Origin of the sequence: Microbacterium yannicii PS01 (assembly GCF_000304335.1) — a bacterium.
Taxonomy (GTDB): Bacteria; Actinomycetota; Actinomycetes; order Actinomycetales; family Microbacteriaceae; genus Microbacterium; species Microbacterium yannicii_A.
Genome location: NZ_CAJF01000001.1, coordinates 1 through 56,233, shown reverse-complemented (window position 1 = coordinate 56,233; position 56,233 = coordinate 1). Strand labels below are relative to the sequence as shown.

Below are 56,233 nucleotides of genomic sequence, written 5' to 3'. Positions count from 1 at the left end.
AGGTTGCACCGTCTGGCGCCGCAACGACCGCACAGCTCTCCCCCGCCGAGGCGCGGGCCGCGCACGCTGCGGGCGCGGTGTTCGTCGACGTCCGCGAGACGTGGGAGACCGCGCAAGGGGTGATCCCCGAGTCGGTGCTCGTGCCGCTGGGCGACCTCCTCGCCGAACCCACGCGAGCCGGCGCCGGTCCGGTCGTCGTGGTGTGCCAGGTGGGCATGCGTGCACAGCGTGCGGCGACAGCGCTGCGCGCGGCAGGGATCGAGGCATCCGTCCTCGCCGGCGGCATCGAGGCGTGGACCCGCGCCGGCGCACCGGTGACGGTTCCCGCGTGAGCGGGCTGCGCAGCGTCGAGGAGCACCTCGGCGAGATCCTCGCGGCCGCTTTGGCGCTGCCCACCGAGACGGTGGCACTCGACGACGCCTACGGCCGCACCCTGCGCGCTCCGGTGCGCGCCGCGGTCGACATCCCGGTGTTCGACAATTCGGCCATGGACGGCTTCGCCGTGCGCTTCGCGGATGTGAAGGATGCCGCGGCCACGGCTCCGGCCCTGCTCCGGGTCGTCGCGGACCTGCCCGCCGGCACCACCGACGACCCGGCGCTGCGTTCCGGCGAGGCGGCCCGCATCATGACCGGGTCACCCGTTCCCGCCGACGCCGACGCGATCGTGCCGTTCGAAGACACCGCGGGCGGGCTCGCAGACTCGCGCGACGAGATCCGTGTCGTGGCTGCACCTCGCGGGCCCGGCGTGCACGTGCGCCGGGCGGGTGAGGACGCCCGTCGCGGCGACGAGGTGCTGCCCGCGGGCGCGCTTCTCGGGCCCCTCCAGGTCGCCGCCGCCGCCGCGTGCGGGGTCGCCGAGCTCGTCGTCTCGCGGCAGCCGCGGGTCGCGGTCATCTCGACCGGCAGCGAGCTCGCCGAGCCCGGTGCGCCGTTGCGTCGCGGGCAGATCCCCGAGTCGAACAGCCGCCTGCTCAGCGGACTGGTCGCTGAGACCGGCGCCCTCATCGTCCGCCGCGCGAGTGTCAGCGACGAGGGCGACCAGCTGCAGACGCTGGTGGCCGAGCTGACCGATCCCGGCTCCCCCGAGCGCGTCGATCTCGTGGTGTTCTCCGGCGGGGTCAGCGCGGGAGCGTACGAGGTCGTCAAGACCACCCTCGCCGACGCGATGACCTTCTCGAAAGTCGCGATGCAGCCCGGCAAGCCGCAGGGGTTCGGACGCCTGAACTCGGGCACGCTGCTGTTCGGGCTGCCCGGCAACCCGGTCAGCGCGGCGGTGTCGTTCGAGGTCTTCGTGCGCCCGGCGCTGCTGCGCCTTCAGGGCCGGTCGGAGGTCCAGCGCCCGACGCTCGCGCTCGCCGCGAAGGCCGCGTGGCGTACCCCGCCGGGGCGGCGCCAGTATCTTCCCGTGACTATCGACCGCTCCGACTCGCACGCGTGGCGTGCGGTGCCGGCCACGACGGGCGGATCGCACCTCGCGGGCGGACTGGGGCGGGCTGAGGCCTACGCGGTGGTGCCCGCAGATGTGGAGGCGGTGGCTGCGGGCGACGTCGTCGATGTCATGCTGATCTCATGAGCTTCACGCACCTCGACGAGGCCGGCCACGCCCGTATGGTCGACGTCACACAGAAGCAGCCGACGGTCCGCTCCGCCACCGCCCGCGGGTTCGTGCGGTGCACGCCCGAAGTGGTCGCCGCCCTCCGCGAGGGGACGGTGCCGAAGGGCGACGTCCTGGCGGTGGCCCGGATCTCCGGCATCCAGGCGGCCAAGCGGACTCCCGAGCTGCTTCCCCTCGCCCACGTCATCGGGGTGCACGGCGCGGCCGTCGATCTCGCCGTCGAGGACGACGGGGTCAGCGTCGAGGCCACCGTCCGCACCGCCGACCGCACCGGCGTCGAAATGGAGGCCCTCACCGCCGTCTCCGTCGCCGCCCTCGCCGTCGTCGACATGGTGAAGGGCCTCGACAAGTCCACGTCGATCGAGAACGTGCGGATCGTGACGAAGACCGGCGGCAAGAGCGGCGACTGGCACCGTCCCGGCGAGAGCTGATGCCCGAAGCCGCAGCGACTCCCCGCCCCGCGGCCGTGCCGGGCGGTCTCGGCGCGATCCTGCTCGCGGGCGGACGCGCCACACGCGTCGACGGAGCGACCAAGGCCCTGTTCGAGGTCGGCGGCCGCACCCTGCTGGCCGCGGCCGTCGGTGCGGCGAGGGATGCCGGGGCCCGGCCTCTCACCGTCGCGGCCCCCGTGCTCGATGAATCGCTCCCGGTGACCTGGGTTCGCGAGGAGCCTCCGTTCGGCGGGCCGGCGGCTGCGGTCGTCGCGGCATTGGAGTCTTGGAGGCAGGAGAGCAGCCCTGAGTGGACACTCCTGCTCGCGTGCGACCTCCCCGGCGTCGGTGCGGCGGTGGCGCGCTTGCTGGCAGACATCGTGCTGCTTCCTGTCGATACCGACGGCGTGTGCCTCGGCGACGCCGCGAGCCGGCCGCAGTGGCTCACCGGCGTCTACCGCACGGAGGCGCTGCGGGACGCGGCATCCGCTCTCCCGGATCGCGGCCGGAATGCTCCGGTCCGAGCCCTCCTCGACGACCTGGCCATCACCGTGATCACCGCCTCCGGCGATCCGAGCCAAGACGATCTCATCGACGACATCGACACGTGGGAGGATCTGGAGAAGGCCCGGCTGCGCGCCGGGAACGCGTCCTCCGATCGAGCCTTCGACCGCGGCGCGCCCCATCCTCCGGAGGAGCCCTCATGAGCGATCAGTCCCGCACCCTTCCGCCCGAGGCGCTCGACGCGTGGGCCGCGGCCCTGCGCGAGCGATTCGGTCTCGCCGAGGACGACGTGCCCGTCGCAGCGGTGCTCGACCTCACGCGCGACGTCGCGAACGGGGTCGCGCGTCCCGCAGCGCCCCTCGGCGCCTTCGTCGCCGGCCTGATCGCCGGGCGCGCCGGCACCGACCCGGCCGAGATCCGCGCCGCGCTCGACGCCGTCGCGGCACTCGCCGCCGACTGGAACCAGTAGTGGCGGTCGTCCGGTACTTCGCCGCCGCGCAGGACGCAGCGGGACGCGACAGCGAGCGGCGCGCGGAGGCGACCCTCGGCGACCTGCGCCACGCCGTCGCGGCCGCCTACCCCGAGCTCGGCGGCATCCTCCCCCGATGCGCCGTCCTGGTCGGCGGCGCCCGCGTCGACGACGACACCCCGCTCGCGGCCGACGATCTCGTGGACGTCCTGCCGCCTTTCGCCGGCGGCTGACCGCCTGCTCAGCCGCCGAGGCCGAGCCAGGTGGCCGTGCCGTCGGACTCGACCTGGCGCTTCCACACCGGAAGGTCGTGCTTGATCGTCTCGATGATCGCGCGGCAGACCTCGAACGCCTCGGCGCGGTGCGCCGCGGCGACCGCGATCACAACGGCGGCATCGCCGACCTCCAGCCGCCCGATCCGGTGCGACACCGCGACCACGGCGCCCGACGAGCCGACGGACTCCTCGGCGATGCGCTGGAGTGCGGTCTGAGCGTCGGGGTGAGCGGAGTACTCCAGCGCGACGACAGGGGCGGCGGCATCCGGATCGTGATCGCGCACGCGACCCACGAACGTCGTCACCGCGCCGGCGTGCGCATCGTCGACCGCGCGCAGATGAGCGTCGAGGTCGAGCGGCTCGGCGCTGATCGCGGCGACGCGGACGCCCGGCATCAGTGGTCGCTCCCGCCGAGCTGATCGATCACATGGCGCGCGACCGACAGCACCACCGGCATGCCGGAAGCGACCCCGCCCGGCGAGCCGGGCAGGTTCACCACGAGCACGCCATGGGGGTCCACGACGCCGGCGACGCCACGAGTCAGCATGCCCGCGGGCTTCTCGGTCGCGCCCCGGCGGCGCAGCTCCTCGGCGATGCCGGGGACCGTGCGCGTGATGACCCGCGCGGTGCCCTCGGGCGTCTGGTCCCGCGGCGCGACCCCCGTGCCGCCCGTGGTGACGACGAGCTTCACTCCCGCGACCACCTCGGCGGTCACCGCGCGCTCGACGCTGTCGGCACCGTCGGGCACCACGACGGCGTCGGCGCAGTCGAAGCCCGCCTCACGCAGGGCCGCGACGGCGATCGGGCCGCTGACGTCCTCGCGCTGGCCGGCGGCGGAACGGTCCGAGACGGTGATCACGGCGGCGCGGGTCATGGCTCCAGCCTAAGACGACGCGCGGTTCGACCAGGCGGCGTGCGTCACGCCCGGCGCTCGAGCCGCACGATCACCGACTTCGAGGTGGGTGTGCCCGAGACGTCGGCGACCGAGTCCAGCGGCACGAGCACATTGGTCTCGGGGTAGTACGCGGCGGCGTTGCCGCGGGGCGTGCGGTAGGCGACGATGCGGAACTCCTCGGCACGGCGATTCTCGATCGTGCCGTCGGGACGCGTCCACTCCGAGACGAGGTCGACGATGTCGTCCTCGGCGAAGCCGAGCGCGGTGATGTCGGCGGCGTTGACCAGCACGACCCGCCGGCCGCCGTGGATGCCGCGGTAGCGGTCGTCCTTGCCGTAGATCGTGGTGTTGTACTGGTCGTGCGAGCGCAGCGTCTGCAGCAGCAGGCGGCCGCGCGGGATCACCGGGTATTCGAGCGGGTTCACCGTGAACCGCGCCTTGCCGTCGGCCGTGGCGAACTGGCGCCCGTCGCGCGGACCGTTGGGGAGGAAGAAGGTGCGACCCTTCTGGATGCGCTCGTCGTAGTCCTCGAAACCGGGGATGACGCGCTCGATGTGAGCGCGGATCCGGGCGTAGTCCGACTCGAGGGAGGCCCAGTCCGCCTGCGGGACGTTGGACGGATGCCGCAGTCCCACCGGATCCGGACCGTCCGCCTCTTCGGGGATCGAGCGCTCGGGATAGTTCCAGTCGTGGCGCGTCGCGTCGGCCGTGTCTTCTCGTGCCCCTGCCGGGCCCGCGAGTGCCGCAGCGTGCGGCGCTCCCCCGCCGAACAGCAGCCCGCACAGCCGCGCGACGATCGCGACCTCGCTCAGCAGATCCTCCGCCGGAGGCGCGAGCCGCCCGCGCGAGGCGTGCACCGCACCCATGGAGTCCTCCACGGTCACCCGCTGCTCACGGCCACCGCGGCGGTCCCGGTCGGTCCGCCCGAGGGTGGGCAGGATGATCGCGCGACGGCCGGTCACGACGTGGGAGCGATTGAGCTTGGTCGACACCTGCACCGTCAGGCCGACGCGGGCCATCCCCGCCTCGACGACCGCGGTGTCGGGGGTCGCCGAGACGAAGTTGCCGCCCATCCCCATGAAGAACCGCACGTCGCCGTCGCGCATCGCGCGGATGGCCTGCACCGTGTCGAACCCGTGCTCGCGGGGCGCGGCGAACCCGAACTCGGCGTCGAGCGCGTCCAGGAACGTCGCCGACGGCTTCTCGTAGATGCCCACGGTGCGGTCGCCCTGCACGTTCGAGTGCCCGCGGACCGGGCACACGCCGGCGCCCGGCCGGCCGATGTTGCCCTGCAGCAGCAGCACATTGACGACCTCGCGCAGGGTCGGCACCGAGTGCTTGTGCTGCGTCAGGCCCATCGCCCAGCACACGATCGTCGCCTTCGAGGTGCGCACCGCCTCACCCACCCGGCGCAGCGCCTTCTCGGGCAGACCGGTGGCCACGACGAGCTCGCGCCACGAGGCATCGGCCATCGCCTGACGGTAGGCCTCGAAGCCGCTGGTGTGCTTTTCGATGAACTCGTGGTCGAGCACCGCAGAGCCTGTGCCGGAGCCTGTCGAGGGGTCCGCCTCGAGCAGGTGCTTGCCGATCGCCTGGAACAGGGCCTGATCCCCGCCGAGACGGATCTGCACGAAGGCGTCGGCCAGCTTCGTGCCGCCGAACGCGACCCCGCGGACCGTCTGCGGGTTCTCGAACCGCAGCAGCCCGGCCTCGGGCAGCGGATTCACCGCGATGATCGTCGCTCCCCGCTGCTTGGCCTTCTCGAGCGCCGACAGCATGCGCGGATGATTCGTGCCCGGGTTCTGCCCCGCCACGATGAGGAGGTCGGCCTCGTGGATGTCTTCGATCGAGACCGTGCCCTTGCCGATCCCGATGGTCTCGGTCAGCGCCGAGCCGCTGGACTCGTGGCACATGTTCGAGCAGTCGGGCAGGTTGTTCGTGCCGATTCCGCGGACCAGCAGCTGGTAGAGGAACGCCGCCTCGTTGGAGGTGCGCCCCGACGTGTAGAAGACGGCCTCGTCGGGGTCGTCCAGGGCCGCGATCTCGTCGGCGATGGTCCGCAGGGCGTCGTCCCACGAGATCGGACGGTAGTGCGTCGCGCCCTCCTCGAGGATCACCGGCTGCGTCAGCCGCCCCTGCTGCCCGAGCCACCAGTCGTCATGGCCGCGGAGCTCGTCGATCGAGTGCGCCGCGAAGAACTCGGGCCCCACACGCCGCAGCGTCGCCTCCTCGGCGACGGCCTTCGCGCCGTTCTCGCAGAATTCCGCGAGGTGGCGCTTGTTCTCTTCCGGCCACGCGCAGCCGGGGCAGTCGAAGCCGTCCTTCTGGTTCACTCGCATCAGGGTCTCGACCGAGCGCTTCACGCCCATCTGCTCCTGCGCGATCTGCAGAGCGTGGAGCACGGCGGGGACGCCGACGGCCACCTTCTTGGGGTGGCTGACGCGCACGCGCGTCTCGTCGATGTCTGCTTTCGGGGGCTTCGTCGCCATGCTTCCAGGCTAAGCCTGCCGGGGCTCGACGGCGCGGCCCGCTCTCGCTGGATGGAAGTTCAGCATTGATGACGGATGCCGCGACCGCGGTGCACGTGCGGGATCAGTCGCCCCACCAGGCGCGCGCGGTCCCCCGCAGATCGCCTCTCGCCACGGCGCCATGCCCGGGCGCCGCGACCGACAGGCGCGAGTCCGCGGATTCGGCGCGGTTGTCGCCCATGACCCAGACGGCGTCCTCAGGCACGGTGACGCGGAACGGGATGTCGCCGCCCGGCCGCGCGTCGCCCGCGAAGTGCTCGTCCACCGGCTCGCCGTTGAGGAGGAGGCGCCCGGTCCCGGCTTCGCAGCAGACGATCACGTCGCCGGTCACGCCGACGATGCGCTTGACCAGCAGCGCGTCCGGCTCGCCCGACCAGCCTTCGCGATCGACGAAGAGCACGATGTCACCGCGCCCCGGCGCGCTCCAGCGGTCGTACACGACGAGATCCCCGCCGTGCAGGGTCGGGGACATCGAGTCGTTGTGCACGCCGGCGACACCGAAGGCGGCGAAGATCAGCGCCGCGGCGGCGACGGGCGCAGCGACAGCGGCGAGCACCCGCGCGGCGCGGTGAGCGGCCGGCGTCACGGGCTCTCCGCGAGCAGCGCGGTCATGGCGGCGATCTCGCGCTCCTGCTCGACGAGGACGTGCTTGCCCGATCTGCGGACGAAGTCGTTCGAGCCATCGGTGACGGCCACGGTCGCCATCTCGAGGGCTCCTTCGTGATGCGCGATCATGAGCTCGAGGAACAGGCGGTCGGCTGCGGCGCCATCGGCGGCGTCGAGAGCGGCGAGCTGTTCGGGCGTCGCCATGCCGGCCATGGCGGCATGGGCGTGCCCGCCGCATCCGGTCGGCACAGCAGCGGTCGAGGGAGCGCCGTGGTGGCCCGCCTGGGCGGCGCCACCGGTGACCTCGCCGGCAGGGATCGCCTTGCGCCATGCGTCCTGCCACGCCCGCATCGTCTGGATCTCGGCCGCCTGATCGGCGACGATGTACTCGGCCAGCGCACGCGTCCGGTCCCGGACGTCGCTCGCGCCGAGCACGAGCGTGCTCAGCTCGAGCGCCTGCTCGTGATGCGGGATCATGCCCTCGATGTAGCAGTGGTCCTCGAGGGTCGGATACTCGGAGGTCACGGCATCCGTCACCGCCGTGCCGGTGGCCGCGGCCACCGGGGCCGACGAGGGCGAGGTCGTCAGCCCCAGCGTCACCGCGGCGGCACCGAGCAGGCCGGTCGAGACGGCGAGCACGACTCCGATGCCGGCCAGGCGGTGGCGCATGAGGGCGTCCTTTCGTGAGGGGGAAGGGGATGCCGCGGGGCGGCGCGTCGGGTCGCGCCGCCCCGCGGTCGGATCAGGCGACTGCCTTGACGTCCCGGCGCCGCAGGTGCCACGCGGTGCCGGCCAGTCCCCCGCCGGCCACGAGGAGCACCAGGCCCGAGAGTGCCCAGCGGTTCGCGTCCGTGCCGGTGCTGGCGAGGGCGCCGAGGATCGCCGACGGCGACGCCGAGGCCACCGTGAACGACCCTTCGGCCACCAGCGACGAGGTCTGCCCCGTGAGCACGAGCGTGTGCTCTCCGGCCGGCGTGTTCGACGGCACGATGAACTGCGCGGTCACCGAGCCTTCGTCGTCCGCGATGAACGTTCCGACGTCGACAGGGTCGGAGTGCAGCACGGCGCTGACGGTCTCACCCGGGGTGAATCCGGCGGCGGTCGCCGTCTGGGTGGCTCCCGGCGCGACCTCGGCGCTGCCGAACGTCACCGACGCCGGCGGGGTGGCGGTGCTTCCCCCGTTGCCGTTGCCGTTGCCGTTGCCGTTCCCGTTGCCGTTGCCGTTGCCGTTCCCGTTGCCGTTGCCGTTGCCCGGAGCGGTCGGCGACGCGGTCGGCGTCGGCTCCGTGGTGGGCGTGGGCTCTGTGGTCGGTTCGACCGTCGGGCTGGGAGTGGGCGACGCGGTCGGCGTCGGCGTGATGTTCGGGTTCGGAACACCGCGCATGTCGCCGTTGACCCACTTGCGGCCCTCGGGGATGTTCGGAGCCTGCGCCGCGAAGTCACGCGGGTAGAGGGTGAAGCCCTGCCAGTGGATCGGCATGGGGCTCTGGTCCTCGTCCCGGTTGATGTGATGGAAGCCGACGTTGACCCAGGCGACCGGGTCTTCGAGCGTCTCGCCGTCGGCGATGTAGTCCGTCACCATCTGCCCGGCCTTCGACGGGATCAGGTTGTGGCTGGCGTGGATCTCGTCCGACTTGGCCGAGGTGAACGCGATGTCGTAGTCGGTCTCGGGGTTGAGGTTGTACGCCTGGTCGCGCGGGACGATGATCTCGTACGAGCGGGCGTGGCCGTCCGCGTTGAGGCTCTCGGGGTTCACCACGCGGTACGCCTCGCGGTTCGCACCCATGGTCTTGGTCTCGTTGGTGACCTGAGTGACCTGGGTGTCGAGGATCGCGGTGTGACCGGTGTCGCCGGTCGTGCCGTGCTCGCCCGTCGGGGTGGTGGCGAACTTCTCGACGAGCTGGCTCTCACCTGCGTCGATGCCGAAGTCCACGCGCCAGAAGGCCGAGTGGTAGTGGTTGACCGCGAAGTCCTCCTGCCCGGGGGCGAGCGGCCAGCCCTGGTTGACCACGTTCACGTAGTCGTTCGGCGACAGGTCGCCGGTGGCGCCCAGCTCGACCGAGATCTCGCCGTCGTCGTGGAAGCGGTACTGCGTCTGGTACTCGTACCAGCCGATGCGCGAGACCGTGTGCAGCACCAGATCCGTCCCCTGAGCGGCGTAGAGCGCATCGCGGGCGATGTTCGAGCGATAGGCGATGCCCGAGTCCTCCTCGCCGATGCAGATCGCGGGGATCTCACCACGAGCGGCGTCGACCCATGAGGTGCGCACTTCGCCGACGGGGCAGTCCACGGCCTCGATGGCCTGCAGCCGGCGCCCGCCGACCTGGTAGGTCGTGACGTCGTTGTACTCCGTCGCGCCGGTGTCGTACGGCACGTTCAGCTGCGCGAGCGCGATGGAGTCCAGCACGAGCATCGGCGCCTCGTCGTCGCGCGGCTGATACGCGACCTTGTCGAGCACGAGCCCGCGATACGAGTCGATGCGCCAGCACATCTGCCAGCTCGACCCCGATTCCAGCGTCTCCGACACGAGGGAGTCGCCGGAGCAGGATGCCTCGGTGATCGTCTGCGCGGAGGCAGCCGTCGGTGCCGACAGGACGACGAGGCCCCCTGCCAGCAGGGCGACCGCGGTGGCCGCACTGAGTGTTCGCTTCATTCGGTTTCTCTCTCTGATCATGAGACGGTCAGGACGCTGGCTGTGGACAGGTTGACCACGTAGGTGCTGGTGGTGAGGAACGCGCCGCCGTCGACCTGGGCGAGCAGCTGCACGCACCGGTCGACACCGCACGATTCGGCGCCGAACGAGCCGGCGTCCGTGACGAAGGAGTGCGCGGTCAGGATGACCTCGGCGGAGGCCGGAGTCAGCGCCGAGCCGCCCGTGAGCGCGGCGAACTCGTCGACGACGGGCTGCGCGGCCTCGGAGTCGAGGAGCATCTCCCACGCGCGGGCCGTCTCGGCGTCGGTCGGAGCCGGCTGCGTGCCGGAAGCCCGGTCGACCGCTTCGACGGTGCCCGTGGTGACATTGACGATCATGCTGACCGTCTCGTTGGTGCCGTAGTCGTAGTACAGCGACAGCAGCCGGCGCTGCCCGTCGGCGTAGGCCTGCGGGTCGGCGACGTCCGTCGAGAGGAACTGCAGCCCCGGCTCGCCGAACAGGTCGACACCCGCGGCGAACGCCGGGTCCTGCGCGCCGACGAAGCGCACGTACTCGACCTCCGCCCCGGAGAGCTGGTCATACGCCGCGGCGACGGATGTCGGCTTCGCGACCTCCTCCGCCTTCTCGGGGGCGCCCTCGTCCGTGCTGTCGGCGGCGATGGGCGTCGACTCCGGCGCGTCGGGCGAGGAGGTGGCCTGCACCGCGGTCTGCGTCGCGAACACGAGAGCGACGGCCGCTGCACCGGCGGCGACGGCCGATCCGATGCCGAGAGTGCGAGGGGTGACGAGTCGCCGGGTCTTCGAGGGGCGCCGGGATCCCGGTGGGGGTGGCGAGTCCCCCTCGGGAGAGAGCTGTGTTTCGGTCACAGGATTCCTTTCGATGGCGAAGACGCGGCTCGCGTCGCGTCGGGCCGATTCTGTTCCTGCGCCGTTTCGGCGCGATGTGCCGGTGCGAACGCGGATCGAAATCTCCGTGAGACAGCGCCCCGACATCCGCCCCTCGCCGTCTCAGCCGTCGTCACGCACACGAAACACGGCCGCCGGTCGCCCGCAACGCGGACTGGATAGCCTCGCGTCAGCTAGGACCACGGTGGCGAGGAGGACGCGTGAGCGCACTCGCGGATGCGATCATGCACGCACGGACGAGGACCGACCTCGGCGCGCGCTCGCCGTTCGCGGGGCTGCGCCGACGGCACGCCCGCACGGTGGACGTCGTGGCGCAGTCGGTCGCGGCGACGGCCCCAGCCGGCGTGCTGCTCATCCATCCCGCGGCCGCGTATGCGCGCAGCGGTTCGTTCGCGTTCGTCGACATCGCCATCACCATCACACTGGTGGCAGGCGTGGCTCTGGTGATCGGGATCTTCGCCCGGCGCGTGGCCAGCACCGGGTCGCTGTACACCTTCGCCGCGCGCGGACTCGGCCGGCACGTCGGCCTGCTCACCGGAGTGGCGCTCGGCGTCGGCTACGTGGCCGTGGCGATGAACACCCTCGCATCGGGTTCGTCGCGGGTCGCCCAGCTCGTCGCGGGAAGCGACGCGCCGCCTCCCTGGCTCGTCGCCGTCCTGGTCGCGGCGTTCGGCACCGTCATCGCGTTCGTCGTCGCCCGTGGACTGCGCATCTCGACCCGCCTGCTGCTGGTGCTCGAGGCGGTAGCGGTGGTGACGGTCCTCGGGCTGTCGCTCGCGGCCCTCAGCGTCACCCGGTGGGATCTCGGGCTTCTGGTGCCCGCGCCGGCCGACTTCTCACTCGATGCGATCATCACCGGGGTGGCGTTCGCCCTCATCGGCTTCGTCGGCTTCGAGAGCGGCGCGGCCCTCGGTCCCGAGACGAAGCGGCCGTTCGCGGCCGTTCCGCGCGGGATCCTCGTGAGCGTCGGTGCGACCGGGCTCGTGATGCTCGTCGGCACCGCGGCGCAGCTGTCGATCGTGGCGGAGCGGCCGGGCACCGCCTCTCTCGCATCGGTCACGGGCCTCGCCTCGCTGATCGATGTGATCATCGCGATCTCGTTCCTCGCGTGCGCCCTCGCGATGACCACCGCGGCGGCCCGGCTCGCCTTCGCGATGAGTCGCGAAGGGCTGCTGCCGACCCTGTTCGGCCGGACCTCGCGGCGCGGGGTCCCCGCGGCGGGCGGCGCGCTCCTGGCGGCGATGGTCGCACTCGTGCCGGTCGTGCTGCTGGCCTTCGGCGGCAGCCGGCAGGATCTGCGCATCGTCACGTCGCCCGCCTCGATCGTCGGGTTCGTGCTGGCCTATGCGCTGGTCTGCGCTGCGGCGCCCGTCTTCCTGGCACGCATCGGCGAGCTCACGGTGAGATCGGCGGTGCTCTGCGGCGTCCCGCTCGTCGGGCTCGGCGCGGCCCTCGCCTTCTACCTGTCGGCCACGCTGCGCGACAATCCCCTGGGGCTGCTGTGCGTGGTCACCGGCCTCGGGGCGCTGTACGCGGTCGGGGCGACGAGACTCGCGCGGCACCCGGGGATCGCGGCGCGCATCGGCGTGCACGACTGGCCCGTCGACGCCGACTGCCTCGACGGGCCGGTGCGCGGATGAATGGATCCCCTCTCGCGCGCGAGGCTGTGCCGGTAGAAGCGCCGGCGCAGGAGCGCGAGGAATCGGGGCGGGGCCTGCCCGAGAAAGGCCTCGGTCTCGCGCTCGAGATCCTCGAACAGGTCGCGCGCGACACCGGAGGCGCCACGGCCGCCGACATCGCTCGTGCCGTCGGCGCGCCCCGCGCGACGGTCTACCGCGTGGTGAACTCCCTGGTCCGCGACGAGTACCTGGTGCGCCGGCCCGACTTCTCCGGGTTTCTGCTGGGCACGCGCGTGCTCGAACTGGCAGCGGTGGTGGGGGCGCGCAGGAGGCCGGATCATGCCCTCGTCGTCGAGCGCCTGCGCGCGCAGACCGGAGAGGCCGTCCACCTGTTCGCGTTTCATCGCGCGGGCGTCGCGATCCTCGACGAGGATCCCGCTCAGCCGTTGACCGCGCCCGCCGTCCTCCTCGCCGACCCGACGCGCTCGGCGATCGGTCAGCTGTGGCTCATCGCCCGGCCCGAGCGAGAGCTCTCGACCGCTCCTCGCTTCACCGTCCGGGTCAGTGCCGACGACCTGCGCGGGTTCCACGAGGCCTACGCGGTGCGCGGGTATGCCGAACAGGCCGCTCTGCTCGCATCCGACCGCGGATGCCTGGCCGTGCCCATTCGTGACGGCAGCTCCCGCCCCGTCGGCGCCGTCACGCTCGCGACCTCGATCTCGCGGCTCTCGGTCGCCGCCCGGCATGTGAACGTGCTCCGCGATGCGGCGGTCACCCTCGGCGGTCTGGGCGCGCTGAGCGGCTGGTGAGCTGCCCGGCCATCCCACCGGGTGGACGACTCAGCGCCGGCCGGTGCCGAACATCCCGCGAATCACGCCGCCCAGTATGGTCTGCGTCGTCTTGGACCCCAGAATCTGCTCGAGCGGGGACTTCTCGGCCGCCCGCGACCGAGTCGACGTGCGCGTGGTGCCGGAGGTCTTCTTCAGCAGCCGCTCGTACTCCTGCCGCGCCTTCTTCTCGGCGGCCGCGTGTGCCTTGTCGATCGCCGCCTGCTGCTTGGCGAGCTCGGCCTCGACCTTCGCCTTCTCCAGCGCCGCCTGCTCGGCGGCGGCCGCTTCGTCGGCGGCCGCCATCTTCGCCGTCAGGATCTCGCGCGCCGACTCGCGGTCGATCGCCGTGCCGTACTTGGCGAGCAGCGGAGATGCCTTCACCGTCGCCTCGATGGCGGGGTCGGGCGTCGGCGACATCAGGCCGAGCGGCGCGCGCAGCCGTGTCCACGCCACCGGCGTCGGTGCGCCCCGCTCGCTCATGACCGTGACGATCGCCTCGCCCGTCCCGAGCTCCTGCAGCACCCTGTCCAGGTCGTAGCCGGACGTCGGGTACGTCCCCACCGTCGCCTTCAGCGCCTTGGCGTCGTCGGGCGTGAAGGCGCGCAGCGCGTGCTGGACGCGCGACCCCAGCTGGGCGAGCACGTCCGACGGCACGTCCTTCGGAGTCTGCGTCACGAAGAACACGCCCACGCCCTTCGAGCGGATGAGGCGCACCGTCTGCACGATCGCCGCGAGGAAGTCCTTCGAGGCGTCCGTGAACAGCAGGTGCGCCTCGTCGAAGAAGAAGACCAGCTTCGGCTTGTCGGGGTCGCCGACCTCGGGAAGCAGCTCGAAGAGCTCGGCGAGCAGGTACATCAGGAAGGTCGAGAACAGCGCCGGCTTGTCGATGACTCCGGGCACCTCGAGCAGGCTGATGATGCCGCGGCCGTCCGGCGCCGTGCGAAGGAAGTCGCTGACCTCGAACTCGGGCTCGCCGAAGAAGACGTCGGCGCCCTGGTCGGCGAACGTGATGAGCTCGCGCAGGATGACGCCGGCCGTCGCCGCTGACAGCCCGCCCAGGTCTTTCAACTCGGCCTTGCCCTCGTCGCTCGTGAGATGAGTGAGCACAGCGCGCAGGTCCGACAGGTCGACGAGGGCCAGGCCCTGAGCGTCGGCGTAGTGGAACACGAGCCCGAGGCTCGACTCCTGCGTGTCGTTCAAGCCCAGCACCTTGCTCAGCAGCAGCGGCCCGAATCCCGACACCGTGGCCCGCACCGGCACGCCCTTGCCGATGCCGCCGAGCGCGAAGTACTCCGTGACCGACGCCGCAGGCTTCCAGTCCTGCCCGATGCCTTTCGTGCGCGCGAGCAGCTTGTCGTTCGGCTCGCCGGGCGTCGCGACGCCCGACAGGTCGCCCTTGATGTCGGCGGCGAACACCGGAACGCCCTGCGCGGCGAGCTGCTCGGCCAGCCCCTGCAGGGTGCGGGTCTTGCCCGTGCCTGTCGCGCCGGCGACCAGCCCATGCCGGTTCATCATGCCGAGCGGAATCCGGATCTGCGCAGACGGCACCGGATCGCCGTTGACGAGGGCGCCGAGATCGAGCGTGGCGGAATCGAACGAGTAGCCCTGGACGATCCTCTCCACCTCGGAAGGCGGGAGAGGGCCGGACTGCTCGGTTTCGTAGGGGGTGCGATGCGGGTCTGGTTCCCGGGTCGGCGCGACATCGGCCGGCGCTCCCGCGGGCCCCCCGGTTGCAGCTCCCGGGGTGTGCGTTCGGCTGGCCGCGTGGGGTGACTCCCCCGGCTCCGCGGTCCCGGCGCCGGTTGCATCGTCGACAGTCGTGCGAAGAGGGCCAGCGGCACGGGCTTTCGCGGCCTCGGCCTCGGCGGCGGCGAGCGCAGCTCTGGCCTGTGCCGCCTTCAGCTGAGCCTCGGCGGCCTCGGCCTCCGCGCGGAGCCGAACCAGCTCCGCCTCGGCGGCCGCGACAGCAGCGTCAGGATCGGCGGCGTCAGAAGCGGCGCGGTCGGGCGAGGCAGACGACTCTGGCGAGGTCATGCGGTCAGCCTAGCCAGCGACCTTCTCCCGCGGCATCCGTTCCCTCGCCATCGGCACGGCGAAGACACCGGCGACGAGCACCGCCGCGCCGGCGCCGAGGAGCGCACCGCCGATCGTGTCGCTCAGCCAGTGGGCGTGGACGTACGTGCGGCTGAACGCCATGAGAAGCACCCAGCCGGCGCCGACGACGGCGACCCAGACGCGCGGGAAGATGATGAACGCGGCCACCGCGAGGGTGGCGGCGTTGGCGACGTGGCCGGACGGGAACGAGCCGTAGTCCGCGATCACCAGGATCTCGTCGGGCCGCACGCGGCCGAACAGGTGCTTGAGCGCCTGCACGCCGGCGGCCGAGACCGCCTCGGCTGCGAGGAAGTACGCCGCGGCCCACGGTCTGCGTATCAGGATCAGCGCGACGGCCCCGCCGATCGGCACGACGAGAACCCCGAACCAGCCGCCGCCGAGCCAGTCCATCGCGTGAGAGATCCACAGCAGGGGCGGCACGCGCAACTCGACGAGCGCCGAGTTCCACCACAGGTCCAGGTCGAAGGCCTCCTCGCCACGCGAGAGGATCCACCATCCCAGCAGGCACGAGAGCAGGACGAGCGCGCCGCCTACGAGAAGAACGGCGGTGACGGATGCCGCGATCCTGCGGTCGGTTTCGGCCATCCGTTCATTGTGCACGTCGAGGCTTCGGCGTCCACCCCCTGGCGCGCCCGCTCCCCGATCCTCTATTGCGCCGAGCACTCGTGTTCTCGCCGACGGCGCAGGTCGTCGACGCGCCGGAATGTACCTCCTCGAGGGTGGGCGGTGCGGCGGACCCACGGAGGGAGCAGGATGGCAGCCATGGGCCGCGTGCGAGACGTCGTGAGGAGAGCGGTCGCGCCGCTCACACGGACACGGCTGTTCCGGCGCGTGCTCGGGCCGGTGCTGCTTCCGCCGCTGGAGCGGTTCGTCGCGTGGATCTCGCGTGGGAGCGTGCAGATCAGCGGACTGCTCGTGCCGTCGCTGGTTCTCCACACCCGGGGTGCGAAGTCCGGCGAGCCTCGCGACGCGCCGCTGATGTACACCCCCGACAGTCAGGGGTGCGCGATCGTCGCCGGTACGAACTTCGCCGGGCAGCGGCATCCGGCGTGGACGGCGAACCTGCTCGCCTACCCCGACGCCGAGATCACGGTGCGCGGTCGGCGCATGCCGGTGCGGGCGAGCCTGGTCCCCGACGACGAACGCGACGGGGTGTGGGCGCGCATCGAGCGCCAGTGGCCGGGGTATCGCAACTATGAACGATCGTCGGGGCGTCAGGTCCGGCTGTTCCGGCTGCAGCCGGTGCGGCGGCCGGCGCCCTGAGCGCGGGCTCCCCGTCCGGGCTGTCGATCGTCCTCAGGGCGTGAGACGCTCCACGGTGCGGGGGCGGACGACCAGCCAGAGCGAGAGAACGCCGACGACGGCGCAGCCGACCATGACGGTGGCCATCGTGGTCGCCGTGATGCCGGCATCCCTCGCGATCCAGCCCACCAGCGGCGAGATGACGCCCGCCACGCCGAAGTTCGTCGCGCCGACGATCGACTGCGCCGTGCCGGCGGCCTTGCCGTGCCGGTCGAGCGCCAGCACCTGCACACAGGGGAACGAGAATCCGCAGGCCGTCATGAAGACGAACAGCGGCACGACGGTCCCCCACAGCCCCAGGCCCAGCTGGTCGGCGAGGATGATCACCGATGCCGCGACGAACAGCACCGCGGTCGACCAGGCGAGCACCCACTGCGGCCCGAACCGCGCCGCGAGCCGCGACGCGGCCTGCACACCGAGCACGACGCCGAGCGAGTTGACCGCGAACAGCACGCCGTACTGCTGAGGATCGAACGCATACGTCACCTGGAACAGGAACGGCGAGGCCGAGAGGTACGAGAACAAGCCCGAGAAGGTCATGCCGCCGATGATGAGCACCCCGATGAAGACCCGGTCGCTGAAGACGCTCCGGTAGCGCTGCCAGACCGTCGTCGCGCCCCTCTCGTGCCGACGCGCTCGCGGCAGGGTCTCGGGGATGAAGATGATCGCCGAGACGAGCATGACGGCGCCGTAGATCGCGAGCACGACGAAGATGCCGCGCCACGACACCACCAGCAGAAGCGCCGATCCGACCAGCGGCGCGAGCACGGGCGCGACGCCCGAGACGAGCGCGAGGCGGGAGAGCATCACGACGAGGCGTCGGCCGCCGAACAGATCGCGCACGATCGCGGCGGCCACCACGCCGCCGGCAGCCGCGCCGGCGCCCATGAAGACCCGGGCGATCGAGAGCAGTTCAAGGGTCGGCGCGAGAGCGGCCGCCACACTCGCGATGACGTGCAGGGCGGTCACGACGAGAAGCGGCACGCGCCGGCCGACCTTGTCGCTCAGCGGGCCGACCACGAGCTGCCCGAGCGCGAAGCCGATCATCGTCCCGGTGAGGGTCAGCTGGATCGCGGCGGCCGTGGTCTGGAAGTCCTCCTCCAGCACGGGAAAGGCCGGGAGGTACAGGTCGATCGTGAAGGGGCCGAGAGCCGTGAGCGCGCCGAGCAGCACGATGTAGAGGATCCGACGGCGGTTCGAGATCGAGTCGCCCGGGTGCAGCATGATCGGCGCGGTGGCCGGATTGCTCCCAAGAGTGCGGATGGCGCCGGTCGACGTCGAGTGGGGACGCGGCTCGACGGGCGGGCGATCTTCGGGGCGCTGAACAGGGACGGAGGCGGTGTCGAGCAACGTAGGACTTCGTTTCGTGGCGTGTGGGCGGCGATGCGAGGGGCGTCGACTCCGAGGTCAGGCGCGCGGTCGATCGATCCAGATGCTCGAATCGATTCGAGGACCCATGATACCGGATGCCTCCACCCGGCCGAAGCGCGTGACACCCGGCATCCCGCGCTCTCCAGCGGTCCCCTGTCGGCTGCTTCTCAGACGTCGCCCGCATGCGCTCGCATAGGATGAGAGAAGTTCTGCCATCTGACCGCAGACCGCCCGCCGGGCCCTCGCGCCCCCGTCATCACCGGTAGAGATCACGCATATGAGCCCGACCCCCGCCGACAAGCGCACAAGCGGCAACCCCGCGACGCAGGCGAACATCAACCTGACGGTCAAGCAGCAGCGTGAGCAGAAGCGCCAGGAGAAGCTCGCCGAATACCAGAAGCAGCTCGCCAAGCGGCGACGCAGCAAGCTGGTGTGGTGGATCGTCGGCTCGACCGCCGCCGTGGTCATCGTCGGCCTCATCGTCGCCTCGATCGTCTTCGCTCCGGCACCGCCGAAGCAGTACGAGGCGGGCAGCGACGGCGTCGAGATCGAAGGCGTCGAGACCTTCGAGAACGAGACCGATCACGTCGAGGGCACCGTCGAGTACGAGCAGAACCCGCCCGCCGGAGGGCCTCACAACCAGGTCTGGCTCAACTGCGGCATCTACGACCAGCCCGTCCCGAACGAGAACGCCGTCCACGCCCTCGAGCACGGCGCGGTGTGGGTCACCTACGACCCCGCATCCGTCACGGGGGACGAGCTGACGACGCTCAAGGCGCAGCTGCCCTCGAGCTACGTCGTCCTCTCGCCGTACGAAGGGCTCGACACCCCCATCGCGCTGTCGAACTGGAATCACCAGCTGAAGCTCGACTCGGCCGACGACGAGCGCATCGGACAGTTCTTCGAGGAGTACTGGCGTAGCCAGAACGTGCCCGAGCCCGGCGCCCTGTGCACCGGGGGGCTCGACGCCCCGGGCAAGCAGTAGGTCACGCGTTGACAGACCGCCCGGAGAACGCGGACATCGTCACCGACGACGTCGGTCACCGCGCTGAGTCACCGGGACGCCCGTGGAGCGGGCGGTGGTGGGCGATCGCGCTCGTACTTCTCGCGATCGCCGCGCTGGCCTTCGCGATCGGACGGTTCTCGACCTTCGGCTCCCAGGGCGTGGGTCTGCCCGGCACGGATTCCGCCGAGGCGGGCTTCTCGCGCGACATGCAGGTGCACCACACCCAGGCCATCGAGATGGCGATGGAGATCTACCGCAAGACCGACGACGACGACGTGCGCATCATGGCCTACGACATCGCCACCGGGCAGGCGGGTCAACGCGGTGAGATGTACGACTGGCTGGTGCAGTGGGGCCTCTCGCAGGCCGGTTCTGCACCGATGATGGCGTGGATGAGCGACTCCGACGCCGGCCACGGGCACGGCGGCGGCTCGGGCGGCGAGACGATGACCGCCGACGAGGCCCGCGCTGCCATGGGCATGGCGTCGGCCGACGAGCTCGCCGACCTCGCGACGGCGACCGGCCAGGAGGCCGACTGCCTCTTCCTGGAGCTCATGATCCGCCACCACGAGGGCGCCATCCCGATGGCCGAGGCGCTGCAGGAGCTGGGCACCGACGCTCGCGCACTCGAGGTCGCGGGCAGCATCGAAGCCGGCCAGACCGCCGAGATCGATGCCATGCGCTCCATCCAGAGCCGCCTCGGATGCGCGGGCTGACGCGCCGGCGGGTGCGCTCCCCGATAGGGTGAGCCCGTGACCGACGCACCCCGCACTCGACGCCCGGTCGTCGTGACGATCGCGGTGGTGCTGGTGTACATCGCGGGGATCGCCGACGTGACTCTCGGCATCTTCGTCCTGCTCAGCAGGTATCAGGCCACCGGACCGGACGTTCTGGTGGTGTCACTGCTGGGCGCGGGGATCATCCTGTTCGGCCTGCTGCTCGTCGCGATCGCGTCTGGTCTGGCGCGCGGCAGCCGTCTGTCGCGCGTGCTCGCGACGGTGTTCCTCGGAATCTTGATCGTGCTGCACGTCGCGACGATCGCCTCGACCGACACCTGGGACATCGGCGCGACCGTGCAGAGCGCTCTCGCGGTCTTCGCCCTGGTCGTGCTGTGGACGCCGCCGGGCGCACGCCACTTCGCTCGCGAGCTCCCCTGATCAGACGCCGGCGGCGGCGAGCGCCCGGGCGACGAAGCGGCGGTGGATGAAGCGCACGACCTCGATCGCCGCGATCGTCAGCACCGTCACGACCGCCACCAGGTACGCAGCCTCCTCGCCGGGATCGACGAGCTGGAAGAACTCGGTCAGCAGCGGGAGAGTGAACACGCCCACGAGCCCCAGGAACATCGCGCCGATCACCAGTGCCTTGAACCGCGTGATCGGGCGCGAGAGCACGGTCAGCACCCAGATGCCGACGACGGCGAGGATGATCGTCGAGCCGGTGCGCAGCTCGGGCTCGTCCACGCCGAGCGACTTCGCGCCGAGCGTGTAAAGGGTCAGTGCGACGGCGATGATGGCCCCGGTCGGGATCGCGAACGTCAGCGACCGCTTCAGGAAGCCCGGAACGTACCGCTGCGTGTTGGGCAGCAGAGCGAGGAAGAACGCGGGGATGCCGATGGTCAGGCCGTCGGTGATCGAGAGCTGTCGTGGCAGGAACGGGAACTCCAGCAGCAGCACGCCGAACAGGAGCGCAAGTCCCGTGGCGTAGGCGGTCTTGGTGAGGAACAGCATCGACACGCGCTCGATGTTCGCGATGACCTGGCGCCCCTCGGCCACCACATCCGGCAGGTGCGAGAACCGTCCGTCGAGCAGCACCAGCCGCGCGACGGCCTTGGTGGCTGCCGCGCCCGAGTTCATCGCGATGCCGATGTCGGCGGTCTTGATCGCCAGCGCGTCGTTCACGCCGTCGCCGGTCATGGCCACGACGTGGCCACGAGCCTGCAGCGCCACCACCATGCGCTTCTTCTGCTCGGGCGTGACCCGGCCGAACACGGTGTGCTGCTCGAGCACCTCGCCGAGCTCGGCGTCGTCGTCGGGGAGCTTGCGCGCGTCGTATCCTTCGGGCACGTCCAGGCCCACCTCACGCGCGATGGCCGCGACCGTGCGGGGATTGTCGCCGGAGATGACGCGGATGCTGACGCCCTGCTCGCCGAAGTAGGCCAAAGTCTGCGCGGCATCGGGCCGCACCTGCTCGCGGAACGTGACGACGGCGACCGCCGCGACGGCCTCCGGCAGTCGCTCGGCCACGACGTCCGCGTCGCTCAGCGCCGTGTTCGAGTACCCGAGCACCAGGGTCCGGCGGCCGCTCGACGCGAGACCGGTCACCACCCGGCCGAGCTCTGTGGCGGGGTCGGCTGCGGCGTCGCCGAACACCATCTCGGGCGCCCCCAGCACCCAGGTGCCCGGTTGCGCCGTCCCGAAGGAGGCGGCGCTCCACTTCCGGGCCGACGAGAACGGGATGTAGGCCGCGGGCTGCAGCTCGGTCACGACGGGGAACGGCTCGCGCAGGCAGCGGGCGGTCGCGTTGGCGTCGGGAGCCGCCCCGTACCACGCGAGCACCGCGTCGATCCCGGAGGCGGCCGGGTCCGCGCGTCCGGAGCCGTCCCGCGCCGCCATCTCATGCAGGGCGTCGAAGGTGATCTCACCGGCGGTCAGTGTGCCGGTCTTGTCGAGGCAGATCACGTCGACCCGTGCCAGGCCCTCGACGGCCGGAAGCTCATTGACGAGCACCTGCTTGCCGGCGAGCTTCGCGGCGCCGACGGCGAACGCGATCGAGGTCATGAGCACGAGACCCAGCGGGATCATCGCAGTCAACGAGGCGATCGTGTTCACGACGGCCTGCACCCATCCGCCGTTCTCCCACGCCTGGGCCCAGCCTCCGGCGACCACCATCTGCGCGTTCAGGACGAGCAGTCCCACCGGTCCGATGATCCAGCTCATGAACTTCAGCACCCGGTTCACCGAGCCGCGGACCTCGGACGCCACGAGCGAGAAGCGCTTGGCCTCGCCGGCGAACTTGTTCGCGTAGGAGTCCGCTCCCACGCGGGTGACTCGGGCGGCCCCCTCGCCCGAGACGACGATCGAGCCCGACAGCGCGTCATCGCCCGGCCGCTTGTCGATCGCATCCGACTCGCCCGTGAGCATGGACTCGTCGATCTGCAGCGCACGCGTATCGACCACCACGGCATCGGCGGGCACCTGATCGCCGGCGCGCAGGACGAGGATGTCGTCGAGCACGATGTCGGCGGGCACGAGTTCGAGCTCTGCTCCGTCCCGCCGCACCCGAGCCTTCGGCGCGTTCAGCAGCGCGAGGCGGTCCAGCGCGGCTTTCGCGCGGAACTCCTGCACGCATCCGATGATCGAGTTCGCGAAGGCGGCAAGACCGAACAGGGCGTCCTGCCACCGCCCCAGCACGAACAGCACGAAGAAGCACGCGAACACGATGCCGTTGAACAGCGTGAACACGTTCGCCCGGACGATGTTCCACACACTGCGGCTGGTGTCGGCGGTGAAGGCGTTCGTGCGTCCCCCCGCCACCCGCTCGGCGACATCAGATGCCGTGAGTCCCACCGCCGGATCGACGTCGACGGCATCGGCAGTGGCGAGCGCGTCGGCAGAGGCATCCATGCGATCAGAGTAACGACACCGGTGAGACGGCTGATGGGGCACGCGAGTATTCGCGTGCCCCATCTCCCCCGGCCGTCATGGTCGCCTGCCGATCTCAGCCCTTGGTCGCACCCGCCATCAGGCCCCGCACGAAGTACCGCTGCAGGGCGAGGAACACGATCACCGGCACGATGAGCACGAGGAACGCACCCGCCGACAGCAGGAACCATTGGTCGCCCCACGAACCCGACAGCGAGTTCAGCGTCTGCGTCATCGGCAGCGACGACGTCGGCGCGAAGATCGTCGCCACCAGCAGGTCGTTCCACACCCAGATGAACTCGAAGATGGCAAACGCCGCGAGCGCGGGTCCCGACAACGGCAGCACGATCCGGAAGAAGATCTGACCATGGCCGGCACCGTCGACGCGCGCCGCCTCGATGACGTCGCCCGGGATCTGCGAGATGAAGTTGTGCAGCAGGAAGATCGCCAGCGGCATCGCGAAGATCGTGTGCGCGATCCACACGGTCGCGAAGCTTCGGTCGACCTCCCTCATCTCGAGGCCGGGGAAGATCGCCACGTCGCCGATCTCGAGTCCGCGTGAGAAGAGCGTGAGCAGCGGCACGAGTGCCATCTGGATCGGCACGATCTGCAGTGCGAACACGGCCACGAACAGGAATCCGCGACCCTTGAAATCCATCCACGCGAACGCGTAGGCGCCGAGCGCCGCGACCGCCAGAGCGAAGAGGGTCACCGGGATCGTGATCGCCAGGGAGTTGAGGAACGACTGCCCCAGCGTCAGCGCGGTGCCGCCCGAGGTCAGCGCCGCCTGATAGTTCCCGAGGGTGAAGTCGGGGTCGGTGAAGACGGTCCACCATCCCGTCGCCGCCGAATCCGCGCCGGGACGGAACGAGGTGATGAGAAGGCCGAGCGTGGGGATCGTCCACAGGAACGCGATGGCGATCGCGATGATCGTGGCCAGGGGCGAGCTCAGCCGCTTCTGCGCCTGGGACTCGAGGCGGCGGGTCTGGCGATCGACCTTGCGCGCGGCGCCTTTGTCGAACCGCGGCGTGGTCTCGGACTCGACGGCGGTCATCACCGCACCTCCCTCTGCTTGCGCAGCTGTCGCACGTTATAGATCAGCAGCGGAGTCACGAGCACGAAGATCAGCACGGCCAGCGCTGCCGAGTGTCCGAAGCTCTGGAACCGCTGCTGCTGGTTGACCATCTCGAATCCCAGCACGGTCGAATTCGACCGACCGCCGGTCATCACCGCGACGATGTCGTAGAGCTTCAGGGCCGCGATCGTGATGGTCGTCAGCACGACGACGATCGACGTGCGGATGCCCGGAACCGTGACGTTGATGAATCGCTGCCACGCCGAAGTGCCGTCGAGCTGGGCCGCCTCGAGCTGCTCGACCGGCACGGCCTTGATCGCCGCCGACAGCACCACCATGGCGAATCCGGTCTGCGCCCAGACGAAGACGAACAGCAGGCAGAACGTGTTGACGAGGGGCCAGATGTCGAGCCACCGCACCGGGTCGCCGCCGAAGGCGACCACGATGGCGTTGAGGAGGCCGATCTGCTCGCCCTGGCGATAGTCGTAGACGAACTTCCAGATGATGCTCATGCTGACGCCGGCGAAGGCGAACGGCACGAGCATCAGCACCTTGAGGATCCGGTCGCCGCGCGCACGCTCCATGAAGGCGGCGTAGCCGAGGCCGAGGATCGTCGCGAACACCGGTGCGAAGATCGCCCAGATGATCGTGTTCACGATCGACCAGAAGCCTTGGGGGTTCGTGAAGGCCCAGACGTAGTTCTCGAGACCGACGAAGTTGTCACCCGACTTGTCGTAGAACGACTGGATGATGGTCGCGATCGAGGGGTAGACGAGTCCGACGAGCACGAGGATGGCCGCCGGCGCCATGAAGAGGGTGAGCTGGAAGAGATACCCCGCGCCTTGCCGGGCCCTGTAGTCGGCGAAGAACAGCAGGCCGCCGGCGATGAGTGCGATGGGGATCACGAAGAGCACGGCGCCCTGGTAGGGGCGAAGCATCATGAACGCGAGGAACGGGATCGCGAAGCACGCCACGAGCCGCAGCCAGAAGTACCCACGGCCCTGGCGGGGCGCGTATTCGATCAGCACGAGCAGGATGGCGACGACCACGCCGAAGACGAGGAGCACGACCGGGATCTGCACGAGAGGGTGCAGGTTGCCGATCCACTGGAAGAACGCGTTGAGCGAGAAGCCCAGCGATACCGGCCGCGGGTCCTCGGGCTGAGGGCTGAGGAGCAGGAAGACGATCAGCGCGGCGATGACGATGATCCCGACCGTGACGACCAGCCGCGTTGTCCGCGCCGACGGCGGCTTCCTCCCTCCGCGTTCGGGCGGCGCGGGCGGTGCGCCTTGCGTCTTCTCTGCCGATGTTGCGGTCTGAGACATGGTCTGCCTTCCCCCGTCGACGCCGACGGATGACGTCACCCCGGCGCCGGGCCCGCGCAAGCGGGCGGGCCCGGCACCGGAGTGCGATGGGTCAGTTCTCGTAACCTGCCTGGATGTCTTCCAGGACCTGCGGCGTCGGCTTGCCGTCGATCCAGTCGACCATCCCTCGCCAGAACGATCCCGATCCGACGGTCGCCGGCATGAGGTCGGAGGCGTCGAAGCGGAAGGTCGTATTCGGGTCCTGCACGATCTCCATCACCTCAGTCAGGAACTCACTGGAGGCCAGAGAGGGGTCCGCACCCGAGTTGGCCGAGACGACCCCGCCCTCGGAGACCCGAGCGTCCGCGTACTCCGGCGTCGACATGTACTCGAGTACCGCCTGCGTGGCGGCGTCGTCCGAGAAGGCAGTGACGAACTCGCCACCGCCTGCGACGGCCACCTCACCTTCCTCGAGCCCCGGCAGGAGGAACGCGTAGACGTCGCCATCGGGAGCGATCGTGGGCGTCTCGCCCTCCGCCGTCTGCACCGCGAGGAAGTTGGCGGCAAGGAAGTTGCCCTGTTGCGTCAGGGCGCAGGTCCCGTTCGCCACCGCGGCAGCGATGGGGTCACCGAAAGCAGTCGAGTTGATGCTCTTGATGTCGCCGAATCCGGCGTTGACGTAGTCCGGGTTCTGAAGGATCTCGCCGACCGAGTCGAATGCCGCCTCGATGTCAGGATCGGTGAACGGCACCTCGCCGTTCGCCCACTCGTCGTAGACCTCGGGACCCGACTGACGAAGCACGAGGTTCTCCACCCAGTCGGTTCCGGGCCAACCCGACGCCGCCTCAGACGAGAATCCGGCGCACCACGGGGGCTGGCCGGTGGCGTCTCGAATTGTCTGGGTCAGGGTGAGCACCTCGTCCCACGTGGTGGGCACTTCGACTCCCCACTCCGCGAACTTGGCGGGCGAGTAGAAGACGTAGCCCTTGAGGTTGGCGAGCATCGGCGCGGCATAGAACGTGCCGTCGAACGAGCCGTACTCCTTCCACGCCGGCGACCAGTACTCCTCGACGTTTGCCGTGACCTCCTCGGTCGCCTCTTTCACCTCGCCCGTCTCGATCAGGGACCGCAGCAGACCGGGCTGTGGAACGATCGCGATGTCGGGGGCCGAGCCACCGGCGACCTTGGTCACGATGTTGCCCTCGAAGCCCTTGTCACCGGTGTACTTCACGGTGATGCCGGATTCCTCGCCGTACGCGTCGAACACGCGCTGAAGGGCGTCCGCCTCCGTACCGGTGATGCCGCCCGAGATCTCGACGGTCTCGCCCTCGACCGAGCCGTCGTCGTCGCCTTCGTCGCCGCCTTCTGCGCAGCCGGCGAGTGTCAGGGCCGCAATCGTGGCGACCCCCAGTGCGATGGTCGCGCGGGAGCGCGATCGCAGTGCAGTCATTCTCTGCCTCCTCATTGAAGTCGCGGAGAACCGTCGCGGACTCCGCACATTCGTATCGGGAACCGATTCCATGCTCACGCTAGGGGATGCGCGAGAGCGACACAATCTCTCTGGGTCACAACTCGATAAACGGCGATCTTCCGCTGGCGCTTCTCTGCGCGCCGGTGCACAATGGCGCTGGAACCGGTTCCAGTTTTCCCCGGCGACGGCGACGTACGCGGGGCGCGAGGAGGGGCCCGATGGCGGGGATCGCGGACGTGGCGCGGGCCGCCGGCGTGTCGAAGTCGACGGCGTCGCGTGCGCTGACCGGCGCGGGCTATGTGTCCGGATCCACGCGGGAGCGCGTCCGAGCCGCGGCGGCCTCCCTCGGCTACGTGCCCACCACGAGTGCCGTGAGCCTGGTGACCGGCCGCACCCAGACGATCGGGGTCGTGATGCCCACGCTCGACCGCTGGTTCTTCGCGCAGGTGCTCGAGGGGATCCAGGACGCCCTCCGCGAACGACACCTGGACCTGGTGCTCTACGGCGCTCCCCCTGAGTCGGCGGCGCGGCGCGAGATGTTCGAGCACTTCCTCGCCCGCAAGCGGTTCGACGGACTGATCGCGGTGGGCATCGAGCCGAACGCCCGGGAGCTCGAGCGTCTGATGGCGTTCGGGAGGCCGATCGTGAGCGTGGGCGGCTACGACGCGGGCACGAACGCCGTGTCGATCGACGACGAGGCCGCCGGGCGCATCGCCACCGATCACCTGATCGGCCTGGGTCACCGCAGCATCGTCTTCCTCGGCGGCGACCCCGACGGCGCTCGCACCAGCCTGGGCGACGAGCGCCGGCGTGCGGGCTACCTCGCCGCCATGCGGGACGCGGGGCTCGAGGCATCCGCTCGCCATGTCGAGTCCGAGGTGACGCTTCCCGGCGGCTACGGCGCGGCGGTCGATCTGCTGGGCGACCGGCGCACCCGGCCGACGGCGATCGTCGGCGTCTGCGATGAGGTCGCCGTCGGCTCCATCATCGCGGCGCGGCGACTCGGCATCCGCGTTCCCGAGAACCTGAGCGTCGTCGGCATCGACGATCACGCCTACGCCGACATGTTCTCGCTCACCACTCTGCAACAGCGGCCGCACCAGCAGGGCCGCGCCGCGGTGCAGCTGCTGATGTGGCAGCTCGAGGATCCCGCGGCGCCCGCCCATCGCGTCTACGAAGCCTCTCCGCTCGTCGTCCGCAATTCGACCGCGCCGGTGAACGACGACGCGTCCGCCGTCATCGGCGTCGGCCGCCGCGCCGGACGGTGATTCAGAGCATCCCGAGATGGCGGAAGGTCTTCGCCTGCCACGCCACCTGCTCCGCGGCATCCTCGACGCCCTCGACGACGCGGAACGTCTCACCGGCTTCGGACGTGGTGCGTACGAGTTCCGGCGAGACGGGCGTCGGGGGCGGGCCGGTGATGATCGCCTCGAGCACGCGGGTGAAGGCGCCCGTCCGGTGCAGGGGCGCGGCGAGCTCCGTGCCCGACCGCACGTGAGAGACGAGGTCGGCGAGCAGACCGGTGCGCTCGAACGCGAACGTGCGCGGAAGTCCGATGCCGTCGCGGAAGACGTGCAGCGTGTCGAGGGTGTAGTGGTAGACCAGGTGGCCGCGCGTGCCGCGCACGAGCACGTACGGCTCATGCCGTCGCGGCGCCGTCACCGCGAGCCCGGCCGCCACGCGCACGCCGCCGTCCAGCTCGACGACGAGCGAGGAGGTGTCGTCGGTCTCGATGTCATTCGCACGGCGGAGGTCCGCGTCGATCGAGACCACGTCGGCGGGGGTGTGCGCACCGGCGATCGCGAAGGCCGTCTGCAGCGCATGCGCCAGAGGATTCGTCACCACACCGTCGGCGGCCAGTCGTCCGTCCAGCACACGATGCCCCGCCCAAGGCGCGCGACGCCAGTACTGCTCCGACCTCGACCACAGGCCGACCGCGCCGTAGTGGAGGACGTCGCCGATGACGCCGGATGCCGCGAGCTCGGCCGTCGCCGGGACTCCACGACTGCCCAGCGACTGAAAGCCCACCTGCACGGCGCGGGACGCGGCATCCGCGGCGCTCGTCAGGGCGAGGTGGTCCGCGACCGATGGCACCGGCGGCTTCTCGAGCAGCACATGAGACCATCGCGCCACCGCGCGCAGCGACAGGGCGGTGTGCGTGGGGATGGGCGTGCTGAGGACCACGATGTCGAGGCCGGCGTCGTCGATCATCGCGGCCGCGTCGTCGTAGACGCGCACCCCGGCGGGAACGTCGCCGCCGCCCCGGGGGTCGGCGACGGCGACGAGCTCCACGTCGTCGGCGAGCGCGAGCGTCGCGCCGACGTGGCTTCTGCCGTGCCCGTGCACCCCGGCGATGCCGACGCGGAGGCGTTGCGTCACAGTCCCGCCTCGGCCCGCAGCGCCGGAAGCGCCCTCTCGACGGCGGTCGCGTCGGGAAGCTCCTCGTCGAGCACGAACGCGGTGAGCTCGAGATTGAGCTCGCCGCCCTCGGGGATGACATGCGGCGCGTCCCATGCGACGGCGGGCCCGGCGCCCAGATACTCCGCGAAGCGCACGAACCACGGCAGCGGCTGCGGCCCCTGCGCCAGCACGACGGTGGTCGCGCGATCAGGGAACGAGAAGGCCAGCCACGGCGTCGCGGCGCCGTGCACGTCGCGCTCGGTGTCGCCGGCCGGACTGAACACCCGTGCGATCTCGGGCGCGAACCGCCAGAAGATTCCGCCGTACCCTGCGCCTTCGCGACCGTTGGTGGCCGGTGATCCGAAGGTGATCGCGTCGAGAGTGGCCTTCAGGTGGCTGCGCCAGCGCAGCGCCCAGCCGTTGGCGAGCTCGGCGGAGCGCAGCTCGCGCACCTCGACCAGCTGGGTGTTCCCGTGGTGATCGACCCAGCTGAGGCGTTCGTCGAGCGAATGTCCCTCGATGCGAAGACGGTCGCGCCGCTGCCGGCCGTGGTTGGGCACCATGATCGAGCCCTCGCCGCGGACGTAGGTGCGGCCGCCCCAGTACGACGTGCCGTTGACGTCCGGGATCGCCAGGCTCACCCCCAGGTGGTGCGGGTGGTCGGTGGGCTCGGTGACCGAGAGGGGCGTGCCGGTGCGCGAGACGACGCTGTCGAGGAAGGGCCGGGGCGACAGCACGGCGTCGACGCTGGTGCCCTCCTCGTACTGCGCGACGACGGTCGACCCGAGACGCAGGACAGGACGCGCCGGACCGACCCAGCCACTGGCGTGGGATGCCGGACCCGAGCTGCGGCGCGGCACCAGGACAGGGCGATAGAACAGCGGGTGCCCCGCGCGCTCCCCCTCGAGCGCCTGGCGCATGCGGTTCCACGCCTGGCGCCCGATCTCGATCCGCGGCACCGACATCGTGGTCAGCGGCGGAGCGGCGAACCGCGACTGCGGGATGTCGTCGATGCCGACGATGGACAGCTGCTCGGGAACCTCCACGCCGACCTCGCGCAGCCGCGACAGCAGCCCCAGGGCGACGAGGTCGTTGAACGCGATGGCCGCTGTGGCACCCGTCTCGAGCACGGCGTCGGCGGCGTCGTAGCCGGCCTCCATGCTGGATCCGGCCGGGATGGTGAGGAACTCGAGGTCGGGGTACTCGCGGCCGAGTTCACCGAGTCCCTGCGCACGCTGCTCGTTCGCATAGCTGAGCGACGGGCCGGCGACGTAGGCGATCCGGCGATGACCGAACCCCCGCAGGTGCACGCCCAGCTCTTTGACCGCGGTCACGTAGTCCACGGAGAGCTGAGCGGCGGCGGAGTCGTCGACGCGGCGGTTCACCACGACGACGGGAGTCGTGCGCTGGATGAGGTCGCGCAGCTCGTCATCCGGCATCCGCGGTGAGACCAGCACCAGCGCGTCGCATTTGCTGCGCGCCTCGCTCGCGATCTCTGCCTCCACGCCGACCGCTTCGGCGCTGTCGGCCACGAGCACGCGGTAGCCGTCGCGGGCGGCAGCCACGGTCAGGCCCTTGAGCACGCCCTGGAAGAGCGGGTTCTCGAGGTCGGGCACCAGGAGGGCGATGGTGTGACTGCTCCCCCGCACCAGACTGCGCGCGGCTTCGCTGGGCGAGTAGTTCAGTGCGGCGATGGCGCGATTGACCTTGGCGACGATCGCCGGGTCCACGGTGGCGACGCCGTTCAGGACGCGCGACACCGACGCCTGCGAGACACCGGCGTGCTGCGCGACCTGCGCCATTGTGATCGGGCGCGACGTGACCTCGGTCAACGCGACCTCCTCCCTGTTCCATCATGAGCGTGACTAGGTGCGCTCGGGCGCATCCGCGCTCGGCGTGGCCGCCCGGGACCGGGCCCCTCATCACTTCGGCCCGGTCCCGTGCGGTTCTTCTGACGTCCGGCCGCGCACTCGGGTGCGCGCGCCCGGCTCGTCGGCTAGATGGCGGCGTCGTCGAGAGCCTGCTGCAGCTCTGCGATGAAGCTCGCAGCAGCGTCTTCCGGCGTCAGCTCGCCGAACAGCACGCGCTGGGTGTGCTGGTCGATGATCGTCTCGATGGCCCCGCCGCCCGGCGGGGTCGCCGGAGCCGCGTCGCCGACACGCGGTGCGATCGCGTCGAGGAAGTCCACGACCTCCTGGTTGACCTCGTCGAGCTTGGGCGTGATGTACTCGCGGATCTTCTCGTTGGCCGGCACCCCGCGCTCGGCGAGCAGCAGGTCGGCGGCCTCCTCGCTGTTGGAGAGGAAGTCGAGGAACAGCGCGACCTCGGCCGGGTGCTCGGACTTGGCCGACGCCGACCAGAACATCGACGGCTTGTAGTACGCAGCCTTGCTCTCGCCCTCGTCGGGGGTGGGAACCATCAGCGGTTCGAGGTTCTGGCCGCTGGCGTCGCGGAGCGCGGCCACCTGGTTCGACCACCACGGGCCGAACGCGGACTGGTTCGTCGCGGTGAACGACTCGGCCAGACCGGCCGACTCGCGCTCGATGGTGGCCGACGGGTCGGGCGTCCCGCCCGCTTCGGTCACGTCCAGCAGCAGCTGCCACCAGTCCGCGAGGGTCTCCTCGCTCGCGGTGACCTCGGGCGAGCCGTCCTCGGCGTACAGCGACTCCCCGTGCTGGCGCAGCCAGTTGTTCAGGCCGCCGTCCTCGAAGCCCCACGACTGCGAGCCGATGACCGCGCCGCCGCTGGCCGCGGTGATCTCCTCGGCGAGCTCGGTGAAGTCGTCCCACGACCAGGTCTCGTCGTCGGGCAGCTCGATGCCCAGGCTCTCGAGCAGGTCGGCGTTCGCCATGTAGGTGTACGTGTTGATGCCCACCGGGATCCCGTACTGCGTGCCGTCGAGGGCGCCCGTCCCGAGGACCGATTCGGGGAAGTCCTCGGTGGGCAGCGCGTCGCCGAGCGTGCCGAGGTCGAGCAGGACGCCGTTGGCGGCGTAGGTCGACAGCTGCTTCTCGTCCATCTGGATGATGTCGGGGGCGTCGCCGGCGGCCACGGTGGTCGCCAGCTTGTCCCAGTAGCCGGCCCAGTCGGTGTACTGCGGCTCGATGGTGATGTTCTCGTGCTCCGCCTCGAAGGCGGCGATGAGCTCCTCGGTGATGCCGTGGCGGACGTCGTTGCCCCACCAGGTGAAGCTGAGCGTCACGGGCTCGTCGGACAGCGTCGGGCCGGTGGCAGGCGTCTCCGTCGTCCCCGCGCATGCCGTCAGCGTCAGCATCGTCGCTGCGCCGACGGAGGTCAGCAGCAACCAGCGCGGTGCGGTTGTGGTGCGTCGCATGTCTTGCATCCTTTCGACCGAAGTCGGTGAGTGGGTGTGGTGCGTGTGATGAGGGTGGGCCGGGAGGCCCGCGAAGCAGTGCGTGACGCGTGCGTCACTTGATCCCGGTCGTCGCGATCCCCTTGATGAGGAACTTCTGGCCGAACAGGAAGATCAGGAAGATCGGGATGAGCGAGACGACGCTCATCGCGAACATCTGGGCGTAGTTGGTGGAGCTCTGGGCGTCTTCGAACGACCGCAGCGCCAGGGGGACGGTGTACAGCTCGGGTTTGGTGAGGAAGATCAGCTGCGAGAAGAAGTCGTTCCAGGTCCAGATGAATGTGAAGATCGCGGTCGTCGCGAGCGCCGGCACCATCAGCGGCAGGATGATCTGCAGGAAGATGCGCGGGTGGCCGGCGCCGTCGATCCGGGCGGCCTCGTCGAGCTCCTTCGGGATGCCGCGGATGAACTGCACCATCAGGAAGATGAAGAACGCATCCGTGGCGAGCAGTTTGGGCACGATGAGCGGCAGGAAGGTGTTCACCCAGCCGAGCTGGGAGAAGAGCACGTACTGCGGGACGATGATCACGTGGATGGGGAGCATGATGCTCAGCAGCATCACCGCGAACCAGAAGCGCTTGGCCGTGAAGTGCAGCCGGGCGAAGGCGTACGCTGCCATCGAGCACGACACCAGGTTGCCGACGATGCACCCGATCACGATGATCGCCGAGTTCCACATGTAGACGTTGAACGGATACGCCAGTGCGTTCCAGCCGTCGGTGTAGTTCGAGACCTCGAAGCTGTCGGGGATGATCGACGGGTCGCGGAAGATCTCGTCGTTCGGCCGCAGCGAGCTGACCACCATCCAGATCACCGGGTAGAGCATCACCAGCGCCAGTGCGATCAGCAGCGTGTGGCGCACCACGCTTGCGAGCGGCTTGCGGAACGGGCTGCGTCGGCGCGAGCGTGACGGGCGACCGGTGACGATGGTCTCGGTCGCGAGCGGAGCCGCCATGGCGGTGTCGTCAATCTTGGTCATCGTAGAAAACCCAAAACCTCGAGGTCCAGAACATCAGGACGGTCAGAATGCCGATGATGATCAGCAGCAGCCACGCCATCGCCGAGGCGTAGCCCATGTTGTAGTTGGTGAAGCCCTGCTGGTACAGGTACAGCGTGTAGAAGAGCGTGGAGTCGACCGGGCCGCCGGTGCCGCCCGAGACGATGTAGGCCTGGGTGAACGACTGGAACGTGCCGATCAGCTGCAGCACGCCGTTGAAGAAGATGATCGGCGTGAGCAGCGGGATCGTGATCCGGAACAGCTGCTGCCGTCGGCTCGCCCCGTCGACATCGGCCGCCTCGTAGTACATCGTGGGGATCTGGCGCAGGCCGGCGAGGAAGATCACCATCGGCGACCCGAACGTCCAGACGTTGAGGACCATGAGCGTGCCCAGCGCCGTGTCGGGGCTCGAGATCCACCCCTGACCCTCGATCCCGAAGACCGCCAGCACCTGGTTGACCAGGCCGTCGACGCCGAAGATCTGGCGCCACAGGATCGCGATCGCGACGCTCGCGCCGAGCAGCGACGGCAGGTAGAAGGCCGAGCGGTAGAACGCCAGGCCGCGCAGCCCGCGATCGAGCACGATCGCCAGGAAGAGCGCGACGGCGAGCTGGAGCGGGAGCGACACGAACACGTAGGTGAAGGTCACCTGCAGCGCGTTGTGGAGGCGCTCGTCCTGCCACATGCGGGCGAAGTTCTCGAATCCGATCCACTTCGGCGGGCTCAGCAGGTTGTACCGCGTGAAGGAGAGCCCGAACGAGGCGATCATCGGGCCGATCGTGATCAGGGCAAGGCCGACGAACCAGGGCGCCAGGAAGAGATACGCGGCCCTGTTCTGCTTCTTGCCGTCGGATTTCGCCGACTTCAGCTTTCCGAGCTCGCTGATCGCGCTCATGCGGCGGCCCCGCGATCGCGGCGGCGAGGCCGCGTTGTCGGGCGGTGCAACGTTGTCACCGTGTCCTCCGGTCATCGTCGTCGATGGGTGAGAATGCGCTTTCTGGAATGCGCTTTCTCAGTATGCCCACATCGGATGCTGGAGCGCAAGCACAACCGGAAATTCAGGCATCGGTCGTGATGAAACCGTGAGAAAGGGATTTCGCGGACATCGCGAAGTACCGCAGCATTGCGCAGCCCGGGCGTGACGAAGGCCCCGGATGCGCAGCATCCGGGGCCTTCGAGAAGTACAGCGAGATTACTTGAGGGTAACCGTCGCGCCAGCCTCCTGGAGGGCTGCCTGAGCCTTCTCGGCGGTCTCCTTGTTGGCGCCCTCGAGGACAGCCTTGGGAGCACCGTCGACGACGGCCTTCGCCTCACCGAGGCCGAGCGAGGTGAGCTCGCGGACGACCTTGATGACCTGGATCTTCTTGTCGCCGGCGGCCTCGAGAACGACGTCGAACGAGTCCTTCTCCTCGGCCTCTTCGGCAGGGGCACCACCGGCGGGGGCGCCGGCAGCGGCCACGGCCACGGGGGCGGCAGCGGTGACGTCGAAGGTCTCCTCGAACGCCTTGACGAACTCGCTGAGCTCGATGAGCGTGAGCTCCTTGAACTGGTCGAGCAGCTCCTCAGTGCTGAGCTTTGCCATGATGATTCTCCTTGATAGTGGTTTCGCTATGCCGGGGCCCGATGTCAGGCCGCGGACTCCTGCTTCTCGCGCAGCGCGTCGACCGTGCGAACGGCCTTCGACGGCAGCGCAGTGAAGACGTAGGCCGCCTTGGTCAACGAGGCCTTCATCGCGCCGGCGAGCTTCGCCAGCAGGACTTCACGGCTCTCGAGGTCGGCGAGCTTGTTGACCTCGTCCGCGCTCAGGGGGTTTCCGTCGAAGAAACCGCCCTTGATCACGAGAAGAGGGTGTGCCTTGGCGAAGGCACGCAGGCCCTTCGCGACGGCGACCGGGTCGCCGTGCACGAACGCCACAGCCGACGGACCCTTGAGGTCGTCGTCCAGCGACGTGATCCCCGCGTTGTTCGCGGCGATCTTGGTCAGCGTGTTCTTCACCACGGCGTACTCCGCGTCCTGACGAATGCTGTTGCGCAGCTCCTTGAGCTGGGCAACCGTCAGACCGCGGTACTCGGTCAGCAGAACGGCGGTCGAGTCCTCGAAATGCTTCGTGAGCTCGGCGACCGATGCTTCCTTCTGCGCCATGGCCACTCCTTGTGTGTACGAGACGCTCCACGATGGCGGGGCGTCGGCCTCGGCATCCGGTCATCCATCGCTTCACGGCAAAGAAAAAGCTCCGGCGCAAGCGCACGGAGCAATGAAGTTCGTGACACCTGCGCGGGCCCCTGCGATGCAGAGCTTCGATCTCCGTGCACTTGCGCGCACAGCGATGACCAGCGGTCTTCGGCTCCGATCAGTGTACGGGATGCCGCGGAGCGCGCCAAATCGCGCCCGAGACTCGGCCGTCAGCCGAGGTCGGCCGTGACTCCGCGCTCGACGAACAACGCCGTCGCCTCCGCGCGACCGCTCGCATTCAGCTTGCGGTAGATGCTGGCGACGTGGAACTTGACGGTGTTCTCGCTGATGCCGAGGTCCTCGGCGATGCCGCGGTTGCGCCGGCCGGATGCCAGGAGCTGCAGCACCTCGAACTCGCGCGGTCGAAGGTTCCACGCCGCGGCGACCGCCGTCGTATGCGGAGGATCGAGCGGGATGACGATCGACATCTCGGTGCCCCATCCCGGTGTGGCCTCTACGCTGAGGCGACCGTTGAGAGCGTGCACGCGCTGCCGTACGAGCTGCAGCTGGGTCGAGGCGTCCGTGAGATCCCCGGGACCATCGTCGCGCATGCTGATCAGCAGGTTGGTGCCGTCGCAATCCCACTGCACGCGCACGCGGCCGACTTCCGGCCGGTCGACGAGGGCGAGGATCGACCCGCGGACGACCGCGCGTGCGCCATGGGCCACCTCGCTGGGCAGGGGACGGCCGTCCAGCGGGGGCTCGACGAACTGCACGTCGAGATCGCGGTATCGCACCAGCGGACGGAGATCGTCGCGGAGGCGCTCGAACGCGGTCGTGACCGGCTCCTCCGTGAAGGTGCGCACGCGATCGCTGGCGGTGCGAAGGTGCACCATGCCCTCCGCCGCGATGCCTGTCGCCGTCGCGCGTGCCGCGCGATCGTCGAGATTCGCCGAGCGCAATGCGGCGAGCACGGACTCGAGCGTCGTGGAGTACTCGTCGGCCAGTTCGGTCAGCGCCTCCATACGCTCCCCCGACGCGGCGCGGGCTCGCTGGAGATAGTCGGGCGGTGCGGTGTCGGCGAGCTGCTGCGCGCGGAGCGCGACGAGGTTCCACGCCTGCAGCACGATGCCGTCGGTGTCGCCCGCCGACGTGGGATTCGCCATCACGAGCAGCGCACCGTTGCGCGAGAGGACCTCCAGGGTCGGGACGCGCTCCCCCGCGACCTCCAGCACGCCGCGACGTGCGGAACCGGGCGCGATCGCCCGCCGCAGCTCGTCGAGATCCAGGAAGGAGACCCCGTCGATGAAGGAGCGATCGCCCGAACCGCGTCGCTGGCCGCCGCTGGTGTCGGCGGCGAGGATCAGCAGCGCGACGTGCTCGACGAAGGCACGCAGCGCACCCGAGAGCCGGTCGGCGAGCGCGTACGCCGGCGCACTGACCACTTCCACGAGATCCCGGAGCGTCTCCTCCGTGCAGGTCGTGCCGCCGTCGGCCATCCCCTCACCCTACCGACCCACCCGTTCGGGTGGGAGAAACGGTCCTGCAGGATGATGGCCGCCGAGCCCGGCACGAGCGAGGCTCGGAACAAGCGAAGAACTGCCGAGTCAGAGGGGACGAGGATGTCGGGCAACAGAGCCGTCGCATACAAGGGTCCGGGCGTGGTCGAGGTCATCGATACGGCCTACCCCGAGTTCGAATTGAAGGACGGGCCGGGAGTCAACCCGGCGAACGTCGGCAGGAAGGTTCCCCACGGCGCCATCCTGCGCACCGTCTCGACCAACATCTGCGGTTCGGACCAGCACATGGTGCGCGGCCGCACGACGGCCCCGGCGGGACTGGTCCTGGGACACGAGATCACCGGAGAGGTCGTCGAGGTCGGTCCCGACGTGGAATTCGTCGAGGTGGGCGACATCGTCTCGGTGCCGTTCAACATCGCGTGCGGCCGCTGCCGCAACTGCAAGGAGGGCAAGACGGGCATCTGCCTGAACGTCAATCCCGATCGGCCCGGAAGCGCCTACGGCTATGTCGACATGGGCGGCTGGGTGGGAGGACAGGCGGAATACGTTCTCGTGCCGTACGCCGACTGGAACCTGCTCCGCTTCCCCGACCGCGACCAGGCACTGGAGAAGATCCTCGACCTGACGATGCTGTCCGACATCTTTCCGACCGGCTTCCACGGCGCGTACACCGCAGGCGTCCAGCCCGGCTCGACGGTGTACATCGCCGGCGCGGGTCCGGTGGGGCTCGCCGCCGCCGTGGGTGCTCAGCTGCTCGGTGCCGCTGTCGTGATCGTCGGCGACCTCAACGAAGAACGGCTCGCACAGGCGCGCTCGTTCGGGTGCGAGACGGTCGATGTCTCGAAGGGCGACCCGAAGGATCAGCTCGACCAGATCCTCGGCGCGCCCGAGGTCGACTGCGCCGTGGACGCCGTCGGGTTCGAAGCTCGTGGCCACGGCGCCGACGCCGGTCACGAGGCGCCCGCCACGGTGCTCAACTCCCTCATGGACCTCACCGCCGCTGGCGGCGCCCTCGGGATTCCGGGGTTGTACGTCACCGGCGACCCGGGCGGGATCGACGAGGCGGCGAAGGTGGGCTCGCTGTCGTTGCGCCTCGGCCTCGGCTGGGCGAAGTCGCTCTCGTTCACCACCGGGCAGTGCCCGGTGATGCGCTACAACCGTCAGCTGATGATGGCGATCCTGCACGACAAGGTGCAGATCGCCCAGGCGGTCAGCGCCACGCCCATCGATCTCGACGATGCCCCGCGCGGCTATGCCGAGTTCGACCAGGGCGCGGCGAAGAAGTACGTCCTGAACCCGAACGGCTACATCAAGGCCGCGTGACGACGCGATATCCGGATGCCTCGGCCCGAGGCATCCGTCACTCCGATGAAAGGAACACCATGTCTGTCATCCTCGAAGACGCCCGCAGGGTCATCGCCGCCGCCGAGAAGCGCGCCGACGAGATCGGCCAGCCCATGAACATCGCCGTCGTGGACGCCGGCGGGAATCTCGTCGCCCACGTCCGGCAGGACGGCGCGTGGATCGGCAGCGTCAACATCTCGATCAACAAGGCCTGGACCTCGAAGGCGTTCGACATCTCCACGAAGGATCTCGGCGAGAACGCGCAGCCCACGCAGCAGTTCTACGGCATCCACGCCACCAACGGGGGCAAGGTCGCGATCTTCGCCGGCGGGATCCCGCTCTCGCGCGACGGTGTCGTCGTGGGAGCGGTCGGCGTGAGCGGCGGCTCCGGGGAGCAGGACCAGACGGTCGCGGAAGCCGGCGCCGCCGCCTTCTGACGCGGCTCGGGGCAGGGCGCCTCACACGCCAGGGCCGCTCCGATCCGAGGCGACTCCGGTCGGGCGGACCCGGAGTCTGCGGTGAGCATCGCGACCCGATCCGGCCCGCATGTCGCGGTCTGCGAAGGTCCGTGCGGCGGCGTACGCTCGAACGGTGACACCTGAGCTCGCCGCCCGCATCGTCGCGGACTCCCGCGATCGGGTGGCGTGGGTGCGGGCGCGGTCGAGGGGCATCACGGCGACCGACGTCGCAGCCCTGACGTCCGATCGGGCGATCGCCCGCGCCGCCGACGCCAAGCTCATGGGCTCGGGATTCTCGGGCAACGCGTACACCGCCCACGGGCGGGCGCGCGAGCCCGAGATCGCCGCGTGGGTCGCGGCGACGCACGGCATCCAGCCCTCGTCCGCCCTCTTCCATGCCGTCGTCGAGAAGCGACACCTGGCAACGCCCGACGGCATCGCCGTGGATGTCGCCGGACGGGTCGTGCTCGCCGAGATCAAGACGACCAACAAGGCGTGGCGCAGCATCCCGCGCACCTATCTGCGCCAGGTGTGGTGGCAGCAGCACGTGCTGGGCGCCGAGCGCACGCTCGTCGCGTGGGAGCAGCACGACGGCTTCGTGCCGGTCGGCGACGAGCCCCGCTGCGTGTGGGTCGACCGCGACGAGACCGAGATCGCTAAGCTGGTCCGCCTGGCCACCGCCCTGATCGACGAGCTCTACCACCGCACGCAGGTGCAGCGCCGTCCCGTCGATTCCGAGCGAGGCGAGCGGATGCCGCAGCCGCCCGCTCCGCCTCGTCAGCCGTTCCGCGCGCTCGCCCTCGCCGACTGAGCGCCGTCGCACGCCGACACCCTGAACCGGCGCGCGAGCCGGCGTCACCGAAGCGTGGTGACGCGTTTCGCCGCGGCATCCCACACGCGAAGCCCCACCGCGGCCCCGCGAATGGCGGGCAGCTCGAGGATGCGCAGAGCCTGCGAGACCTGCTCGGCGTGCAGCCGCCGGGCAAGGGTGAGGTGCGGCGACCACGCGTCGGGTGCGGTGTTGGCGTAGCGCGGTTCGGCGGCTCCCGCGCCGAACGCCACCGCCCGGTGCAGCTCGAGGAGCTGCTTCGTCGCGACCACCGCTCTGGTCAGGACGAAGCGGTCGCCCCGTCCGAACACCAGGACACCGCCGAGCTCGAGCGGAAGGGGCAGCATCGCGGCGAGCGGGGCGAACGTCTCGGGCTCGACGCGCTCGCGCACCGCCAGCGTGACGTGGGGACGGTTGCTCTCGCCCTCGTGCCGCCCCGCGCTCGGCAGACCTGCGTCGATGAGTCGACGCCACTCGTCGCGCATGCGTTCATCGGTCGCGGCATCCGGAAGAACTTCGACGCTGAACACGCCCCCATACTCCCGCGGATCCACACGAAGGGGAATAGTTGACGCAGGTCAACCATTGTATATATAGTTGACTTCGATCAACCGTTGACATGAGTCAACCACCTCGCGTCACCGCTGCCGCGCCTCATCCGCACGTCTCGAAGGAACTTCATGGCAACCTCCACCACGCCGACCGGGTCGGTCGCGTCGTCCGGCTCCGCCGCCCGCCGCAAGGGCAGTGAACGCACCGAGGAGCAGCGCCGCCACCGTCGCGTCCTGCAGGCCCTCACCGGCCTTCTCCTGGGCATGTTCGTGTCGATGCTCGCCTCGACCGTGGTGTCGACCTCGCTGCCCGTGATCGTCCACGACCTCGGCGGCGACCAGGCGGCCTTCACGTGGGTCGTCACCGCGACGCTGCTGACCACCGCGATCTCGACCCCGGTGTGGGGCAAGCTCGCCGACCTGTTCAACCGCAAGCTGCTCATCCAGCTCTCCATCGTGATCTTCGTGCTGGCCACCGCCGCGGCGGGCTTCTCGCAGGACCCGGCGACGCTCATCGCCTTCCGCGCGGTGCAGGGCATCGGCGCCGGCGGTCTCGCGGCCCTCAGCCAGGTCATCATGGCCGACATCATCAGCCCCCGCGAGCGCGGCCGCTACATGGGCCTGTTCGGCGCGGTGATGGCCGTCGCGACCGTGGGCGGGCCGCTCCTCGGCGGGCTCATCACCGACACGCTGGACTGGCGCTGGAACTTCTTCATCGCGCTCCCCTTCGCCGTCGCGGCCCTCATCATGATGCAGCGGACGCTGCACCTGCCCAAGCGTCCCAAGGTGAAGGCGCGCATCGACTACGTGGGCATCGTGCTGCTGTCGACGGCTGTGTCGCTCCTGCTCATCTGGGTCACGAACGCCGGCAAGGACTACGACTGGTGGAGCACCGAGACCATCCTCATGGTCGGCGGCGCCCTGCTGGCGGCCGTGCTGTTCGTCGTCGTCGAGCTGCGCTCGAAGGAGCCGCTCGTTCCGCTGACGATGTTCAAGAACCGCACGTTCACCCTCGCCGTCGTCGCGTCGATCGCGATCGGCATCGCGATGTTCGGCACGTCGGTGTTCCTCAGCCAGTACATGCAGCTGGCGCGCGGCGCGACGCCCACCGAGGCCGGTCTCATGACCATCCCGATGATCGGCGGGCTCCTGCTCGCCTCCATCGTGATCGGAGGCCTCGTCACGCGCTACGGACGGTGGAAGCCCTACCTCGTGGTGGGCGGCGTCCTACTGATCGCCGGCTCCTACCTGCTGTCGACGATCCACTACGACACGAACTTCGCGCTCGTCTCGCTCTACATGTTCCTGCTCGGCGCGGGTGTCGGCATGACCATGCAGAACCTCGTGCTCATCGTGCAGAACACTGCGAAGCCCTCCGAGATCGGCGTGGCCAGCTCGGGCGTCACCTTCTTCCGCAGCCTCGGCGGCACCATCGGCGTGTCGGTGATGGGCGCCGCCCTCGCGAGCTCCGTCACGAGCCTCGTCAGCGACCGTCAGGCCGACATCGGCGCGGCCATCGCCGCCCTCGGCGAAAAGGGCGCCGCCGTCGCGGCGGAGCTCCAATCGGGCGCGATTCCGCAGGTGTCGGCGCTCCCCGACGGCGTCCGCGTGATCTTCGAGGAGATCTACGCGCAGGGCATCGCCAGCTCGTTCCTCATCGCCGTGCCGCTCGCGGTGGTGAGCCTCATCGCGATCCTCTTCCTGCCGAACGTGCCGCTCACGCACATGACGACGAGCGAGCGTGTGGCGGCGAGCGAAGCCGACCTGGCCACGGTCTCGACCGCCGAGGGCATGCAGTCGCTGACCGCGACCGGCACGGTGCGCACCGGGGATGCCGCGACTCCCGCCGAGGACGCGGTGGACCGGGCTGCGCCCGCTCGGCGCTAATGTCGGTCACGATGATGTCTGAAGACACCCGAGAGGCGCGCACCGTGGCGGTGCGCGCCCTCGAGGCGGAGTTCGGCGAGCTGATCAACCGGTTCCGCCGCATCATCACCGAGAACGCCAACCGCGTCAGCCCCGGCATGCTCCCGGGCGCCTACAAGGTGTTCACCACGATCGTCCGACGTGAGAGGGTCACCCTCTCGGCCCTGGCCGAAGCGCTGATGTCCGATAAGGGCCAGATCAGCCGTACCGTGCGCGAGCTGGAACAGCTCGGGCTCATCGAGCGCACGCCCGATCCCGACGACGGACGCTCGAGCCTTCTCTCCCCGACCACCGAGGGCCTCGAGCGACTGGCCGCTGCGCGAGCTCCGCAGGAGAGCACGCTGGTCGACGCGCTCGAGGAGTGGTCACTCGACGACATCCGCAATCTGACAAGGCTTCTCCACGCCCTCACCGCCGGCGAGGCGCCCGAGGCCTGAGCCGCCGGGCGCCCGCCGCCGGCCTATCGGGTCGAGAACGCGGCGTCGAACGCCGCGGCGGACGGCTCGTACGACGACAGCCGGCGAACGAACTCCAGTGCCTCGGGCGCGCCGACGAGGCGATCCATGCCGGCATCCTCCCACTCGACCGAGAGCGGGCCGTCGTATCCGATCGCGTTCAGCATCCGGAAGGCGTCCTCCCAGGGGACGTCGCCGTGACCGGTCGAGATGAAGTCCCAGCCGCGGCGCGGGTCCGCCCACGGCAGGTGCGACCCGAGCCGTCCGTTGCGTCCGTTCCCCGTCCGCTTCTTCGTGTCCTTGCAGTGGACGTGGTAGATCCGGTCCTGGAAGTCCCACAGGAAGCCGACCGGGTCGAGGTCCTGCCACACCATGTGCGACGGATCCCAGTTCAGTCCGAAGGCTTCGCGGTGTCCGATCGCCTCGAGCGTGCGCTTGGTCGTCCAGTAGTCGTAAGCGATCTCGGACGGGTGCACCTCGTGCGCGAAGCGCACGCCCACCTCGTCGAAGACGTCGAGGATCGGGTGGAACCGGTCGGCGAAGTCCTGGTAGCCGGCTTCGATGAACTCGTCGGAAGCGGGCGGGAACATCGCGACGGCCTTCCAGATCGACGACCCGGTGAAGCCGGTCACCGTCTTGACGCCGAGGGCGGCGGCCATCCGCGCGGTGAGCTTCAACTCTTCGGCGGCGCGCTGCCGGACGCCCTCGGGGTCGCCGTCGCCCCACACCCGGTCGTTCAGGATGTCGCGATGGCGCTGGTCGATCGGGTCGTCGCACACGCCCTGCCCGGCGAGGTGGTTGGAGATCGTGAACACCTTCAGCCCGTTGCGCTCGAGGATGTCGAGCCGTGACTGCACATAGGCGTCGTCGTCCCAGCGCGACACATCGAGGTGGTCGCCCCAGGACGCGATCTCGAGACCGTCGTAGCCCCACTCCCCTGCCAGGCGTGCCACCTCCTCGAACGGAAGATCGGCCCACTGGCCCGTGAAGAGAGTGACTGGTCGCGTCATCGCGGTGCACCTTTCGTCATTGAGGGATGCCGGATCTCATCCGGCGATGGAGGTCCAGACGCTGCCGGCGGCCGAGCTGCGCTCCACGCCGTCGAGCACGCGCTGTACGTGCAGTCCGTCTGCGAACGACGGGCTCGGAGCCGAGCCCTCGTCGATCGCGGTGACGAAGTCCCGGACCTGATGCGAGAACCCGTGCTCGTAGCCGAGCATATGCCCCGTCGGCCACCAGGGGGCGAGATACGGGTGGTCGTGCTCGGTGACCAGGATGCGCCGGAATCCCTGTTCGAGATCGGGCTGCGTCGCGTCGTAGAACTCGAGCTCGTTCATGCGCTCGAGGTCGAACGAGATCGCACCGAGCGAGCCCGCGATCTCGATCCGCAAGGCGTTCTTGCGGCCGGTGCGGAACCGCGTCGCCTCGAACGACGCGAGGGCACCGGACTGGAGCCGGCCGGTGAAGAGTGCGAGGTCGTCGACCGTCACCTCTCCCCGCTCCGCCGACGCGGTTCCCGAGAGCCCGACGCCTTCCCCGAGGAGCGGGCGCTCCGGAACGAGCGTCTCGATCACGCCCGACACGGAGGTCACGTGCTCGCCGGTGATGTACTCGGTGAGGTCGACGGCGTGCGCGCCGATGTCGCCGAGGGCACCCGATCCGGCGTGCTCCTTCTTCAAGCGCCACGTGAGCGGGGCTTCGGCATCCATCAGCCAGTCCTGCAGGTACTCGGCGCGCACTTGACGGATCTCTCCGATGCGTCCGGCGGCGACGAGGTCGCGCGCGAAGGTCGCCGCGGGCACGCGCCGGTAGGTGAACCCGACCATGGAGCGGACTCCGCGCTCGGCCGCCGCGATCGCCGCGCGGTTCATCGCTTCGGCCTCGGCGACGGTGTTCGCGAGCGGCTTCTCGCACAGCACGTGCTTGCCGGCTTCGAGGGCCGCGATCGCGATCTCGGCATGCGTATCGCCGGGGGTGACGATGTCCACAACGTCGATGTCGTCGCGCGCGATGACATCACGCCAGTCCGTGGCGCTCTCGTTCCAGCCCCACTTGCCGGCGGATGCCGCGACCCCCGCCACATCGCGGCCGACGATGACAGCCATCTCGGGCATGAGGGGCAGGTCGAAGAATCGGGGGGCGACGCGCCACCCCTGGGAATGTGCGGCGCCCATGAAGCCGTGGCCGATCATGGCGACGCGAAGCGTGTCAGTCAACGCGGTGTCCTCTCTCTCGCGAGGGTGAAGTGCGGGGCGCCCGCCGGCTCGGCGGACGCCCCGCGCTCGTCAGCAGGTTTACTCGAACGAGAGGTCGATGTACTGGTCGACGTTGTCCTTCGTGACGACGGGGGCGTCGAGCACGACCCGGTTCGGGATGCCGGGCGTCACAAGGTCGCCCATCGTCTTGTTCTGTGCGATGAGGCGAGCGAGAGCCACGCCGTCCGCAGCCTGGGTCGACGGGTAGATGACCGTCGCCTTCAGCACCGAGTCGTCGGCTTCGATGGCCTCCATGGCGCTGCGGCTTCCCGCGCCGCCCATCATGAAGAACTCGTCACGGTTGGCGGACTCGATCGCCGCCAGCACGCCGATGCCCTGGTCGTCATCGTGGTTCCAGATGGCGTCGATCTGCGGGTTCGCCGACAGCAGCTGTGAGGCCGCGGCCTCGCCGCCGGCGACGGTGAAGTCGGCGGCAACGCGAGCGGTGACCTCGAGGCCACAGTCCTCGAGCGCGTCGGCGAAGCCCTGCGAGCGGTCCTGCGTCAGGGGCAGCGAGTCGATGCCCGCGATCTCGGCGACGACGGCATCGCTGTTGCCGTCGAGCTGCTCGCAGATGTACGTGCCGGCGCTGACGCCCATGCCGTAGTTGTCACCCAGCACGGTGGCGCGGGCGGCGAACGGGCTCGAGAATTCGCGGTCGACGTTGATGACCGGGATCCCCGCCTCCATGGCGGCGGTGGCCGCCTCGGTGAGGGCGGCGCCGTCGGTCGGGAGCAGGACGATGGCGTCGACGCCCTCGTTGACGAACGTCTCGACGGCCGCGATCTGGGCGATCGGGTCGTTGGTGCCCTCCGCGACGCGGAGCTCGACGTCGTCGAAGCTGTCAGCGGCGGCCTGAGCCCCCGAGTTGATGGCGCCGAGCCAGCCGTGGTCGGCAGCGGGACCCGAGAAGCCGATGACGACAGTGTCGCCCGACTCGGCGTTCTCCTCCGTCGTCGTGCCCTGGTCGACGACGTCGCCTTCCTCAGCACCCCCGCCCGTGCATCCGGCGAGAAGTCCGATGGCTGCGATGACCGCTGTGCCGGTGAGCACCAGTCGCGTGCGCGCCTTAAGGTGTGAGCGCATTGTTTCCTCCTTGAAATGTGATGCAGCTGTGACAACGCGCCGCCTCCGAGAGGCGAGTGCCGGTGCCGGCACTGAGATCCACGCTGACGGGCACCACCGTAGCAGAAGTGTTGCGGCATCCGTCATCTTTTGTTTTTGACCCGGCATAAGTGCCATCCCGCGAGATTGCGCGGATTTGCAGACCCGTTCCAGGCGATGCCCTCGTGAGGGCGGGGGACCGACTGCGAATTTTCGCTCTGCGCCGGGCCGACGGTCATGTTATGTTCGTCGCGTGATCAAAGTTGACCATCAATCGGCATTACTCGACGTCCGAGGTGTGACGAAGTCGTTCGCGGGCGTCCGTGCCCTTCGCGGAGTCGACCTCCAGGTGCTTCCGGGAGAAGTGCACTGCGTCCTCGGCCAGAACGGCGCCGGCAAGTCGACACTGATCAAGATGCTCGCGGGCGTGCATCGCCCGGACGAGGGCGAGATCTCGTGGCTGGGCGAGTCGGTTGAGATCCCGACGCCGGAGGCGGCCATCGAACTCGGCATCGCCACGATGTACCAGGAACTGGACGTGGTCGACGGTCTCACCATCGCCGAGAACATCTTCCTCGGCCACGAGCTCGCGCGCGGGGGCTTCCTGAAGCGGTCCGAAGCCGCGCGCCAGACTCGCGAACTGCTCCGACGTCTGGGACACGCGGGCCTCTCTCCCCACACCGAGGTCGGCCAGCTGAGCGCGGCGAACAAGCAGATCGTCAGCATGGCACGCGCTCTCTCTCACGACATCAAGCTCATGATCATGGACGAGCCTTCGGCCGTCCTCGACGGCGAAGAGGTGAAGAACCTCTTCCACGTGGTGCGCGAGCTGACCTCGGCGGGTATCGCCGTCGTCTACATCACTCACCGTCTCGAAGAGATCCGCCAGATCGGCGACCGGATCACGGTACTCAAGGACGGCCGCTCGATGGCGAGCGGGCTGCCGGTGGCAGACACCCCGACCGCGGATCTGATCCGGCTGATGACCGGCCGCTCGGTCGAGAACGTCTTTCCTCCCGCCGTCCCCATTCCCGCCGACGCCCCCACCGTTCTCGAGGTGGAGGGGCTTTCGCTGGCCGGCCTCTTCGAGGACGTCTCGTTCTCGGTGCGGGCCGGGGAGGTCATCGGTCTCGCAGGTCTCGTCGGCTCCGGCCGCTCCGAGATCCTCGAGACGGTCTACGGCGCGCGTCGATCCACCAGCGGCGAGGTGAAGGTCTCGGGCAAGCGGCTGCGGCGCGGCTCTGTCGTCCATGCGGTCGCCGCCGGTATCGGGTTGTCGCCCGAGGAGCGCAAGAGCCAGGGCCTCGTCCTCGATGAGCCCATCTACGTCAACGTCACGCTGTCGTCGATGTCGCGATTCGCCAAAGCCGGTTTCCTCGACGAACGCACCGAGCGCAAGATCACCAGCGAGCAGATCGACGCTCTCGAGCTGCGTCCCGCCGACCCCGATCGACCCGCGATGACGCTCTCCGGCGGCAACCAGCAGAAGATCCTGCTCGCCCGGTGGCTCGTCCACGGCACCCGCGTCCTGTTGCTCGACGAACCCACGCGAGGGGTGGACGTCGGCGCCCGCGCCGAGATCTACGCCCTCATCCGGCGGCTCGCGGCCGCCGGCAACGCCGTGGTCGTGGTGTCCAGCGAGATCGAGGAAGTCCTCGGCCTGGCCGACACGGTCCTCGTCATCGCCGACGGTCGCGTCCTCCAGACTCTTCCCGCCTCCCAGATCGACGAGCACGGTGTGCTCGATCTCGTCATGAAAGGAACCGCCGCGTGAGCGAGCAGACCACCGGGACCGCAGGCGTCCCCACCGCCAGCGAGGCACCGCCGCCCACTGGCTCGGCCCCGACGGACCGTTCGGGCCGATCCGGCCTGCAGCGCATCATGTCGGGCTCCGTCGGCCGCAACCTCGGCCTCGTGGCGGCTCTGCTGGTGCTCGTCGTCGTCGGTGCCGTCACCGCGCCCGACACCTTCTCCAGCGTCAACAACATCCTGACGATCCTTCGCCAGGCGTCGATCATCGGCGTCGTCAGCATCGGCATGACGCTCGTCATCATCGCCGGGGGCATCGACCTGTCGGTCGGATCGGTGATCGGCCTGGCATCGGTCGTCGCGACGATCGCCGCCGTCCAGGACCTCGCCGACCAGATGCACTGGGCCGTCATGGTCCTGCTCGCCCTGCTCGTGGGACTCGGCGCCGGCCTCGTCAACGGCATCGTGATCGCGTACGGCAAGGTCGTCGCCTTCATGGCGACCCTCGCGATGCTGGTGGCCGCGCGCGGCCTCGCCGAGATCCTCGCCGAGCGGCGCACCCTGCAGGTCGGCAATCGCGACTTCATCGAGTTCCTCAACCTCGACATCATCGGCGTCGACATCCTCATCTGGATCTTCGCCATCGTGGCCGCCCTCGGCTGGGTCGTGCTCAACCGCACGACGTTCGGCCGCCGGACGGTCGCCATTGGCGGCAACCGCGAGGCGGCACGATTGGCCGGCATCAACGTGAAGCGGCACACCATGTGGCTGTACGCGATCTCGGGACTGTGCGCCGGCATCGCCGCGGTCATGTACCTCGGCCGCACCACCGCCGGCACCTCTACGCACGGCACGCTCCTCGAGCTCGACGCGATCGCCTCGGTGGTCGTCGGCGGCACGCTCCTCATCGGCGGCCGCGGCACGATCACCGGCACCGTCTTCGGTGTGCTCATCTTCGCGACGCTGAGCAATGTCTTCGTTCAGAACAACCTGAACTCGTCGGTCCAGGCCGTCGTCAAGGGCATCATCATCGTCGTCGCCGTCCTGCTCCAGCAGCGGTTCGCCCGGCCAACCGGACGCGCGTCGTGACCGGATGCCGCGGCCCGGCCGCTCCCGTGCGGGGCAGTCGGGTCGCGGCATCCCTTACTCCGCCGCCGGGTCACCGGTTCCCCGCCGCTACTCTGAGAAGTGAAGATGAGCATCGATTCGACGACTAGCGGAGCCGGCGTCAGTCAGCTGTTCCAGCTCTTGCGCGACGGAGTTCCGCGAACCCGCGCAGAACTGGCCAAGTCCACAGGGCTGGCACGGTCGACCGTCGCGGCCCGCGTCGACGAGCTGATGCGCATGGGGCTGATCACTCCGGTCGCCGAGGCAGCGTCGACGGGCGGCCGCCCGCCATCGCAGTTCGCCCTCAATCCGGCCGCCAAGGTCGTCGTCGCCGCCGACATCGGCGCGTCACACGCCACCGTCGCCGTGACCGATCTGACCGGTCGCGTCCTGGCCGAGCACTCCGAGCGGCTCGATGTCTCGCTCGGCGCGGTCCCGGTCCTCACGTGGCTGGTCGAAGGCGCCACGGCGCTGCTCGACCGCGTCGGCCGTGATCGCTCCCATGTCGCAGCGATCGGCATCGGCGTTCCCGGTCCGGTCGAGCATTCGACCGGGCAGCCCGTGAACCCGCCCATCATGCCCGGCTGGGATCGGTTCGACATCCCCGGCTGGCTGAACGAGCACTTCGAGGTTCCGGTCCTCGTCGACAACGACGTGAACATCATGGCGCTCGGCGAGCGCTCAGCCGCCTGGCCGGGCGTGGAGCACCTCATGTTCGTCAAGATCGCCACCGGCATCGGTGCCGGTCTGATCTCGGGCGCCGCGCTGCAGCGCGGAGCTCAGGGCGTCGCCGGCGACATCGGGCACGTCCAGGTCGCACGCGGGGCCGATGTGCCCTGTCGCTGCGGCAATCGCGGTTGCCTGGAGGCGCTCGCCTCGGGCCCGGCGATCGCGCGCACGCTCCGCGAGCGCGGAGTCGAGGCGCAGACGGGCTCTGATGTCGTGGACCTCGTCAAGCGCGGGAACATCGAGGCGATCCAGGCGGTGCGGCAGGCAGGGCGCGACATCGGCGAGGTGCTCACCATCTGCGTGAGCCTCGTCAATCCCTCGGTGATCGCGATCGGCGGGTCCATGGCTCGCGTCGGCGAGCACCTCATCGCCGGCATCCGCGAGATCGTGTACACGCGCTCCACTCCCCTGGCGACCGAGCATCTGTCGATCGTGCAGTCCGCGACGGCGGACCGCGCGGCCATCCTGGGGGCGAGCATGCTCGCGGTCGAGCACGTGCTCTCACCCGAGGCTCTCGCGATCGGGTTCCAGCAGACGCCGACGTCTCGCGCAGGCCGCGCCACCGCGCAGGCCTGAGCTCGTCACTCCCTCGGTCCAGCCATCGCGGGACTCTGGAGCGTGCCCCAGCTGCAGTGGTCCGCACTGGTAGCACTCGCGTAACACGGGCGAGACAATCGCGCTGTTGACTGGCAGCAGCACGGTGACGAGTGCTGCCGACGACGACACGCACCGAAAGGAGCGACGATGAGATTCCGGCCGCTGCCAACTGCCACCAGCTCCGACCCCGACACGATTCCCTTCGCCGACCCGCCCGACAGCATGCGCGCGATGGTCATCGACGCACCGGGCGATCCGGACGCGCTGCGCGCGGCATCCGTTCCTGTTCCCTCGCCCGTGATGAGCGAACTGCTCGTGCGCGTCGTCGGCGCCGGCGTGAACCCGATCGACGCGAAGACCCGCGCGGGGAGAGGCGTCTCGGGCGCGATCGCCGAGTATCCCGCCGTCCTCGGATACGACTTCAGCGGCATCGTCGTCACGAGTCCCTACGAGGCGCACGCGCTGCCACCAGGAACGCCGGTCTTCGGAATGACCGCCTTCCCGCGCTCGGGCGGCGCGTACGGCGAATACGTCGTCGTCCCCGCGCAGTCGGTCGCGCGCAAGCCCAGCGCCCTGTCGCACGTCGAGGCGGCCGGCGTGCCGCTCGCCGCTCTGACGGCCTGGGGGCTCGTGGTCGAGACCGCGCACGCCCACGAAGGGCAGCGCGTGCTCATCCACGCCGGGAGTGGCGGCGTGGGCCACTTCGCGGTGCAGTTCGCCGCCTACTTCGGCGCGCACGTCACCGTGACGGCGTCCGGCCGCAATGCACCCTGGCTGCGCGAGCTCGGCGCCTCGGTCGTGATCGACTACACCACCACCCGCTTCGAGGAGGTCGTCGCCGAGGTGGATGTGGTGATCGACCTCGTCGGCAACGTCGGGGGCGACACCGGCTCGCGATCGCTGACCGTGCTCAGACGCGGCGGCCTGTACATCATGGTGCCCACGGGGGCGTGGCCAGGGTATGCCGAGGCCGCCGCAGGGGCCGGCGTGCGGGCGACGTCGTACAAGGTCATCCCCGACGGAGGAGCTCTCGCGACGATCGCGCGCCTGCTCGACTCCGGCGCGGTGCAGGTCTACATCGATCGCGTGTTCGACCTCGACGAGGCGGCCGCCGCACACCGAGAGATCGAGGACGGTCACACCCGCGGAAAGATCGTCCTGCGGGTCAGCGACGGCTGAGCCGCGGCGCTGCGATTCAGCGCAGCGGGGCGAGCACGCGGCGGCCCTCGGCGACGATCTCGGCGGCGATCGCGTCGAGCAGCGGCGAGCGCAGGTTCCACTGCTGCCAATGCAGCACCACGTCGACGGGACCGCCGCCCAGCACCACCAGCTCGCCGCGCTCGAGCGCCTCGCTCGACTGGAATCGCGGGAGCATGGCCCAGCCCAGACCGAGTCGCACCGCGGTGGCGAAGTCACTCGAGGCGGGAACGTAGTGGCGCGGCGGCCGCGTCGGCTCCACGCCCTGCGCCGAGAGCCAGGCGTTCTGCAGATCGTCGCGGCGGTCGAAGTCCACGAGGGGCGCGTCGTCGAGGGCGGCCCTCTGATCGCCGCCGAGACACCGCTCGACGAAAGCGGGAGTGGCGACCGCCTCGTACCTCATCGCCCCGAGCGTCGAGACGCGGCATCCCGCAACGGGCGCCGCCCGCGAGGTCACAGCGCCCATCACCGTTCCCGACTCGAGCAGCCCCGCGGTGAAGTCCTGGTCGTCGCGGTGCAGGTCGAAGACGACGGGATGCCGCTGCCCCAGACGTGCGAGCGGCTGGAGGAACCACGTGGCCAGCGAGTCGGCGTTGACGGCGAGCGGCACGCTGGTGCGGACGGCATCTGCGGGGTCGGCGCCGAGTTCTGCGAGTGTGTCGTGCTCGAGCAGCGCCGCCTGCCGCGCCAGGCGGATGATCGCCGCTCCCGCGGCCGTGGCACGCGCAGGCTTGGAGCGCACCAGCACCAGCCGGCCGAGCTGCTCTTCGAGCGCCTTGATGCGCTGACTCACCGCCGACGGCGTCACGTGCAGGCGCCGGGCGGCAGCATCCAGCGTGCCCTCGTCAACGACGACAGCTACGGTCTCTGCGAGTTCGAACGGAATCTTCATCAGCTGAGCTAATGGTACTGAAGAACCATGAGCTGGACTGAAGATCGATCGACGCATAGCGTCGAAGAGTGCTCACTCCCCTGCTCGCCGGCATCGGCCTCGGCTTCTCGCTCATCATCGCGATCGGTGCGCAGAATCTGTTCGTCCTTCGGCAGGGCCTGCGTCGCGAGCACGTCGTGCTCGTCGCGGCGATCTGCGCCGTGTCGGATGCGGTCCTGATCGCGCTCGGCGTCTCGGGTATCGGCCTGGTGCTCGAGGCCGTGCCCTGGCTGGTCGACGTGGTGCGCTGGGCGGGAGCACTCTTCCTGGTCGCCTACGGCGTGCTCGCCGCACGCCGGGCATGGCGGCCGAGCGGGCAGACGCTGAGGGCGGACGGCCCCGATGCCCCGGCACCCCCGGCGAGCGCGGGGCCCGCGACGTCAGTCGTCGCGCGCACACGAGTCATGCCCATCGTGCTCACGTGCCTGGCATTGACGTGGCTGAATCCGCACGTGTACCTCGACACGGTCTTCCTGCTGGGGTCGGTCGCCAACACCCATGGCGACGCGCGCTGGATCTTCGCGGCGGGCGCGATCACGGCGAGCTTCGTCTGGTTCTTCGGGCTGGCTTTCGGAGCGCGATTCCTCGGCCGGTGGCTCTCCACTCCACGCGCGTGGCGCATCCTCGACGGTGTCATCGCCGTCGTGATGATCGTGCTCGGCGTATCGCTCGTCCTCCCCCACTGACCCGGTCGGCGTCTCAGCGCTTGCGGAGCGACGGGTCGTCGATCTCGGCGACGCGTTCGGCGACGATCGCACGGACGACGTCGTCGGGCAGCGGGCTCTCGAGCCGGAAGCGGATCGTGCCCTTGTCGTAGTCGAACGCCGCGCGCTGGTCGTCCGTGAGTCCGTCGGCCACAGCCTCGGGCACACGGCCGCTGAACGGGTAGATCGCGATGTGCTTGCGCGTCCGCATCACGGCGATGAGGGCCTTTCCCCTGTGAAGGAGCGCCGGCATGCCGTAGCTCTTCCCCTGCTCGACCTCGGGCACGGACTCGCGCACGACGTCGTAGACGTGGGACACCACCTCCCTGTCGGCTGGTTCGAGGCTCTCGAGGTAGTCGTCGACGGTTCCCATGGCGGCATCCTGGCAGGCGCCGCTCCCCGGGGATAGCCCGCGCACGGCACGATGGGTGCATGAAACGGGTCCACGTGGTCGTCCACGGCGATGTCCAGGGCGTCGGGTACCGGTACACGATGCGGATGGTGGCGCGCGGGGCCGGCGTCACGGGCTGGGTGCGCAACCGGCGCGACGGCACCGTCGAGGCCGAGTTCGAGGGAACGCCCGCGCAGGTCGACGAGGTGCTGGCCTGGATGGCGGACGGCCCGCCGGGAGCGGCCGTCGCGTCCGCGACCGTGACGGTCCCCACGGCCCCTCCACCCGCCGGTGCGTCGGGTGGAGGGTCCGGCCGCGTGGATCCCGCTGCGCTCCGGGGCAGCACGGGCTTCGAGGTTCTGCCGACCGAGTGAGCGCGGGCCGGCGACCGGCGTGACTGTCGTTCGCCGCCGGCGGTCGAACTCACTCCGGGGCGACCCCGAGCGCGTCTCTTCCCTCGGCGAGAAGCGTCGCCTCGGGCGTCAGCGGATGGAAGGCAGCCGCACGGATGTCGCGGTAGCAGCGTTCGATGACCGACCCCGTGAAGAAGGCTCCGCCTCCGGCCACCTGCATCGCGAGATCGCACACCGAGACGCCGGCGCGGGCGACTTCGGCCTTGGCGGCCATCACGGCGAGGAACCCGTCGTATGAGGGCGCGGGATCATCTCCGATGGTCGTCACCGCACCCTCGAGGGCCCAGGTCGCGACCTGCAGTCGCTGGCGCATCAGGCCGATCGTCCGCTGCACCGTCGGATCCGTCGCGCGGCGGGCGCTCACGGAGACCGCCTCCTGGTACGCGGCCTCCGCGACTCCGAGATAGGCGCCCGAGATGATCGAGAACGCGATGCTCGCGATCACCTGCAGGGGCGGATCGACCACCCCGTACGGCCGGTCCGCGAGGACGCGCTCCTGCGGCACGAAGACGTCGGTCAGTTCGACGTCGTCGCTCGCCGTGCCCCGCATGCCCAGCACGTCCCAGTTATCGGCCACCGACACGCCTTCCGCGTTCAGCGGCACCGCCATGTTGAGGACGCGGGTCCCCCGCACCGGGTCCTGGAACGGGAACATCGTCGACATCACCGCGCCGACCGCGGACTGGCTGACGAACCGCTTCCGCCCGCTCACCCGGTACCCGCCCTCCACCGCCACGGCCTCTCCGGCCGGATGGGTGAAGTCACCGCCGCCGGTGGAGGCCAGCACGATCTGCTCGTCGGCCACGCGACGAAGCGTCGCCTCGGCGCCCGGCATCCCCCGCCGGTACCGCCAGGCGGTGAAGCAGGTGACGTGCTGATGCATCGAGCTGGCCAGTGCGGTCGCGCCGCAGTGATGGGCGAGCTCGCGCTGCAGCGCCACGAGCTCCCGGATGGTCGCGCCGTCGCCGCCGAGCTCGACGGGCACCGCGGCCCTGAGCAGGCCCGCGTCGCGGAGGGCGTCATAGGCCTCCGTCACGAAGGTGCCGTCGCGATCATGACGGGCGGCGTTCGCCGCGAGCACGGGGCCGATCGCCTGTGCTCGCTCCGCCGCCGAGGTGGATCTGCGGGTCTCTGGGTCTTCGATGAGGGTCATGTCGCCAGCATCCGCCTGCCGTCCCGCGACATCCAGTTCAGGATCTAGACCCGCTCGGTACGAAATCGGGACTACCGCTGGAGCATCATCGGCGGGACCATGGGGACATGGCTGACTACGGCCGCTACTGCCCCGTCGCGATGGCCAGCGAAGTGATGGCCGATCGCTGGACGCCGCTGATCGTCCGGGAGCTGGTGCTCGGCAACACCAGGTTCAACGACATCGCACGGGCGATGCCGGGCATCTCGCGCTCGCTGCTCGTGCAGCGGCTGCGACATCTCGAGCGCAGCGGAGTGCTCGAGACATGGCCCTCTCCGACCGGCCACGGCAGCGAGTATCACCTCACGCCGGCGGGACGCGACCTCGAACGGGTCATCGACAGCCTCGGGCGCTGGGCGATCGAGTGGCTCTTCGACGACATGGAGCCGCACCAGGTGGAACCCACCACGCTGATGTGGTGGATGCATCGTCGCGTCGCCCCTGAACGCTTTCCGCCCCGGCGCGTGGTGATCGAATGGCGCCACACCGCACCCCGGCCCGAGACGATCTGGTTCGTGCTCGAGCGCGGCGCCGTCTCGGTCTGCACGCAGCACCCGGGTTTCGACGTGGACGTGGTCGTCACCATGGCGACGGCCGACCTGGCGGACGTCTTCCAGGGGTATCGGCGCTGGGCGGAAGCGGTCGACCACGGCACCATCACGGTCGAGGGGCCCGCGCGGCTGGCCTCGGCGCTTCCGACCTGGTTCGTGTGGAGCCCCTGGGTCGACGTCACGCACGCTCGCGCCGGGCGGGCTGTCACCGCGTGAACGGCAGCTGACTCAGCCCGGGGAGGCCGGCGGCGAGCTCGCCGAACACGTCGGCGGCGTCCTCCCCCGTCGCGAGCGCCGAACCCTGGCCCGCCCACAGCGAGACCAGGTCGCCGTCGCCGCGGCGGCCGGCTTCGGCACGGAAACCGCCGGTCAACCAGTTCTGCGCCGGGAAGGGGGCGATGACCCCGGCCGTCTCGATGGTGCGCATCGCTCGATTCGGGATGCCGCGCGCCAGCCGTCCGCTCATGGCGCGGGTGAGCACGGTGTCGGTGTCTGCGGCCGCGGCGATCGCGCGGCGATGCGGCTCCGTCGCCGCGGATTGGCGCGTGCGCAGGAACGCCGTGCCGACCTGCACGCCCGACGCTCCGAGAGCGAACGCGGCCGCGACACCGCGTCGATCGGCGATGCCGCCCGCCGCGATCACAGGCACATCGACCGCGTCTACCACCTG

General features: G+C 70.0%; 55 protein-coding genes (1 of these 55 cut by a window edge). 25 read left to right on the top strand and 30 right to left on the bottom strand.

All coding sequences use genetic code 11. The annotated features are described in order from the left end of the window. The 6 genes in view from WYM_RS00280 to WYM_RS00255 are tightly spaced (each overlapping or abutting the next) and all read left to right on the top strand, a layout consistent with a single transcriptional unit that may run on beyond the window. Nucleotides 1–332, top strand: the final stretch of a protein-coding gene (locus tag WYM_RS00280; protein ID WP_040568937.1) for a ThiF family adenylyltransferase. Its footprint begins 814 nt before the window's first position; only the last 332 of its 1,146 coding nucleotides appear in the window; its start codon lies beyond the left edge, outside the window; it ends in the stop codon at nt 330–332. Then, a complete protein-coding gene (gene glp, locus WYM_RS00275) occupies nt 329–1,573 on the top strand; it encodes a gephyrin-like molybdotransferase Glp (protein ID WP_026059424.1) in 1,245 nt (414 codons plus the stop codon). Before WYM_RS00280 ends, glp begins: the two co-directional genes overlap by 4 nt. Further along, nucleotides 1,570–2,046, top strand: a complete 477-nt coding sequence (gene moaC / locus WYM_RS00270) for a cyclic pyranopterin monophosphate synthase MoaC (protein ID WP_019178814.1) — start codon at nt 1,570–1,572, stop codon at nt 2,044–2,046. Before glp ends, moaC begins: the two co-directional genes overlap by 4 nt. Further along, a complete protein-coding gene (mobA, locus tag WYM_RS18845; protein ID WP_019178813.1) occupies nt 2,046–2,753 on the top strand; it encodes a molybdenum cofactor guanylyltransferase in 708 nt (235 codons plus the stop codon). Before moaC ends, mobA begins: the two co-directional genes overlap by 1 nt. Further along, the gene (locus WYM_RS00260; protein ID WP_019178812.1) at nt 2,750–3,019 is read left to right on the top strand and encodes a DUF6457 domain-containing protein; all 270 of its coding nucleotides are present in this window, start codon (nt 2,750–2,752) and stop codon (nt 3,017–3,019) included. The genes mobA and WYM_RS00260 overlap by 4 nt, the downstream gene beginning before the upstream one ends. Next, nucleotides 3,019–3,252, top strand: a complete 234-nt coding sequence (locus WYM_RS00255) for a MoaD/ThiS family protein (RefSeq protein ID WP_019178811.1) — start codon at nt 3,019–3,021, stop codon at nt 3,250–3,252. Before WYM_RS00260 ends, WYM_RS00255 begins: the two co-directional genes overlap by 1 nt. A gap of 8 nt (nt 3,253–3,260) precedes the next feature. On the opposite strand, the gene WYM_RS00250 is transcribed toward WYM_RS00255, so the two are convergent. The 7 genes from WYM_RS00250 to WYM_RS00220 all read right to left on the bottom strand — a co-directional run bounded on the left by WYM_RS00250 (nt 3,261) and on the right by WYM_RS00220 (nt 10,842). Continuing rightward, nucleotides 3,261–3,689 (bottom strand): molybdenum cofactor biosynthesis protein MoaE, encoded by a 429-nt coding sequence (locus WYM_RS00250; RefSeq protein WP_019178810.1) that lies wholly within the window; start codon nt 3,687–3,689, stop codon nt 3,261–3,263. After that, nucleotides 3,689–4,168, bottom strand: coding sequence for a MogA/MoaB family molybdenum cofactor biosynthesis protein (locus WYM_RS00245; RefSeq protein ID WP_019178809.1), 480 nt, complete (start codon nt 4,166–4,168; stop codon nt 3,689–3,691). Before WYM_RS00245 ends, WYM_RS00250 begins: the two co-directional genes overlap by 1 nt. 44 nt (nt 4,169–4,212) lie before the next feature. Beyond that, entirely contained in the window at nt 4,213–6,678 is a 2,466-nt protein-coding gene (locus tag WYM_RS00240; protein ID WP_019178808.1) for an FdhF/YdeP family oxidoreductase, read from the bottom strand. Nucleotides 6,679–6,781: 103 nt separating this feature from the next. Next, nucleotides 6,782–7,303: a signal peptidase I gene (gene lepB / locus WYM_RS18840; RefSeq protein ID WP_019178807.1), complete on the bottom strand. Its 522-nt coding sequence runs from the start codon at nt 7,301–7,303 to the stop codon at nt 6,782–6,784. Next, nucleotides 7,300–7,992, bottom strand: a complete 693-nt coding sequence (locus tag WYM_RS18835; protein WP_019178806.1) for a DUF305 domain-containing protein — start codon at nt 7,990–7,992, stop codon at nt 7,300–7,302. Before WYM_RS18835 ends, lepB begins: the two co-directional genes overlap by 4 nt. A 73-nt stretch (nt 7,993–8,065) precedes the next feature. Next, nucleotides 8,066–9,976 (bottom strand): hypothetical protein, encoded by a 1,911-nt coding sequence (locus WYM_RS20905; RefSeq protein ID WP_019178805.1) that lies wholly within the window; start codon nt 9,974–9,976, stop codon nt 8,066–8,068. 17 nt (nt 9,977–9,993) lie between these two features. Further along, nucleotides 9,994–10,842 (bottom strand): hypothetical protein, encoded by an 849-nt coding sequence (locus WYM_RS00220; protein WP_019178804.1) that lies wholly within the window; start codon nt 10,840–10,842, stop codon nt 9,994–9,996. Nucleotides 10,843–11,081: 239 nt separating this feature from the next. Between WYM_RS00220 and WYM_RS18825 the strand changes: the two genes are divergently transcribed. Both WYM_RS18825 and WYM_RS20900 read left to right on the top strand, forming a co-directional pair. Further along, a complete protein-coding gene (locus tag WYM_RS18825; RefSeq protein WP_019178803.1) occupies nt 11,082–12,521 on the top strand; it encodes an APC family permease in 1,440 nt (479 codons plus the stop codon). Next, the gene (locus tag WYM_RS20900) at nt 12,518–13,309 is read left to right on the top strand and encodes an IclR family transcriptional regulator (protein WP_083866101.1); all 792 of its coding nucleotides are present in this window, start codon (nt 12,518–12,520) and stop codon (nt 13,307–13,309) included. The genes WYM_RS18825 and WYM_RS20900 overlap by 4 nt, the downstream gene beginning before the upstream one ends. Nucleotides 13,310–13,339: 30 nt before the next feature. Here the strand turns inward: WYM_RS20900 and WYM_RS00205 are convergent, their stop codons facing one another. Both WYM_RS00205 and WYM_RS00200 read right to left on the bottom strand, forming a co-directional pair. Then, on the bottom strand, nt 13,340–15,364 hold the full coding sequence (locus WYM_RS00205) for a helicase HerA-like domain-containing protein (RefSeq protein ID WP_019178801.1): 2,025 nt from the start codon (nt 15,362–15,364) through the stop codon (nt 13,340–13,342). A 9-nt stretch (nt 15,365–15,373) separates the two neighbouring features. Beyond that, nucleotides 15,374–16,030 (bottom strand): phosphatase PAP2 family protein, encoded by a 657-nt coding sequence (locus WYM_RS00200; protein ID WP_019178800.1) that lies wholly within the window; start codon nt 16,028–16,030, stop codon nt 15,374–15,376. 177 nt (nt 16,031–16,207) lie between these two features. On the opposite strand from WYM_RS00200, the gene WYM_RS00195 reads away from it, so the two are divergent. Beyond that, nucleotides 16,208–16,708 carry a nitroreductase family deazaflavin-dependent oxidoreductase gene (locus WYM_RS00195; protein WP_019178799.1) on the top strand — a complete coding sequence of 167 codons (501 nt, stop codon included), beginning with the start codon at nt 16,208–16,210 and terminating at the stop codon, nt 16,706–16,708. 33 nt (nt 16,709–16,741) lie between these two features. Here WYM_RS00195 and WYM_RS00190 read toward each other — a convergent pair whose 3' ends face one another. After that, nucleotides 16,742–18,097, bottom strand: coding sequence for a Bcr/CflA family efflux MFS transporter (locus WYM_RS00190; RefSeq protein WP_019178798.1), 1,356 nt, complete (start codon nt 18,095–18,097; stop codon nt 16,742–16,744). A 298-nt stretch (nt 18,098–18,395) separates the two neighbouring features. Here WYM_RS00190 and WYM_RS00180 point away from each other — a divergent pair, with 298 nt between their 5' ends. The 3 genes from WYM_RS00180 to WYM_RS00170 are packed head-to-tail and all read left to right on the top strand — an operon-like array spanning nt 18,396 to nt 20,281. Continuing rightward, a complete protein-coding gene (locus WYM_RS00180) occupies nt 18,396–19,103 on the top strand; it encodes a DUF3105 domain-containing protein (RefSeq protein WP_019178796.1) in 708 nt (235 codons plus the stop codon). 8 nt (nt 19,104–19,111) lie between these two features. Further along, complete coding sequence (locus WYM_RS00175) at nt 19,112–19,840, top strand: DUF305 domain-containing protein (RefSeq protein WP_019178795.1); 729 nt, start codon at nt 19,112–19,114, stop codon at nt 19,838–19,840. A 36-nt stretch (nt 19,841–19,876) separates the two neighbouring features. Continuing rightward, nucleotides 19,877–20,281 carry a hypothetical protein gene (locus WYM_RS00170; RefSeq protein ID WP_019178794.1) on the top strand — a complete coding sequence of 135 codons (405 nt, stop codon included), beginning with the start codon at nt 19,877–19,879 and terminating at the stop codon, nt 20,279–20,281. Here WYM_RS00170 and WYM_RS00165 read toward each other — a convergent pair whose 3' ends face one another. The 4 genes from WYM_RS00165 to WYM_RS00150 all read right to left on the bottom strand — a co-directional run bounded on the left by WYM_RS00165 (nt 20,282) and on the right by WYM_RS00150 (nt 26,597). After that, a complete protein-coding gene (locus WYM_RS00165; protein ID WP_019178793.1) occupies nt 20,282–22,750 on the bottom strand; it encodes an HAD-IC family P-type ATPase in 2,469 nt (822 codons plus the stop codon). 94 nt (nt 22,751–22,844) lie between these two features. Continuing rightward, entirely contained in the window at nt 22,845–23,822 is a 978-nt protein-coding gene (locus tag WYM_RS00160) for a carbohydrate ABC transporter permease (protein WP_019178792.1), read from the bottom strand. Beyond that, a complete protein-coding gene (locus tag WYM_RS00155) occupies nt 23,822–25,168 on the bottom strand; it encodes a carbohydrate ABC transporter permease (protein ID WP_019178791.1) in 1,347 nt (448 codons plus the stop codon). Before WYM_RS00155 ends, WYM_RS00160 begins: the two co-directional genes overlap by 1 nt. Nucleotides 25,169–25,259: 91 nt before the next feature. Further along, nucleotides 25,260–26,597 carry an ABC transporter substrate-binding protein gene (locus WYM_RS00150; protein ID WP_019178790.1) on the bottom strand — a complete coding sequence of 446 codons (1,338 nt, stop codon included), beginning with the start codon at nt 26,595–26,597 and terminating at the stop codon, nt 25,260–25,262. A 239-nt stretch (nt 26,598–26,836) separates the two neighbouring features. Between WYM_RS00150 and WYM_RS00145 the strand changes: the two genes are divergently transcribed. Continuing rightward, nucleotides 26,837–27,886 carry a LacI family DNA-binding transcriptional regulator gene (locus tag WYM_RS00145; protein WP_019178789.1) on the top strand — a complete coding sequence of 350 codons (1,050 nt, stop codon included), beginning with the start codon at nt 26,837–26,839 and terminating at the stop codon, nt 27,884–27,886. 1 nt (nt 27,887) lies between these two features. Here the strand turns inward: WYM_RS00145 and WYM_RS18815 are convergent, their stop codons facing one another. From WYM_RS18815 to WYM_RS00105, 8 genes are all read right to left on the bottom strand, one after another. Further along, complete coding sequence (locus WYM_RS18815; RefSeq protein WP_019178788.1) at nt 27,888–28,997, bottom strand: Gfo/Idh/MocA family protein; 1,110 nt, start codon at nt 28,995–28,997, stop codon at nt 27,888–27,890. Next, a complete protein-coding gene (locus WYM_RS21895) occupies nt 28,994–30,850 on the bottom strand; it encodes a DUF6807 family protein (protein WP_019178787.1) in 1,857 nt (618 codons plus the stop codon). The genes WYM_RS18815 and WYM_RS21895 overlap by 4 nt, the downstream gene beginning before the upstream one ends. Nucleotides 30,851–31,014: 164 nt before the next feature. After that, the gene (locus WYM_RS00130) at nt 31,015–32,352 is read right to left on the bottom strand and encodes an ABC transporter substrate-binding protein (protein ID WP_019178786.1); all 1,338 of its coding nucleotides are present in this window, start codon (nt 32,350–32,352) and stop codon (nt 31,015–31,017) included. A 94-nt stretch (nt 32,353–32,446) separates the two neighbouring features. Further along, entirely contained in the window at nt 32,447–33,370 is a 924-nt protein-coding gene (locus WYM_RS00125) for a carbohydrate ABC transporter permease (protein ID WP_026059420.1), read from the bottom strand. Next, nucleotides 33,357–34,283: a carbohydrate ABC transporter permease gene (locus tag WYM_RS00120; protein WP_026059419.1), complete on the bottom strand. Its 927-nt coding sequence runs from the start codon at nt 34,281–34,283 to the stop codon at nt 33,357–33,359. Before WYM_RS00120 ends, WYM_RS00125 begins: the two co-directional genes overlap by 14 nt. Before the next feature lie 297 nt (nt 34,284–34,580). Further along, the gene (gene rplL / locus WYM_RS00115; RefSeq protein ID WP_019178783.1) at nt 34,581–34,970 is read right to left on the bottom strand and encodes a 50S ribosomal protein L7/L12; all 390 of its coding nucleotides are present in this window, start codon (nt 34,968–34,970) and stop codon (nt 34,581–34,583) included. Nucleotides 34,971–35,014: 44 nt separating this feature from the next. Continuing rightward, nucleotides 35,015–35,530 (bottom strand): 50S ribosomal protein L10, encoded by a 516-nt coding sequence (rplJ, locus tag WYM_RS00110; RefSeq protein ID WP_019178782.1) that lies wholly within the window; start codon nt 35,528–35,530, stop codon nt 35,015–35,017. 260 nt (nt 35,531–35,790) lie between these two features. After that, nucleotides 35,791–37,059, bottom strand: a complete 1,269-nt coding sequence (locus tag WYM_RS00105; protein WP_019178781.1) for a LuxR C-terminal-related transcriptional regulator — start codon at nt 37,057–37,059, stop codon at nt 35,791–35,793. Nucleotides 37,060–37,182: 123 nt separating this feature from the next. Here WYM_RS00105 and fdhA point away from each other — a divergent pair, with 123 nt between their 5' ends. The 3 genes from fdhA to WYM_RS00090 all read left to right on the top strand — a co-directional run bounded on the left by fdhA (nt 37,183) and on the right by WYM_RS00090 (nt 39,693). Continuing rightward, nucleotides 37,183–38,403: a formaldehyde dehydrogenase, glutathione-independent gene (gene fdhA / locus WYM_RS00100; protein ID WP_019178780.1), complete on the top strand. Its 1,221-nt coding sequence runs from the start codon at nt 37,183–37,185 to the stop codon at nt 38,401–38,403. 59 nt (nt 38,404–38,462) lie between these two features. Continuing rightward, on the top strand, nt 38,463–38,861 hold the full coding sequence (locus WYM_RS00095) for a GlcG/HbpS family heme-binding protein (protein ID WP_019178779.1): 399 nt from the start codon (nt 38,463–38,465) through the stop codon (nt 38,859–38,861). Between the two features lie 154 nt (nt 38,862–39,015). After that, nucleotides 39,016–39,693, top strand: coding sequence for a YqaJ viral recombinase family protein (locus WYM_RS00090; protein ID WP_026059418.1), 678 nt, complete (start codon nt 39,016–39,018; stop codon nt 39,691–39,693). Between the two features lie 44 nt (nt 39,694–39,737). Here WYM_RS00090 and WYM_RS00085 read toward each other — a convergent pair whose 3' ends face one another. Then, complete coding sequence (locus tag WYM_RS00085) at nt 39,738–40,241, bottom strand: 2'-5' RNA ligase family protein (RefSeq protein ID WP_019178777.1); 504 nt, start codon at nt 40,239–40,241, stop codon at nt 39,738–39,740. 150 nt (nt 40,242–40,391) lie between these two features. Between WYM_RS00085 and WYM_RS00080 the strand changes: the two genes are divergently transcribed. Together WYM_RS00080 and WYM_RS00075 are read left to right on the top strand one after the other, a co-directional pair. Next, nucleotides 40,392–42,149 (top strand): MDR family MFS transporter, encoded by a 1,758-nt coding sequence (locus WYM_RS00080; protein ID WP_019178776.1) that lies wholly within the window; start codon nt 40,392–40,394, stop codon nt 42,147–42,149. Between the two features lie 11 nt (nt 42,150–42,160). Beyond that, the gene (locus WYM_RS00075; RefSeq protein ID WP_423793887.1) at nt 42,161–42,625 is read left to right on the top strand and encodes a MarR family winged helix-turn-helix transcriptional regulator; all 465 of its coding nucleotides are present in this window, start codon (nt 42,161–42,163) and stop codon (nt 42,623–42,625) included. A 23-nt stretch (nt 42,626–42,648) separates the two neighbouring features. Here WYM_RS00075 and WYM_RS00070 read toward each other — a convergent pair whose 3' ends face one another. The 3 genes from WYM_RS00070 to WYM_RS00060 all read right to left on the bottom strand — a co-directional run bounded on the left by WYM_RS00070 (nt 42,649) and on the right by WYM_RS00060 (nt 45,984). Further along, a complete protein-coding gene (locus WYM_RS00070; RefSeq protein WP_019178774.1) occupies nt 42,649–43,653 on the bottom strand; it encodes a sugar phosphate isomerase/epimerase family protein in 1,005 nt (334 codons plus the stop codon). A gap of 36 nt (nt 43,654–43,689) precedes the next feature. Beyond that, complete coding sequence (locus tag WYM_RS00065) at nt 43,690–44,835, bottom strand: Gfo/Idh/MocA family protein (protein WP_019178773.1); 1,146 nt, start codon at nt 44,833–44,835, stop codon at nt 43,690–43,692. Between the two features lie 102 nt (nt 44,836–44,937). Beyond that, complete coding sequence (locus tag WYM_RS00060; RefSeq protein ID WP_019178772.1) at nt 44,938–45,984, bottom strand: substrate-binding domain-containing protein; 1,047 nt, start codon at nt 45,982–45,984, stop codon at nt 44,938–44,940. A 316-nt stretch (nt 45,985–46,300) separates the two neighbouring features. On the opposite strand from WYM_RS00060, the gene WYM_RS00055 reads away from it, so the two are divergent. From WYM_RS00055 to WYM_RS00040, 4 genes are all read left to right on the top strand, one after another. Then, on the top strand, nt 46,301–47,776 hold the full coding sequence (locus WYM_RS00055) for a sugar ABC transporter ATP-binding protein (protein WP_019178771.1): 1,476 nt from the start codon (nt 46,301–46,303) through the stop codon (nt 47,774–47,776). Next, nucleotides 47,773–48,840 (top strand): ABC transporter permease, encoded by a 1,068-nt coding sequence (locus tag WYM_RS00050; protein WP_019178770.1) that lies wholly within the window; start codon nt 47,773–47,775, stop codon nt 48,838–48,840. Before WYM_RS00055 ends, WYM_RS00050 begins: the two co-directional genes overlap by 4 nt. Before the next feature lie 105 nt (nt 48,841–48,945). Then, on the top strand, nt 48,946–50,163 hold the full coding sequence (locus WYM_RS00045; protein WP_051008022.1) for an ROK family transcriptional regulator: 1,218 nt from the start codon (nt 48,946–48,948) through the stop codon (nt 50,161–50,163). A 168-nt stretch (nt 50,164–50,331) separates the two neighbouring features. After that, nucleotides 50,332–51,363 carry a zinc-binding dehydrogenase gene (locus tag WYM_RS00040; protein ID WP_019178768.1) on the top strand — a complete coding sequence of 344 codons (1,032 nt, stop codon included), beginning with the start codon at nt 50,332–50,334 and terminating at the stop codon, nt 51,361–51,363. A gap of 16 nt (nt 51,364–51,379) precedes the next feature. Here WYM_RS00040 and WYM_RS00035 read toward each other — a convergent pair whose 3' ends face one another. Next, complete coding sequence (locus tag WYM_RS00035) at nt 51,380–52,273, bottom strand: LysR family transcriptional regulator ArgP (protein WP_019178767.1); 894 nt, start codon at nt 52,271–52,273, stop codon at nt 51,380–51,382. Between the two features lie 68 nt (nt 52,274–52,341). Here WYM_RS00035 and lysE point away from each other — a divergent pair, with 68 nt between their 5' ends. Continuing rightward, nucleotides 52,342–52,998, top strand: a complete 657-nt coding sequence (lysE, locus tag WYM_RS00030; RefSeq protein ID WP_019178766.1) for an L-lysine exporter — start codon at nt 52,342–52,344, stop codon at nt 52,996–52,998. Nucleotides 52,999–53,011: 13 nt separating this feature from the next. Here the strand turns inward: lysE and WYM_RS00025 are convergent, their stop codons facing one another. Further along, nucleotides 53,012–53,389 (bottom strand): iron chaperone, encoded by a 378-nt coding sequence (locus WYM_RS00025; RefSeq protein ID WP_019178765.1) that lies wholly within the window; start codon nt 53,387–53,389, stop codon nt 53,012–53,014. Between the two features lie 59 nt (nt 53,390–53,448). On the opposite strand from WYM_RS00025, the gene WYM_RS22340 reads away from it, so the two are divergent. Continuing rightward, nucleotides 53,449–53,781 (top strand): acylphosphatase, encoded by a 333-nt coding sequence (locus WYM_RS22340; protein WP_019178764.1) that lies wholly within the window; start codon nt 53,449–53,451, stop codon nt 53,779–53,781. 49 nt (nt 53,782–53,830) lie between these two features. On the opposite strand, the gene WYM_RS00015 is transcribed toward WYM_RS22340, so the two are convergent. Then, nucleotides 53,831–54,973: an acyl-CoA dehydrogenase family protein gene (locus tag WYM_RS00015; protein ID WP_019178763.1), complete on the bottom strand. Its 1,143-nt coding sequence runs from the start codon at nt 54,971–54,973 to the stop codon at nt 53,831–53,833. Nucleotides 54,974–55,080: 107 nt separating this feature from the next. Between WYM_RS00015 and WYM_RS00010 the strand changes: the two genes are divergently transcribed. Further along, on the top strand, nt 55,081–55,779 hold the full coding sequence (locus WYM_RS00010) for a winged helix-turn-helix transcriptional regulator (RefSeq protein WP_019178762.1): 699 nt from the start codon (nt 55,081–55,083) through the stop codon (nt 55,777–55,779). On the opposite strand, the gene WYM_RS18805 is transcribed toward WYM_RS00010, so the two are convergent. Further along, nucleotides 55,769–56,233 (bottom strand): NAD(P)H-dependent flavin oxidoreductase (locus tag WYM_RS18805; protein ID WP_019178761.1); only part of this gene is annotated, 465 nt, incomplete at its 5' end. The two genes, WYM_RS00010 and WYM_RS18805, sit on opposite strands and share 11 nt — an antisense overlap.

Coding starts and splice junctions, on each gene's coding strand:
- WYM_RS00060 (WP_019178772.1), bottom strand. CDS start 45,984: ATGCGCTCACACCTTAAGGCGCGCACGCGACTGGTGCTCACCGGCACA.
- WYM_RS00120 (WP_026059419.1), bottom strand. CDS start 34,283: ATGAGCGCGATCAGCGAGCTCGGAAAGCTGAAGTCGGCGAAATCCGAC.
- WYM_RS00125 (WP_026059420.1), bottom strand. CDS start 33,370: ATGACCAAGATTGACGACACCGCCATGGCGGCTCCGCTCGCGACCGAG.
- WYM_RS00040 (WP_019178768.1), top strand. CDS start 50,332: ATGAGATTCCGGCCGCTGCCAACTGCCACCAGCTCCGACCCCGACACG.
- fdhA (WP_019178780.1), top strand. CDS start 37,183: ATGTCGGGCAACAGAGCCGTCGCATACAAGGGTCCGGGCGTGGTCGAG.
- WYM_RS00025 (WP_019178765.1), bottom strand. CDS start 53,389: ATGGGAACCGTCGACGACTACCTCGAGAGCCTCGAACCAGCCGACAGG.
- WYM_RS00145 (WP_019178789.1), top strand. CDS start 26,837: ATGGCGGGGATCGCGGACGTGGCGCGGGCCGCCGGCGTGTCGAAGTCG.
- WYM_RS00070 (WP_019178774.1), bottom strand. CDS start 43,653: ATGACGCGACCAGTCACTCTCTTCACGGGCCAGTGGGCCGATCTTCCG.
- WYM_RS20905 (WP_019178805.1), bottom strand. CDS start 9,976: ATGAAGCGAACACTCAGTGCGGCCACCGCGGTCGCCCTGCTGGCAGGG.
- WYM_RS18835 (WP_019178806.1), bottom strand. CDS start 7,992: ATGCGCCACCGCCTGGCCGGCATCGGAGTCGTGCTCGCCGTCTCGACC.
- WYM_RS00075 (WP_423793887.1), top strand. CDS start 42,161: ATGATGTCTGAAGACACCCGAGAGGCGCGCACCGTGGCGGTGCGCGCC.
- WYM_RS00010 (WP_019178762.1), top strand. CDS start 55,081: ATGGCTGACTACGGCCGCTACTGCCCCGTCGCGATGGCCAGCGAAGTG.
- WYM_RS00015 (WP_019178763.1), bottom strand. CDS start 54,973: ATGACCCTCATCGAAGACCCAGAGACCCGCAGATCCACCTCGGCGGCG.
- WYM_RS00150 (WP_019178790.1), bottom strand. CDS start 26,597: ATGACTGCACTGCGATCGCGCTCCCGCGCGACCATCGCACTGGGGGTC.
- moaC (WP_019178814.1), top strand. CDS start 1,570: ATGAGCTTCACGCACCTCGACGAGGCCGGCCACGCCCGTATGGTCGAC.
- WYM_RS00155 (WP_019178791.1), bottom strand. CDS start 25,168: ATGTCTCAGACCGCAACATCGGCAGAGAAGACGCAAGGCGCACCGCCC.
- WYM_RS00200 (WP_019178800.1), bottom strand. CDS start 16,030: ATGGCCGAAACCGACCGCAGGATCGCGGCATCCGTCACCGCCGTTCTT.
- WYM_RS00065 (WP_019178773.1), bottom strand. CDS start 44,835: ATGATCGGCCACGGCTTCATGGGCGCCGCACATTCCCAGGGGTGGCGC.
- WYM_RS00080 (WP_019178776.1), top strand. CDS start 40,392: ATGGCAACCTCCACCACGCCGACCGGGTCGGTCGCGTCGTCCGGCTCC.
- WYM_RS00095 (WP_019178779.1), top strand. CDS start 38,463: ATGTCTGTCATCCTCGAAGACGCCCGCAGGGTCATCGCCGCCGCCGAG.
- rplJ (WP_019178782.1), bottom strand. CDS start 35,530: ATGGCGCAGAAGGAAGCATCGGTCGCCGAGCTCACGAAGCATTTCGAG.
- WYM_RS00205 (WP_019178801.1), bottom strand. CDS start 15,364: ATGACCTCGCCAGAGTCGTCTGCCTCGCCCGACCGCGCCGCTTCTGAC.
- WYM_RS00160 (WP_019178792.1), bottom strand. CDS start 23,822: ATGACCGCCGTCGAGTCCGAGACCACGCCGCGGTTCGACAAAGGCGCC.
- WYM_RS00250 (WP_019178810.1), bottom strand. CDS start 3,689: ATGCCGGGCGTCCGCGTCGCCGCGATCAGCGCCGAGCCGCTCGACCTC.
- WYM_RS00130 (WP_019178786.1), bottom strand. CDS start 32,352: ATGCGACGCACCACAACCGCACCGCGCTGGTTGCTGCTGACCTCCGTC.
- WYM_RS00195 (WP_019178799.1), top strand. CDS start 16,208: ATGGGCCGCGTGCGAGACGTCGTGAGGAGAGCGGTCGCGCCGCTCACA.
- WYM_RS00165 (WP_019178793.1), bottom strand. CDS start 22,750: ATGGATGCCTCTGCCGACGCGCTCGCCACTGCCGATGCCGTCGACGTC.
- rplL (WP_019178783.1), bottom strand. CDS start 34,970: ATGGCAAAGCTCAGCACTGAGGAGCTGCTCGACCAGTTCAAGGAGCTC.
- WYM_RS00240 (WP_019178808.1), bottom strand. CDS start 6,678: ATGGCGACGAAGCCCCCGAAAGCAGACATCGACGAGACGCGCGTGCGC.
- mobA (WP_019178813.1), top strand. CDS start 2,046: ATGCCCGAAGCCGCAGCGACTCCCCGCCCCGCGGCCGTGCCGGGCGGT.
- WYM_RS20900 (WP_083866101.1), top strand. CDS start 12,518: ATGAATGGATCCCCTCTCGCGCGCGAGGCTGTGCCGGTAGAAGCGCCG.
- WYM_RS22340 (WP_019178764.1), top strand. CDS start 53,449: ATGAAACGGGTCCACGTGGTCGTCCACGGCGATGTCCAGGGCGTCGGG.
- WYM_RS00035 (WP_019178767.1), bottom strand. CDS start 52,273: ATGAAGATTCCGTTCGAACTCGCAGAGACCGTAGCTGTCGTCGTTGAC.
- WYM_RS00045 (WP_051008022.1), top strand. CDS start 48,946: ATGAGCATCGATTCGACGACTAGCGGAGCCGGCGTCAGTCAGCTGTTC.
- WYM_RS00245 (WP_019178809.1), bottom strand. CDS start 4,168: ATGACCCGCGCCGCCGTGATCACCGTCTCGGACCGTTCCGCCGCCGGC.
- WYM_RS00260 (WP_019178812.1), top strand. CDS start 2,750: ATGAGCGATCAGTCCCGCACCCTTCCGCCCGAGGCGCTCGACGCGTGG.
- WYM_RS00105 (WP_019178781.1), bottom strand. CDS start 37,059: ATGGCCGACGGCGGCACGACCTGCACGGAGGAGACGCTCCGGGATCTC.
- WYM_RS00180 (WP_019178796.1), top strand. CDS start 18,396: ATGAGCCCGACCCCCGCCGACAAGCGCACAAGCGGCAACCCCGCGACG.